The organism is Kitasatospora sp. NPDC127060, assembly GCF_042724935.1.
Lineage (GTDB): Bacteria > Actinomycetota > Actinomycetes > Streptomycetales > Streptomycetaceae > Kitasatospora.
This window is the reverse complement of the sequence record NZ_JBHXEG010000077.1, coordinates 1-46,489: the sequence shown is the minus strand read 5'-3', so window position 1 is coordinate 46,489 and position 46,489 is coordinate 1. Positions and strand designations below refer to the sequence as shown.

Genomic DNA, 46,489 nt, shown 5'->3' with positions numbered 1-46,489 from the left:
GTGTGTCCGTCGGGGCTGAACGCCACCGACGCCACCGCACCGGTGTGGCCGGTCAGGGTGGTGCGGGTCTGGCCGGTGGCCGCGTCCCACAGCCGTGCGGTCCCATCGGCGCTGCCGGTGGCGACGGTGTGCCCGTCGGGACTGAACGCCACCGAGAGCACCTTGTCGGTGTGGCCGGTCAGGCGTCGTTTCAGCGGTTGGGCTGCCGCGTTTTCCAGGCTTTCGAGGGCTTCGGGAGTGTGGCTGATGCGGTAGGCCTGGACGGCCAGGAGCGAGGAGAGGTCAGGAGTAATGGCGTTGATGAATTTGGATTGGAGCGCGAGTTGCCGAGACAGGCCGGCTTGCCGTTCGGCGACGGCTGACCGCCATTGCCACACGGTTGCTGCCGCTGCGATGAGGACGAGGGCGAGGACGGTCGCCAGAATCGTGTTCAGGCGTCGGCTCCGCCGGACGGCAGCCTGTTGGCGTTTTCTGCTGGCGTTCACGTAGGCGGCGATATCGCCTGGCAGGTGGCGTTGCTGTGACCATTCGAGGCCTTCCGCGAGGGTCGTTCCTGCGAGCAGGTCTCCGGGGTCGGCCGTTTCGGCCCAGCGGGCGCGGCGTTCGCGGGCGTGGTCGAGCCACTCGTGGAAGCGGTGGTCCTGGCGGACCCACTCGCGCAGTGTGCCCCACTCGCGGATGAGCGCGTCGTGGATCAGCTCGGCCATCGGCTTCCCGGCGGGGCCGTCGGGACGTTCGGCGCTTTGGGGGGTGTGGGTGGTGATGATGCGGTGGCGGGTGAGGGAGGCGAGGACATCGTCGAACGCGTGGTCGCTGTCGGGTGCGGCGTCGGGGTCGGTCGCCAGGTCGCGGAGCTCGTGCAGGGGTACCTGTTCGCGGACGGCGGGGATGTGGTGGGCGGGGTCGCCCGGGCGGACCAGGGCGGTCAGGATCCGCTGTGCGATGGGCCGTTGCTCGGGGGTGAGCTGGTTGAGAGCGGTCTCGCACCAGGTGGTGATGCTGCCGGTGACTCCGCCGATGCGCTGGTAGGCGTCATGGGTGAGGTATCCCTCGTGGCGTCTTTGCCAGAGCTGGGTGAGCGTCAACTCGACCAGGGGCAGGACGGTGACTGCTGCCTGGCGGGTGCCGGCTCCTTCGGGGGTGGTGGCCAGCACGTCGGCGATGACGTGGTCGGGCAGGCCGGGTTCGAAGTGGGCCCCAGCGTCGCGGGCGGGCAAGGTGACGATGTCGTGCAGGTCGTGCGGGCTCAAGCCGGCCGGTACGTCGAGCAGTCCGGGCTTCGCGGTCCTCAGCAGCTCGGGTGCCAGGGCAGCCAGCCGGGGGTAGAAGTCATCTCGCATGATCAGGATCACGCTGAGCCGCCCCTCCGTGGCGATCGCCGCGGTGATCTCCTCCGTGACGGCCAGGCGGCCGTCCCGGCCCTCGCCGGGCTGGGCGAGCAGTTCCTCGAACTGATCGATGACCAGCAGAAGGCGCTCGCACGACGGTCGGGCTTCGAGTGCCCGTGCGACGGCTGCGGCGAGCCCTGTGCCGCCCGCCCCGGGCAGTCCGGCACGTTCGAGTTCGGCCGGTAGGTCCTTCCTCGGCCGTGCGACCACGGGCAGCCAGCGGTCGCTGCCGGGCACTTCGCCCTTGGCCAGCGCAGGCAGCACCCCTGCCTGGATCAACGACGACTTGCCGGAGCCGGACGGACCGAGGAGCAGGACCAGCCGCCGCTGACCCGCCAGGCTTGCCAGAACCTGCCGTACCGCGTCCTCCCGGCCCTGGAACCACCGTGCGTCCTCGGCAGTGAACGCCTCCAGTCCCCGGTACGGGCATACCGCCTGCTCGGTCAGCTCGGGCCAGATCCGACGCAGCACCTGCGTCGGGGTGACGTAGGCGATGCCCTGTCCCCGTTCGTGCTCGTCGGGGGCGGTGATCTCGGTCAGCATGCCGATGACCAGACCGGTCACCTCGTCCAGGACCGGAGCGCCGCTGAACCCGGTGGTCAGGTCGTTGGCCTCGGTCAGCTGCAGGTGCACTTCCCTGCCCTCGGTCGCCGGCAACAGGTCACCAGCCACCCCGAAGCCGAAATGCCCACCCGGCGGGGCCTGGGCGGGAAACCCGAAAGAGCGCACCTGGTGGCCCCGGGACCCCTCCGCAGAACCCAACCGCACCGCCCTCGTAGCTGCCGGCGTACCTGTCAGGCGCACGATGGCCACGTCGTCGCCCTCGACGGCCCGCCACGAGTCCTCCAGGACATGCCCTTCCAGCCGAGGCGCACCCTCCGCATGTGGAAAGACCAGCCGCACCGTTGCGCCGGGCCCGCCTCCCGCGGCCTGTACGACATGCGCACAGGAGACCAGGATGCCCTCGGCCACCAGGAAACCGGCCCCGACCACCTCGCCGTCCGGCCCCACGACCTGGGCCACGGCAGCCGGAAGGTCCCGAACGCCCCCACCTTCGACGCCCGCGTCGACCGCGTTCACCGGCTCACCCCGAGCCCTCACCCGGACGGAGGTGGCTGAGGTCGGCCCTCTTCCACATCACCGTCACCTTCAAGTGGCAAGTGGCGCCGGTCTTGGTGATCACGGCTCCGGCCTCGACCGCGAGATCGACGCCGAACTCCACCGTGATCTCGTCCGGCCCCGCCTTGCGCAGCTGCTGGAGCGTGGCTCGCGCCGCTTCGGTGACCGGCGTCAGGGCCCCTTCCAGGCTCACCGGCAGGTCACGGATGGCGTCTCCGACACGACCGGCCTTGACAGGCCCCTCCGCTGCAGCCGGGGCCTCGACCAGGACGGAACCCCCGCCTTCCAGCGGTATCCGGGCTATGTGTGGCATGGGCCCTCCCAAGGCCGGTCATCCAGGGCAGCGCGCCAGTTCTCGGCACACCGGTGTCCCGGCAGTCCTCAGCCGCCCGCACACGACGGCGAGTCGGAACCCGGAGGCGCGAGGGGACACCAATCGCATACGCAGCGTATGCAGGGGTGGAGGGTGAGTGGGGACGTACGATCCGCCGATCGGGGCAGGAGTGGTCGCGGGCGCGGAGTCCGGACCGTCAGGCCTGTACGGTGCCGTCCCGGCCCGGATGGGTGGGTGCCGTCACTCTGTGGTCCGATGCGAGGCGGTCGTCTTCCGCCGGGCCGGAGGTGAAGAACGCGACCATCTGCTCCAGGCCCCTCTCGCCGAGCATCGTGTCCAGATTGGCGACGGAGCCGGCGGCGGACGCCTCGCTGCGCGGGAAGAGGGCCGCCTCGTACGCGGCCACGGCGGCTTCGGTGCCGCCTGGACGGGCGGCGGTGGACATGGCGAGTTGGGCGCTGTCGCACATGGCGAGGTTGGCGCCCTCCCCGGCGAAGGGGGACATCACGTGGGCGGCGTCACCGAGCAGCGTCACGCCCGGGACGCAGTCCCAGCGGTGCCCGACGGGCAGGATCACCTCGGCGGGCCGCGAGGAGAACCGTCGTCACCCGCAACCACTCTCCTTGACCGGGGCGACACCGTCGCCGAATACCGTGTCCTGCCGCCAACTAGCGTGTCCGGTCACATCGATGTCCGCATCGCCGGTGTGAAGAAAGGCGTGAAGAAACAAGCAGGCATGATTGCTTTTTTCCCCGGCCGGTGCCACGCTGCTGCCCGGCGGCCCGCGTGTGGAGTGCCGCCAACCCACCGGCAGGGGAGGCGCATTGGCGCGCGCGAGCTCGGTACTGCGGATCGGCAATGCCTCGGGGTTCTACGGGGACCGCTTCGCGGCGGTGCGGGAGATGCTCACGGGCGGGCCGCTGGACGTGCTCACCGGGGACTACCTCGCCGAGCTGACCATGCTGATCCTGGCCCGGGACCGGCTGAAGGACCCGTCGCTCGGGTACGCCCGGACGTTCCTGCGGCAGATGGAGGAGTGCCTCGGGCTGGCCCGGGAGCGGGGCGTACGGATCGTGGTGAACGCGGGCGGTCTCAACCCGGCCCGACTCGCCGAGCGGCTGAGGGAGTTGGCGCAGCGGCTGGGCGTCCCGACGGCCGTCGCCCACGTCGAGGGGGACGACCTGCTGCCGCGCCGCGCCGAACTCGGCCTTCCCGAACACCTGTTGGCGGCCAATGCCTACCTCGGCGGCTTCGGCATCGCCGCCTGCCTGGCCGAGGGCGCGGACGTGGTGGTCACCGGCCGGGTGACGGACGCCGCGCTGGTGGCCGGCCCGGCGATCGCCCACTTCGGCTGGACCACCGCCGATCTGGACGCCCTGGCCGGGGCGGTGGTGGCCGGGCACGTCCTGGAGTGCGGGGCGCAGGCCACCGGCGGCAACTACGCCTTCTTCCGCGAGCACGACGTGGACCACCCGGGCTTCCCGCTGGCCGAGCTGCACCCCGACGGCTCCAGCGTGATCACCAAGCACCCGGGCACCGGCGGGGCCGTCACCGTCGGCACCGTCACCGCCCAACTCCTCTACGAGACAGGCGGACCGCACTACCTGGGCCCCGATGTGACCGCCCGGCTGGACACCGTCCGGCTCGCCGAGGAGGGCCCGGACCGGGTGCGGATCGACGGGGTGCGCGGCGAGGCCCCGCCACCCACCCTCAAGGTCGGCCTCAACCGCCTCGGCGGCCACCGCAACGAGGTGGTCTTCGTCCTCACCGGCCTGGACATCGAGGCCAAGGCCGCCCTGGTGCAACGCCAGTTCGCCGCCGCCCTGCCGCCCGAGGCCGGCCCGGCCGAGCTGCGCTGGACCCTCGCCCGCACCGACCACCCGGACGCCGGGACCGAGGAGGCCGCGTCCGCCCTGCTCCGGCTGACCGCCCGGGACCGGGATCCGGCCAAGGTCGGCCGCGAACTCGGCAAGGCCGCGGTGGAGTTGGGTCTTGCCGGGTATCCGGGCTTCCATCTCACCGCCCCGCCCGGCCCGGGGGCGCCCTACGGGGTGTTCACCGCGGCGCAGGTGGACGCCAAGCTGGTGGAGCACACCGCGGTGCTGTCGGACGGCCGCCGGATCGCCGTCCCGCCGGCCCCGGTGACCTCCCAACCGGCCGCCGTGTCGGAGGAGTTGCCCGAACCCCTGCCCCCCGGACCGACTCGCCGCGCCCCGCTCGGCCTGGTGCTCGGCGCCCGCAGCGGAGACAAGGGCGGTGACGCCAACCTGGGCCTCTGGGCCCGCACCGAGGACGGCTGGCGCTGGCTGGCGCACACCCTCACCGTCCACCGGCTGCGTGAACTCCTGCCCGAGGCAGCCGAGTTGCCCGTCACCCGGCACCTGCTGCCGAACCTCAAGGCGGTCAACTTCACCCTCACCGGCCTGCTCGGCGAGGGCGTCGCCGCCCAGCACCGCTTCGACCCCCAGGCCAAGGCCCTGGGGGAGTGGCTGCGTTCGCGCCACCTCGACATTCCGGAGGTTCTGTTGTGACCGCCCTGCCCACCCGTGTCGACCCGGCCGGGGCCGAGTACGCGGAGCACCGTGCCGCGATGATCGCCAAGTTGGCGGAGCTGGACGCCGAGCACGCCAAGGCGCTGGCCGGCGGCGGGCCCAAGTACGTGGAGCGCCACCGGAAGCGGGGCAAGCTGCTGGCCCGGGAGCGGATCGAGCTGCTGGTGGACCAGGACTCGCCGTTCCTGGAGCTGTCCCCGCTGGCCGCCTGGGGCAGCGACCACCCGGTGGGCGCCGCGCTGGTGACCGGGATCGGGGTGATCGAGGGCGTGGAGTGCGTCATCACCGCCAACGACCCGACGGTGCGGGGCGGCGCCAGCAATCCGTGGACGCTGCGAAAGGCCCTACGGGCCAACGAGATCGCGCTGCACAACCGGCTCCCGCTGGTCAACCTGGTGGAGTCCGGCGGGGCGGACCTACCCAGCCAGAAGGAGATCTTCATCCCCGGCGGCGCCCTGTTCCGCGACCTCACCCGGCTGTCCGCGGCCGGGATCCCCACGGTGGCCGTGGTGTTCGGCAACTCGACGGCCGGCGGCGCCTACGTGCCGGGCATGTCGGACCACACCGTGCTGGTCAGGGAGCGCGCCAAGGTGTTCCTCGGCGGCCCGCCGCTGGTGAGGATGGCCACTGGCGAGGAGGCCGACGACGAGTCGCTGGGCGGCGCCGAGATGCACGCCCGTACCTCCGGCCTGGCCGACCACTTCGCGGTGGACGAGGCGGACGCGCTGCGGATCGCCCGCCGGATCGTCGCCAGGCTGGACCACCGCAAGGCGGGCCCGGGCCCGGACCGGCTCGCCGAGCCGCCCCGGTACGACGAGGAGGAGCTGCTGGGCATCGTCCCCGGCGACCTCAAGGTGCCCTTCGACCCGCGCGAGGTGATCGCCCGGATCGTCGACGGCTCCGACTTCGACGAGTTCAAGCCGCTCTACGGCACCAGTCTGGCCACCGGCTGGGCCCGGCTGCACGGGTACCCGGTGGGCGTCCTGGCCAACGCCCAGGGCGTGCTGTTCAGCGCGGAGTCCCAGAAGGCCGCCCAGTTCATCCAGTTGGCCAACCAGCGGAACACCCCGCTGCTGTTCCTGCACAACACCACCGGCTACATGGTCGGCCGGGACTACGAGCAGGGCGGCATCATCAAGCACGGCGCGATGATGATCAACGCCGTGGCCAACTCCAGGGTGCCGCACCTGTCGGTGCTGCTGGGCGCCTCCTACGGGGCGGGCCACTACGGGATGTGCGGCCGGGCCTACGAGCCGCGCTTCCTGTTCTCCTGGCCGAGCGCCAAGTCCGCGGTGATGGGCCCGCAGCAGCTCGCCGGGGTGCTGTCGATCGTGGCCCGCCAGTCGGCCGCCGCGAAGGGGCAGCCGTACGACGAGGACGCCGACGCGGCGATCCGGGCGATGGTCGAGCAACAGATCGAGGCGGAGTCGCTGCCGGTCTTCCTGTCCGGCCGGCTGTACGACGACGGCGTGATCGACCCGCGCGACACCCGTACGGTGCTGGGCCTGTGCCTGTCCGCGATCCACAACGCGCCGGTCGAGGGCGCGCGTGGCTACGGCGTCTTCCGGATGTAGGGGAACCCCAGATGATGATCACCAATCTGCTGGTCGCCAACCGCGGCGAGATCGCCCGTCGGGTGTTCCGCACCTGCCGGGAGCTGGGCATCGCGACCACCGCCGTCCACTCCGACCCGGACGCCGGCGCCCCGCACGTGCGGGAGGCCGACGCGGCCGTCCGGCTGCCCGGCGCCGCGCCCGCCGACACCTATCTGCGCGGCGAGCTGATCGTCCGGGCGGCTCTCCGGGCCGGCGCGGACGCCGTCCACCCGGGGTACGGATTCCTGTCCGAGAGCGCCGAGTTCGCGCGTGCCGTGCAGGACGCGGGCCTGGTGTGGGTGGGCCCGCCGCCGGCCGCGATCGCCGCGATGGGCTCCAAGACCGCCGCCAAGCGGCTGATGGCCGAGGCCGGGGTGCCCGTGCTGGCGGCGCTCGCCGAGCCGACCGAGGCGGACCTGCCGGTGCTGGTGAAGGCGGCGGCGGGCGGTGGCGGCCGGGGCATGCGGGTGGTCCGGCGGCTGGCTGACCTCCCGGCCGAGCTGGCGGCCGCCCGGGCCGAGGCCGCCAAGGCCTTCGGCTCCGACGAGGTGTTCTGCGAGCGCTACCTGCCCACCGGCCGGCACGTGGAGGTGCAGCTGCTGGCCGACGCCCACGGCACGGTGTGGGCGGTGGGCGACCGCGACTGCTCGGTGCAGCGGCGGCACCAGAAGGTGATCGAGGAGGCCCCGGCGCCCGGGCTGCCGCCGCGGCTGCGGGCCGAGCTGCACGCGGCGGCGGTGGAGGCGGCCCGGGCGATCGGCTACCGCGGCGCCGGCACCGCGGAGTTCCTGCTCGCCGAGGACGGCCGGTTCTACTTCCTGGAGATGAACACCCGGCTGCAGGTGGAGCACCCGGTCACCGAGGCGGTCACCGGCCTGGACCTGGTCGCGCTCCAACTGGCCGTCGCCGAGGGGGAGAAGCTGCCCTCGGCCGTCCCGCCGCCGGCCACCGGCCACGCGATCGAGGCCCGACTGTACGCGGAGAACCCGGCCAAGGACTGGCAGCCCGCCACCGGCACCCTGCACCGGCTCGAACTGACCTCGGAGCACCAGGAGTTCACCGGTGCCGGGCTGCGGCTGGACTCCGGAGTGGAGTCCGGCAGCGAGATCACCCCGCACTACGACGCGATGCTCGCCAAGGTGATCGTCCGGGCGCCGACCCGCGCCGCGGCGGCCCGCCGGCTGGCCGACGCGCTGGCCCGGGCCCGGATCCACGGCCCCGCCACCAACCGGGAGCTGCTGGTCCGGGCGCTGCGGCACCCGGCCTTCCTGGCCGGGCGGGTGCACACCGGCTTCCTCACCGAGCACGCGGCCGAGCTGACCGCCCCCGACTCCGCCGGCTCGAGCCGGGCCGCCCTGGCCGCCGCCCTCGCCGACGCGGCCGGCCGCGACGGCGCGCTGCCCTCCGGCTGGCGCAACCTGCCCTCCCAGCCCCAGTCCAAGCGCTACCGGGCCGCGGACGGAGCCGAGTTGGAGGTCCGCTACCGCCGTACCAGGGCCGGCCTGGAGGCCGCTGACCACCCGGACGTCGAACTGGTCGAGGCCCGGCCCGGCCAGGTGGTGCTGCGCGAGGGGGAGGTCCGGCGCCGCTACGACGTCGCCCGCTACGGCGAGCAGGTGTACGTGGACGCCCCGACCGGCAGCACCGCGCTCATCGCCCTGCCGCGCTTCCCCGACCCCACCGCCCGGACCGACCCCGGCGCGCTGCTCGCCCCGATGCCCGGGACCGTCCTGCGCACCACCGCGGTCGTCGGCGACACCGTCACGGCGGGCCAACCGCTGCTGGTGCTGGAGGCGATGAAGATGGAGCACCGCGTCACCGCCCCCGCCGACGGCACCCTGGTCGAACTGCGCGTCGCCCCCGGTCAGCAGGTGCGGCTCGGCGCCCTGCTCGCCGTCGTCAAGTCCCCCGAAGAGGCCTGAGCACCCCCGAAGAGGCCTGAGCACCCCCGAGGAAGCCTGAGCACCCCCGGAACGCTCGACGGCACCCTGAGCCGCCCGAGCACGCCCCCGAAATCCGAACAGAGGAAGGACCCGCATGTCGGCCATCGGCAGTCAGCTCCTCGAAACGCCCGAACGCACCGCCCTGCGCAAGGCCGTCGGCGACCTCGGCCGCCGCTACGGCTCCGCCTACTACCTCGCCAAGGCCCGGGCCGGCGAACCCGCCGAGGAGCTGTGGGCGGACGCCGGCAAGGCCGGCTACCTGGGCGTCAACCTGCCCGCCGAGTACGGCGGCGGGGGCGGCGGTATCAGCGACCTCGCCATCGTCCTGGAGGAACTGGGCACCGCCGGCTGCCCGTTGCTGATGCTGATCGTCTCCCCGGCGATCTGCGGCACGGTGATAGCCCGGTACGGCACCGGGGAGCAGAAGCGGCGCTGGCTGCCTGGACTGGCCGACGGCAGCCGCAAGATGGCCTTCGGCATCACCGAGCCGGACGCCGGCAGCAACTCGCACCGGATCTCCACCGTCGCCCGCCGGGACGGCGAGGACTGGCTGCTGACCGGCCGCAAGGTGTTCGTCTCCGGCATCGACCACTCGGACGCGGTGCTGTTCGTCGCCCGCACCGAGGACGCACGGACCGGCAAGCTCAAGCCCTGCCTGTTCGTCGTCCCGCGCGAGACCCCCGGTTTCGAGTACCGGGCGATCCCGATGGAACTGGTCGCCCCCGAGAAGCAGTTCCAGGTCTTCCTGGACGACGTCCGGCTGCCCGCCGACGCCCTGGTCGGGGACGAGAACGCCGGCCTGCTCCAGCTGTTCGCCGGCCTCAACCCGGAGCGCATCCTGACCGCCGCGTTCTCGCTCGGCCTGGCCCGCCAGGCGCTCGGCAAGGCGGTGGAGTACGCCAAGACCCGTACCGTCTGGTCCACCCCGATCGGCGCCCACCAGGGCCTGGCGCACCCGCTGGCCCGGTGCGCGGTGGAGATCGAGCTGGCCCGGCTGATGACCCAGAAGGCCGGGCTGCTCTACGACGCGGGCGAGGACATGGCAGCCGGGGAGGCCGCCAACATGGCCAAGTACGCCGCGGGGGAGGCCGCCGCCCGGACGGTCGACCAGGCGGTGCAGACCCTCGGGGGCAACGGCCTCACCCAGGAGTACGGCCTGGGCGCGCTGCTGGCCGCCACCAGGGTCGGCCGGGTCGCCCCGGTGAGCCGGGAGATGGTGCTGAACTTCGTCGCCCAGCACACCCTGGGCCTGCCCAAGTCCTACTGACCCCCGGGCGGGGCGGGTGGAGCGGGCGGAGGCTTCACCGCACGCCGGTCAGGTGGGCGAACACCACCGTGGTGGCGGGCGCCCGGGAACAACTGTGCCACGCCTGCTCCACCCCGGGTTCGCCACAATGGCCCAGCCACCGCCCTGACTGTCCGTATGCTCCTCAACGCGCCCCGTTCCACCCGTACTCGCCGGTTTAGTTGCTGCGTCAACTTCCCTACTGGAGGCATACCTTGGTGTTCCGTAGCGAGTTCCCGGACGTCCCGGTCATCGACCTGCCGATCCATGACGCGGTGCTGGAGGCCGCCGCCCGGTACGGCGACCGGCCGGCCCTGATCGACGGCATCACCGGCGAGGAGGTCAGCTACGCACGGCTCGCCACCTCCGTCGAGCGGGTCGCGGCCGGACTGGCCGAGGCGGGGGTGCGCAAGGGCGAGGTGGTGGCCCTGTTCAGCCCCAACTCGGTGGTCTACCCGATGGCCTACTACGGCACCAGCCGCACCGGCGCCACCGTGACCACGGTGTCCTCGCTCAGCACGCCCGGCGAACTGGCCGGCCAGCTCGGCGACAGCGCCGCCCGCTGGCTGATCACCGTCTCCCCGTTCCTGCCGACCGCGCTGGCCGCCGCCGAACTGCTCGCCGCCGCCGGCCGCCCGCTGGCCGAGATCATCGTGCTGGACGGCGCCGAGGGCCACCGCTCGCTCGCCGACCTGCTGGCCGCCACCGGCCCCGCCCCCGAGCCCGCCATCGCCCCGGGTGAGGACGTCGCCGTGCTGCCGTACTCCAGCGGCACCACCGGCCTGCCCAAGGGGGTGATGCTCACCCACCGCTCGATCGCCACCAACCTCGCCCAGACCGACGCCCTCTACCGCCCCTCGGTGGGCGAACGGGTGCTCGCCGTGCTGCCCTTCTTCCACATCTACGGCCTGACGGCGCTGCTCAACCAGCCGCTGCGGTGCGGCGCCACCGTGGTCGTGCTGCCACGCTTCGACCTGGAGCAGTTCTGCGGCGCGATCGAGCGGCACCGGGTGCAGGGCCTGGTGGTCGCCCCGCCGATCGTCCTCGCCCTGGCCAAGCACCCGGTCGTGGACCGCTTCGACCTCTCCTCGGTCGACTACCTGCTGTGCGCCGCCGCCCCGCTGGACCAGGACCTCGCCGAGGCCTGCGCCCGCCGGCTCGGCCTGCCCCACCTGCTCCAGGGCTACGGGATGACCGAGCTGTCCCCGGTCACCCACGTGGTCTCGCCGACCGAGCAGGACCCGGTGCCCGGCTCGGTCGGCCGGCTGGTCCCCTCCACCGAACTGCGGGTCGCCGCCCTGGACGGCTCCGGCGACGACCTCGGGCCCGGCGAGCAGGGCGAGCTGCTGATCCGCGGCCCGCAGGTGATGAAGGGCTATTTCGGCCGCCCCTCCGAGACCGCCGCCATGGTCGACGCCGACGGCTGGCTGCACACCGGCGACGTCGGCTACGTCGACGGGCGCGGCTACCTCTTCGTGGTGGACCGGGTCAAGGAGCTGATCAAGTACAAGGGCTACCAGGTCGCCCCCGCCGAACTGGAGGCGGTGCTGCTCGGCCACCCGCAGATCGCCGACGCCGCCGTGATCGGTGTCCGGGACGCCGACGGGACGGAGTGCCCCAAGGCCTTCGTGGTCCGCGCCCCGGGCAGCGGCCTGACCGCGGAGGAGGTCACCGGCTACGTGGCCGGGCACGTCGCCGCCTACAAGAAGGTGCGCGCGGTCGAGTTCGTGGACGCCGTCCCCAAGTCCGCGGCCGGCAAGATCCTCCGCCGCGAACTGCGCGCCCGCGAGGCCGCCCGCACCGGGGCGGCCACCTGAGCGGCGGCCCGGGACCCGGCGGCCGAGGACCGGGGCCGGTCTGTGAGGATCGACCCGCCGCGCCCCGACCGGGACGGACCCCATCGACACAGGAACCGCCACCCGCCATGACCAGCCACCCCGCCGTCCGCACCCCCCAGCAGGACCGCAGCCGCGCGACCCGGGCCCGGTTGCTCGCGGCCGCCGTGGACTGCCTGGCCGAGCTCGGCTGGCAGGGCTCCACCGTCACCGTGGTCGCCGAACGGGCCGGCGTCTCCCGGGGCGCCGCCCAGCACCACTTCCCGACCCGCGAGGACCTCTTCACCGCGGCCGTCGAGCACGTCACCGCCGAGCGGCTGGCAGCCGTCCGCGCCCACGCGGACGACCTGCCGGCCGCCGGCCCCGACCGCACCCGCGCCGTGGTCGACATGATCGTCCGCCTCTACACCGGCCCGCTGTTCCGCGCCGCCCTCCACCTGTGGACCGCGGCCGCCACCGAGGACGGGCTGCGCGAGCGGATCGTCGCCCTGGAGGGCCACGTCGGCCGGGAGGCCCACCGGGCCGCCGTGGAGTTCCTGGACGCCGACGAGACCCGCCCGGGCGTGCGCGAATCGGTGCAGGCCACCCTCGACCTCGCCCGCGGCCTCGGCCTGGCCAACCTGCTCACCGACGACAGCCCTCGACGTTCCGGAGTGATCCGGCAGTGGGCGGGCGTTCTGGAGAGTACGCTGCGGCCGGTACGCCCATGACGCCCGTACAACCGAGCGACCGGACGCCCCCTGACCAAGGGGTCGCCGGGCGGCCGATGTCCGTGCAGTCTGGAGAAGAAACCCGGCCGGCACCGACCGCGAGGCCGTCCGGCCGGGCACGAGCCGAACCGGGGTGCTGCCTGAATGCACGGACACGAGTGGGACGCGACCGACGCCGGCCACGCGCCGGACAGTGACCCCGCACGCCCCGAGGGCCACCGACTCGTCCCGCTCGCCACGGTCCTGGTCCAGGCCGACGGTCTGATCCTGCACTGGAGCGAGGACGCCGAGGTGCTGCTCGGCTACACCGCGGCGGAGGCCCTCGGCAGCTACGCCGCCCAGCTGCTCACCGACGAGAGCGACCGCGCCGCCGTGCTCGCGATCTTCCAGCGGATCCTGTCCGGTGCCGACACCTCCTTCGTCTTCCCGGTCCGCCACCGCGACGGCCACAAGGTCGAGCTGGAGTTCCGCACCTACCCGATCGCCGGCCCGGCCGGGACCCTGCTGCTGCTCGCCACCGCCTCGGACACCCGGGCCGTCCACGCCATCGAGGCCGACCTCGCCGTGCTGGACGGCATCTTCGGCCGCTCCCCGATCGGCATGGCCGTGTACGACACCGAGCTGCGCTACGTCCGGCTCAACGAGGCCCTCGCCCGGATGAACGGCGTCCCGGTCGCCGCCCACCTCGGCCGACGGATATCCGCCGTCCTGCCCGGCCTCAACGGCGCCGAGATCGAACAGATCATGAGGCAGGTCCTCAAGACCGGCAAGCCCGTGGTGGACGCCCGCTCGCACGGCCGCGTCCCGGGCGACCCCAAGCGGGACCACGCCTGGTCCGCCTCCTACTTCCGGCTGGAGGACTCCACCGGCCGGGTCTTCGGCGTCTGCTCCTCGATCATCGACGTCACCGAACGCTTCCAGGCCGAGGCCCGGGCCGCCCGCGCCCAGGAGCGCCTGGCCACCATCGCCGAGGCCACCGCCAGGATCGGCACCACCCTCGACCTCCAGCGCACCGCAGAGGAACTGATCGAGGCGGTCGTCCCCCGGTTCGCCGACTTCGCCACCGTCGACCTGCTGGAGCCGGTGCTGCGCGGCGCCGAGCCCACTCCGATCCCCTCCGACCGGACGGTCACCCTGCGCGCCGTCGCCGTCGGGGAGAACTACGAGAGCGGCCTGGCCCACGCCGTCGACGTGGTCGGCGAGACCTCCGAGTACGCCCCCGACCGCAGCTACACCCAGTGCCTGCGCAGCGGCCGCCCGCTGCTGCGCGCCCACGTGGACGAGGAGGTGCTGCGCGGCCTGGTCTCCAGCGAGGACCGGGTCGCGCCCGGGATCGCGGCCGGCATCCACTCGTACCTGATGGTGCCGATCACCGCCCGGGGCATGGTGCTCGGCGGCTCCGAGTTCATCCGGATGCGCAACCCCGAGCCCTTCAACGACGCCGACGTCGCGCTCGCCGAGGAGCTCGTCGCCCGCACCGCCCTCGCCCTCGACAATGCCCGGCTCTACCGCCGGGAGCGGGAGACCGCCCTCACCCTCCAGCGCAGCCTGCTGCCGCAGGAGATCCACCGCACCCTCGGCCTGGAGATCGCCTACCGCTACCTGCCCAGCAGCGTGGTCAGCGAGGTCGGCGGCGACTGGTTCGACGTGGTGCCGCTGTCCTGCGGGCGGGTCGCCCTGGTGGTCGGCGACGTGATGGGCCACGGCATCCGGGCCGCCGCCACCATGGGCCAGCTGCGCACCGTCGCCCGCACCCTCGCCACCCTCGACATGCCGCCCGAGCAGGTGCTCACCCGGCTGGACGAGACCGCCTCGGGGATCGGCGAGGGCCAGTTCGCCACCTGCATCTGCGCCGTCTACGACCCGCTGGAGCGCACCCTCCAGGTCGCCTCGGCCGGGCACCTGCCGCCGGTCTGGGTCGGCACCGACGGCGCCGCCCGCAGGATCGAGGTGCCGCCCGGCGTTCCGCTGGGCGTCGGCGGGGTCGCCTTCGAGTCCATCGGCTTCACCCTGCCGGAGGGCGCCATGCTCGCCCTCTACACCGACGGCCTGGTCGAGCGGCGCGGCCAGGACCTCGACCACGGCATCGACCTGCTCGCCCGCACCCTGGCCGGGCCGGGCCGGACGCTGGAGGAGAGCTGCGACGCGGTGATCGGCGCGCTGGTCACCGACGGCACCGAGGACGACATCGCGATGATCATGGCCCGGGCGCTGCCGGTGCCCGCCGACCGGATCGCCACCCTGCCGCTCACCGGCGGCGGCAAGCTCCCCGGCCGGGCCCGCCGCTTCACCCGTGCCACCCTGGAGGCCTGGGGCCTGAACGCGCTCTCCGACTACGCCGAACTGCTGGTCAGCGAGCTGGTCACGAACGCCCTGCTGCACGCCGAGGCACCGCGCCGGCTGCGACTGTTCCGCGACCGGGTGCTGACCCTCGAGGTCTCCGACGCGGGCGGCCAGACGCCGCAGCTGCGCCCCTTCGCCGAACAGGACGAGGGCGGGCGCGGGATGTTCCTGGTCAGCGAGCTGGCCCAGCGCTGGGGCAGCCGGCTGACCAGGGACGGCAAGGTGGTCTGGGCCGAGCTGGAACTGCCCTTCGGGGTCTCGTAGCGCTTTCCGTCCGTGCGAGAACGGCCGTTCCCGGATCGGGGAACGACCGTTCTCACCTTCCTGCGTCCTTCCGCGCGCACCTGGTCCTCACACGTGCACCTGCGGCCGCTCCGGCTCGACCGCCGCGACCTGCTCGGCCGCCGTCGTCGGCCCGGACAGCCCGCGCAGCAGCAGCCAGGCCAGCACGCCCGCACCGACCAGCAGCACCCCGGCCAGCAGCCCGGCGCTGTTCATGCCCTGCACGAAGGCGTCCTTGGCGCTCGCCAGCAGCGGCTGCGCCACCTCCGGCGACAGCCCGTGCGCCGTCTCCACGGCCGCGCCCAGCGACTCCCCGGCCCGGGCGGCGACCTCCGGGGAGGCCCCGGCCGGGACGGCCAGCCCGTTGGCGTAGATCGAGCCGACCACCGAGCCGACCAGTGCGATGCCGAGCGCGGTGCCCAGCTCGTACGCCGTCTCGGAGACCGCCGAGGCGGCCCCGGCCTTGTCGGCGGGCGCGGCGGTCAGTACCAGGTCGGCGCCGAGCGTGTAGACCACGCCCTCGGCGGTGCCGGTGATGAGGAAGGAGACGGCCAGCAGCAGATAGGTGGTGTCCTGCTGCAGCCAGCCCAGCGCACCCGCGGCCAGACCCATCGCCAGCAGGCTGACGGTCAGCGCCTTGCGGGCGCCGAAGCGCCGGGCGATCCGGGCGGTGAGCAGCCCGCCGGCCACCGAGCCGGCGAAGGCCGGCAGCTCCGCCAGGCCCGCCTGGAGCGGCTCGTAGCCGCGCACCAGCTGGAGGTACTGGGAGACCACGAAGATCACGCCGGACAGGCCGACCAGGGAGATCAGCGAAGCCGTGACGGCGGCGGTGAACCGCCGGTCGCGGAACAGCCGGACGTCCAGCAGCGGGGTCTCCAGCCGCAGCTGGCGGCGGACGAACAGGGTGAGCGCGGCCGCACCCAGCAGGAAGGTGACCGGGACGTCCCAACGGGCCACGCCGTGGGCGGCGGCCTCCTTGATCGCGTAGACCGCGCCGATCACCCCGGCCATCGACAGCACCACGCTCAGCACGTCCCAGCGGCCCGGCTTCGGGTCCTTGGACTCCGGCAGCAGCCAGGCACCGGACACCAGCAGCAGGAGCAGCACCGGGATGTTCAGCAGGAACACCGAACCCCACCAGAAGTGCTCCAGCAGCAGCCCGCCCACCACCGGCCCGAGCGCGGCGCCGGCGGTGGCGGCCGCGCCCCAGATGCCGATCGCGGTGGCCCGCTCCCGGTCGTCCGGGAACAGGCTGCGGATCAGCGAGAGGGTGGAGGGCATGATCGTCGCCCCGGCGACGCCGAGCAGTGCCCGGGCCAGGATCAGCCAGCCCGGCCCCGGCGCGTACGCGGCCAGCAGCGAGGCGGCGCCGAACGCGGCGGCCCCGGTCAGCAGCAGCTTCTTGCGGCCGATCCGGTCGCTCAGGGCGCCCATGCTGACCAGCAGGCCGGCCAGTACGAAGGAGTAGGAGTCGCCGATCCAGAGCAGCTGGGTGCCGCTGGGGCGCAGCGTCTCGCTGATGGAGGGGATGGCGAGGGAGAGCACGGTCGCGTCGAGGGCGACCACGGTGACGGCCAGCACCAGGACGGCGAGGCCGGTCCAGCGCTGGCGGACGGTCAGGGGAGGGGTCCTGCTCATGCGCCCACCTCGCTACGCTCGGCAGGCGCTTCGCCGTGTGCGCCGCCCCTGATGATTCGCTCGCTTCGCTGGCTCATGGTGTATCGGTTTCCGGTTTCCGGTCCGAGGTGCTGTGGGTGGGGGGAGTGTGGACGGAGGCCTCCGGCCGGCGCAGCGCACCGCCGAGGAACAGCTCGGCGAGCGAGAAGGCGGCGTCGCGCGGGGCGAGCCGGCCGTCCTGGATGGCCCAGCCGATGCCGGCCACCAGGTCGAAGAAGGCCTCGCTCAGCCAGGCGGCGCTCAGCTCGATCCGGAAGGCGCCCTCGCGCTGCCCGCGCAGGAAGAGCGCGTGCAGCCGGTCGATCTGGACCTCCCAGAGGTCGTTGATCTCGTCGTTGTCGTAGAGCTGGTTCTCGCCGGCCAGGAAGGCGCAGAGCATGGCGTCCGGGACGGCGGCGTCCACCAGTCGGCGCAGCGCGGCCTCGGCGTCGCCGTCCTCGATGGCGGCGGTGTCCAGGGCGGCGGCGAAGCGCTGGAGGCCGAGCAGGCCGACCTCGCGGATCAGCGCCTCGCGCCCGGGGAACAGCCGGTGCAGGGTGGCCCGGCTGATGTGCGCGGCGCGGGCGATCTCGTCCAGGTGGGCGGTGGGGCGGCGGGAGAGCACGCCGACGGCGGCTTCCAGAACGGTGTCGCGGTCGGTGGCCATGATTCGAGTGTAGTCCAGATGAGACGTAGATGTCTCAAAATTATTCTGGGGCTCTCATCTGCATCATCGGCGGAAGGCCTCCGGACAGCGAAAACCGGGGACGGCTGGTGTGCCGTCCCCGGTCGGGGTGGTGCGCGCGGTGCGGCCGGTGCCGCCGCGCTCAGCTCTGGTTGTAGAACCCGGTGTCGTCCATCGGGCGGTCGATCACCATCACCTCGACGTCCGCCGGGGTGAGCAGGAAGACCCGGCGGGCGATCCGCTCGATGCCCCCCCTGGTACCGAAGATCAGGCCGGAGGCGAAGTCGACCATGCGCTTGGCCTCGGCCTCGTTCATCTCGGTGAGGTCCATCACCACCGGGGTGCTCGCCCGGATGTGCTCACCGACCGTGCGGGCCGCCTCGAAGCCCGTCGGCCGCAGGGAGACGATCTTCGTGGGCGCGGGGACGGCGGGAACCGTCTCCTGATCCACCCACTCGTCGTCGTACACCGCGGCCGGGTAGTTCCCGGAGGGCATCAGCCACCCGTTGTGGTGCTCGTCGCGAAGTGCTCCCATGCCGCGCCTCCCTGCCTCGTCCCGTCTGGTCCCCCGGGGGTGGACGGTGTCCTTCTTGACACGTCATCCACTCGTCGGAACTGTCCGAGTATCGCACTGTTCACCGGTCCCGTGCCCGCTCGCGGCCCCCGTACGAGTCGTGCCGCGCCGGAAACCCGGGCGGACCCGGGCAAAAGAGAGCGACGCGGCGCAGCGCCGTACGGTTGCGCGCGTAGACCATATCGGTCGCGGTCACCGCGTAATTGACCTTCCGTCAACAATGCGGAAACGATTTCACTCGCCGGTCGAACCGTCCACCAGTTCGCGCAGCAAATCCGCGTGACCGTTGTGTCGCGCGTACTCCTCGATCATGTGGACGAGGATCCAGCGGAGCGTCACTTCCCGGTCCTGGCGCAGCCGCTTGCCGACGGTGTCCAGCGGCACGCCGGCCGACGCGCGGCGGGCGCCCTCGATCTCGGCGCGCCAGGCGGCGAGGTCGGCGGCCACGTCGGCGGTGTCGACGTTGTCGAAGTCGCCGTCCGGGTCCGCGTCGGTGCAGTAGAGGCCGGTGCCTACCTCCGCGCCGAGCAGGACGCCCTGGAACCAGTACCGCTCCACCTCGGTCAAGTGCCGGACCAGGCCGAGCAGCGAGAGCGAGGACGGCGGGACGGAGCGCAGCCGCAGCTGGTCGTCGGTCAGGCCCGCGCACTTGAGGGCGAGGGTGCTGCGGTGGAAGTCGAGCCAGGCGGTCAGCATGGCGGCCTCGTCGGCGGCCATCGGCGGGTCGACCCGCGGGGTGAGTTCGGTCATGTCGGACATCCTGGCCACCGACGGGCGCGGGCGCGACCGGTTTGTGGGGGCGGCGCGCAGCGCGGGTGCACCTATGGTCGGTGGGCCCGGGCCCGGCGGCGGGCGGCGGCGGCCCGCCAGAGGCCGACCAGGCTGCCGAGCACCAGCAGGGCGATCACCCCGGCCGAGACCAGGAAGGCCGCCGAGCCGGGCCGGTCCGCGCTGGCGGCGGCGACCACGTACACGGCGGTGGTCGGGACCACCCCGATCGCGGTGGCGCACAGGAAAGGGAGGAAGCGCACCCCGGAGAAGGCGGCGCCGTAGTTGCCGGCCTGGAACGGCAGGCCGGGGAGCAGTCGCAGCACCAGCACGCTGCGGAAGCCCTGCTCGGTGAAGCGCTGGTCGAGGGCGCCGAGCACCTTGCCGCGCAGATGGGGCTTCAGGGCCTCGCGGCCGAGGCCCCGGCCGAGGGCGAAGGCCAGCGCCGCACCCAGGGTGGTGCCGAGCACGGCGAGCAGCACGCCCTGCTGGACGCCCAGCAGCAGCCCGGCGACGGCGTTCAGCGCGGGGCGCGGCACGAAGGCCAGCGTGCCGACGGCGTAGACCAGGGCGAACAGCGGCGCGAACCAGTAGCCGGGCATCCGGTCCGCCAGCCCGCCGGAGAGCAGGTCCGTCGGGCTCCACAGCAGCAGCGAGCCCGCGCACCCGCCCAGCAGCAGGACCAGCAGGCCGAACCGCCACCAGGGCGAGCGGGCCGGGCGCGGTTCCTCCGCCGGCTCGGCGGGTCCGGCGGCGCTCGGCGCGGGGGGCGTGGTCAGGGCTGCGGGCACCGCCCGAGCCTAACCGGTCCCGGTGGCGGGCCGGCGGGGCGGGGAGCGGGCCGGAGCCGAGAGGCCCGGCTATCCGTGGCGCGGGGCGGTCCGTCGGTGGATCGGTCCGCCGGGGGCGTACCAGCCGGCCTTCTTGCGGACCGCGGGGCTCGGGTCCTGCGCCTGGGACGCCTGGAGGGCGGCGGCGGCCCGGGCGTCGGTGTGGGCGAACTTGCCGACGAGCTCGGCGGCCCGGGTGCGGACCCGGGGGTCGGGGTCGGCGGCCAGGTGCCGCAGGGCCGGTTCCAGCACCCGGTCCGCGCCCGGTGCGCAGGCGTCGTCCTTGCACCGGTCGCAGGCGAGGGCGTGGAACGCGGCGATCCGCACCTCGGCGTCCGGGTCGTCGGCCATGGCGATGAGCAGGCCCATGGACTCGGTGTCGACCAGGTGGTCCAGCAGCCGGCAGCAGCCCTCCCGGACGGCCGCGTCGTCGTGGGACAGTCCGGCGCGGATGGCGCCGAGCGCGGCGTCCGCGCGCCGGAGCAGTTCCCGGTAGGCGGCCACGGTGCGCTGGGGGTCACCCAGGCAGGAGACCAGGGCTTCGTTGTCGGTCTTGACGAATCCGAGCATGACGGCAGTGTCGGACCGTACCGGCCGTACGGGCAACGGGATTTCGCGCGGGGCCGGACGGGCACGCCGACGCCGGTGGTCGCCTCGGGCGGGGAGGCGGCGAACCCGGCGGCGTCGGCCGAGGGCGGGCGGTGCGGCGTCCGGGGCGTGGCGGATGGATCGGGAATCCCCTGGTGGATCGCGCGGACCGCCGGGCGTTGGAGTGCGGCCAGCGGCCAGCGGCCAGCGGCCAGCGGTCGGCGGTCGGCGGTCGGCGGTCGGCGGTCGGCGGTCGGCGGTCAGCGGTATGAGCGGGAACGGTCCGTGGACTTCCCGCTCATATCGTGGAGAGGTCTTTTCCGGAAGGGCTGTTCGGTGACATGGCGGGCACGTCGCCGCCCGCGTCCGCCGCCGGGAAGTCCGGATCGGCCCGGCGGAGGGCCCCGGCGCTGAGCATCAGGGCGAAGGCGAGCAGGGTGACCAGGCCGAAGGAGACGGTCAGCGAGGTGGCCTGGGCGAGGGCGCCGATCACGGCGGGCGCGATCAGGCCGGAGGTGTAGGTGACGGTGGCGACGCCCGCGATGGCCTGGCTGGGGTTGCGGCCGATCCGGCCGGCGGCGGCGAAGGCGAGCGGGACGATCACCGCGACCCCGACGCCGATCAGGGCGAAGCCCGGGATGGCCAGCGCCGGCGTGTCGGCGGCGACCACGAGCAGGCCGCCGAGCGTGGCGACCGCTCCACCCAGCCGGGTGGCGCGGACGGCGCCGATGCGGCGGACCACGGCGTCCCCGGCGAGCCGGCTGACGGCCATGGTGAGCGAGAAGGCGGTGTACGAGGCGGCGGCGACGGTGGCCGAGGCGCCGGTGATGTCCTTCAGGTAGACGCCGCTCCAGTCCATCGAGGCGCCCTCGCCGAACACCGCGCAGAAGCCGACCAGGCCGATCACCAGCGAGCTGCGCGGCGGCAGGGCGAAGTGCGGGGGCGCCTCGGCCTCCGCATGGGCGCGCAGGTCGGGCAGGCCGCGGCAGACCGGCTGGGCGAGGGCGAGCAGGACGAGCGCGGTGACGGCCAGCTGGAGCCGGGCGTCGAGGTCGAGGTGGGCGGCCAGGATGCCGAAGCCGGAGGCCAGCAGGCCGCCCGCGCTCCACATCCCGTGCAGTCCGGACATGATCGAGCGGCCGAGGCGCTGCTCGATCTCCACGCCCTGGGCGTTCATCGCGACGTCCGCCGTGCCCGCCGTGGCGCCGTACACCAGCAGCACCGCGCAGAGCGCAGGCAGCGAGGGGGCGAGCGCGGGCAGGGTCAGGGCCAGGCACCAGAGCGAGATCAGCCCGCGCACCGCGGCCCGGCCGCCGTAGCGGTGGACGAAGCGCCCGGCCAGCGGCATCGCCAGGGAGGAGCCGATGGCGGGCATCACCAGGGCGAGGCCGAGCTGCCCGGGGGAGAGGTCCAGGCGGTCCTGGATCCACGGGATGCGGGTGACGAAGGTGCCGCCGACGGCGCCGTGCACGCCGAAGACCAGCGCGATGCTCAGCCGTGAGCGGCGTGGTTCGACGAGTGGTTCGAGGGTGGTGGCGCGGCTCCTGATGCTTCGCTCGCTTCGCTCGTTCATGTGCGGCGGTTCCCTCCCGGCGGATGGTCCGAACGGTTCGATAAACTATCAGGAAGGGACCCTGATAGAAACACTCTGGAAGGATGATCGCTCATGACCACCGCGCGTACGGCCACGCCGAGCACCGCCCGGGCGATCAACGACCGGCTGGCGCTCAACCTCCTGCTCGAACAGGGCCCCCTGACCGCGACCGAGCTGCGCGACCTCACCGGCCTCTCCCGGCCGACCGTCGCCGACCTGCTCGACCGCCTCCAGCGGACCGGCCTGGTCGCCGTCGTCGGCGAACGCGGCGAACAGCGGCGCGGCCCCAACGCCCGGCTCTACGCGCTGGTCGCCTCCCGAGCCCACATCGCCGCCTTCGACGTGCGCGAAGGCGGGGCCAGCCTGGTCGTCGCCGACCTCGCCGGGCGCACCCTCGGCACCGCCGAGGTCCCGGTCGAGGGCGACGGCACCCCCGACACCGCCGCCGCGATCGTCCGCACCCTGTGGGAGACCGCCCGCGCCGCCGGCGTCGACCGGCTGCACACCGTCGCCGTCGGCGCCCCCGGCCTGGTCGACCCCGCCACCGGCCGGCTGCACAGCACCGGCCAGCTCCCCGGCTGGCACGCCGAACTCCTCACCGCACTGGGCGAGTTGCCCGACACCGAGGTGATCCTGGAGAACGAGGTCAACCTGGCCGGCCGGGCCGAGTACCGGGTCGGCGCCGCCCGCGACCGCGACACCTTCGTCCTGATCTGGCTCGGCCACAGCGTCGGCGCCGCCGTCATCCTCGACGGGCGGCTGCGCCGCGGCTTCTCCGGCGGCACCGGCGAGATCTGCTTCCTGCCCGTCCCCGGCGCCACCGGACTGCCCAGCGCCGACAGCTGCGAGGGCGGCTTCCACGGCCTGGTGGGCAGCGCGGCCCTGTGCGCCCTCGCCCGTCGCCACGGACTGCCCACCGGCCCGGCCGACGACGCCGCCGCCGCCGAGGCCGCCGTCCGCGCCGCGCTGGCCGCCGGGGCGGCGGGGGCGCCGTTCCTGGACGAGCTGGCCGAGCGGATCGCGCTCGGCGCGGCCAGCGTCTGCGTGGTGCTCGACCCCGGCTGTCTGGTGCTCGGCGGCGAGATCGGCCGGGCCGGCGGCGCCGAACTGGCCGTCCGGGTGGAACGGCGGCTGGCCCGGCTCTCCCCGCTGCACACCGAGGTGCGGGCCGGCACGGCCGGCGGCGGCGCGGTGCTCGCCGGGGCGGTGCTCACCGCGGGGGACGCCGTGCGGCGGGACCTCTTCGGGGAGCCGTAGGCCGTTTCCCGCCGACGTCCCCGGTACGGCAGGATGGCGGCCGGGGGGCGCGTACCCCGTACCTCGAACCACCGTCAGGAGACGCAGATGGGCCAGCCCGACGTGCCGGTCAACCCGTACCGCATCGGTGAGGCGGCCGCGCTGCTCGGCGTCAGCGCGGACACCATGCGGCGCTGGGTGGACGCCGGGAAGCTCGCCGCCGTGCGGGACGAGCACGGGCACCGGATCATCCCCGGGGCCGAACTCGCCGCCTTCGCCCGCGAGCTGGCCCGGCCGGAGATCGCCGAGGCCGAGGGCCGGCCGTCCTCGGCGCGCAACCGCTTCCCCGGGATCGTCACCGAGGTGCGGCTCGGCGACGTGGCCGCGCAGGTGGAGGTCCAGGCCGGGCCGTTCCGGGTGGTGTCGCTGATCAGCCGGGACTCGGTGGAGGAGCTGAACCTGGTGCCGGGCGCCCCCGCCACGGCGGTCATCAAGTCGACCAATGTGATGATCGAACGGCGCTAGCCTTCCCTGCGCGTTCTTCGAAACGAGAGACCCGGATGTCCTCCCCGAACCCACCGCACCAGCCGCACCTGCCGACCACCCAGGCCGCCGTCCTGGCGATCGAGGCCGTCGCCGCCCGGCACGGACTGGCCGTCCGCGCCCAGCACGACATCGGCAGCGACCAGACCTTCGCCGGACTGGTCGGCCAGGACGACGGGGCGGGCGCCATCCCGCACGAGGCGCTGCTGGAGTTCGGCGGGAGCCCGGTGACCACCGTCCGGCTGTTCACTCACGACGAGGCCGTGGTGACCGTCGAGGGCATCGCCTTCGACGTCCCGCGCGACAGCGTCCCGGCCTTCCTGAACTCGGTCTGGTCCGGTCTGGTGCACGTCAAGGCCCGGACCTTCCCGCCCGCCACCACCCTGATCGTCACCGTCCCGGGTGAGCCCGGCTACCGCGAACCGGTCGGTCCGTACGGCCTCACCCCCTGGCTCTCCGGAAGGATCCGATGACCACCCCCGCCGACCGCCGACCGGTGCTCGCCATCGCCCACCGCGGTGACCCCTACCGCCACCGCGAGAACACCCTGGCCTCCGTGGAGTCCGCGCTCGCCGCCGGGGCCGACGCCGTCGAGGTGGACGTCCAGCTGACCCGCGACAAGGTGCCGGTGCTGCTGCACGACCGGACCCTGGAGCGGCTCTGGGGCGACCCGCGGTCGATCGGCCGGGTCACCACCGAGCAGCTGGCCGAACTGCGCCGGGGCGAACTGGCCGTCCCCACCCTCGCCGAGACGATCAAGACCGTCGCCGCCGCGAACGGCCGCCGACTGCTGATCGACCTGGACGAGCCCGGCCCGGCCGCCGCCACCTGGGACGTCGTCACCGGACTCGGCGCCGAGGACCTCGTCGCCTTCTGCGGCCCCGCCACCGCCATGCTCGCCGTGCGCGGACTCAGCCGGGACGCCGAGATCGCGCTCACCTGGAAGCAGCCCCGGATGCCCGCGCCCGCCCTGCTGCGCGACCTGCGCCCGCGCTTCCTCAACCCGCCGTTCGGCCTGGTCACCCCCGCCTTCGTGGCGGCCGCCGCGGACGAGGGGCTCGCCGTCTCCACCTGGACCGCCGACCTGCGCCGCACCATGCGCCGGCTGCGCGACACCGGGGCCGCCTCCATCACCAGCAACCGGATCTCCGTCCTGCGCTCGGTGCTGGACGGCCGCCGGTGACGGTGCTCGGCCCCCGGGCCCTGGGCCGCGCCCTGCTGGCCCGTCAGCACCTGCTCGCCCGCACCGACCTGGCGCCCCTCGACGTCATCCACCACCTCGGCGGGCTCCAGGCCCAGGCCGTACCGCAGCCGCCCTACCTCGGACTGCTCTCCCGCCTCGACGGGTTCACCCCGGACGGGCTCAGCACCCTGCTCGAACAGCGGGCCGCGGTCCGGATCGCGCTCCAGCGCGGCACCATCCACCTGGTCACCGCCGAGGACTGCCTGGCCCTGCGCCCGCTGCTCCAGCCCGTCCTCGACCAGGCGCTGCGCACCACCTACGGCAAGCGGCTCGCCGGACTCGACCCGGCCGCGCTGGCCGCCGAGGCGCGCGCCCTGGTCGAGGAGGAGCCGCGCACTTTCCAGCAGCTCGGCGCGCTGCTGGCCGCCACCCGGCCGGACCGCGACCCGGCGGCGCTGGCCCAGGCCGCGCGCTGCCTGCTGCCGCTGGTCCAGGTTCCGCCGCGCGGGCTGTGGGGTCGCAGCGGCCCGGCCGCCCACACCACCGCGGAGGCCTGGCTCGGCCGGCCGCTCGACCCCGCCCCCGCGCCGGACCGGCTGGTGCTGCGCTACCTCGCCGCCTTCGGCCCGGCCACCGCTGCCGACCTGCAGAAGTGGTGCGGGCTCAGTCGCCTGGGGCCCGTGCTCAAGCGGCTCGCGCCGGGGCTGGTGGCTTTCCGGGACGAGCAGGGCCGGGTGCTGTACGACCTGCCGCAGGCGCCCCGCCCGGAGCCGGACGTCCCGGTGCCGGTGCGGCTGGTCGCGCCGTTCGACAACCTGCTGCTCTCGCACGCCGACCGCAGCCGGGTGCTGCCGGAGCAGTACAAGGACCGGGTGATGACCCGGAACGGTCTGGTGCCCGGCACCCTGCTGGTGGACGGGCTGGTCGCCGGGACGTGGCGGCTGACGGCGGAGCAGGACGTGGTCGTCGAGCCGTTCGTCCGGCTGGCGCGGGCGGACCGTGCGGCGGCGGAGGCCGAGGCCGAGCGGGTACTGGCCTTCGCGGGCGCCGGTGAGGGCGCCCGCCAGGGTGCGGCCGGGGGCGGGTCCGTACGGTTCGAGGCGGCGGAGCGGCCGTGACGGCTCGTAACAGGCGTAACGGGCTCCAAATGGGGCAGATCGTCAGATTCTCTGTTGAGATGGGTCGGTTCGGACTCAACGACGATCCTCGGCGGAGGTGGCCGTGTCCGTGGAGCGCCCGCCCGGTGGGCGGCCCGACCGCCGCAGGCCCTATCTGATGCTGCCGCCCGCGGTGCGGTGGGCGGCGGCCTGGTCGGTGGCGGTGATCCTGCTGATCACCGTGGGCTCGCTGGTGGTGTTCGCGCTCGTCGAGCTGCGGGCCGCCACCGTGCCGTTCGTCCTGGCGCTGCTGGGGGTCTCGCTGCTCCACCCGGTGGTGCCCTGGATGGTCCGGCGGGGGGTGGGCCGCGGCCTGGCGGCCGGGCTGACCTGCCTGGTGCTGGTGGTCGCGGTGGTCGGGGTGATCGCCCTGCTGGTCAACTCCCTGGTGCACAGCGCCCCGCAGATCGCCGGCTCGCTCCCGGCGGCCGGGCGGCGGCTGGCCGACTGGCTCGGGCCGTTCGGGGCGAAGATCGAGCACGCGCTGAACAACGCCAAGGGCGAGACCAACTCGCTGGTCTCGACCCTGACCAACGGCGTGCTGTCCGGGCTCGGCCTGCTCACCCAGGTGATCACCGGCGCCGTGCTGGCGCTCGCCCTGGTCTTCTTCTTCCTGCGGGACGGCCACCGCACCGGTGACACCATCCGCGCCCACCTGCCCGGGCGCGGCGCCGACACCGTGATCGCCTGCGCCGAGCGGGCCTTCGAGGCGATGGCCGGTTTCATGCGCGGCACCACCCTGATCGCCCTGATCGACGCGGTCTTCATCACCGTCGGGCTGCTCGCCCTGGGCGTCCCCGGTGCCCCGGGGCTGGGCGCGCTGGTCTTCATGGGCGCGTACATCCCGTTCGTCGGCGCGTTCCTGTCCGGCACGGTGGCGGTGCTGGTGGCGCTCGCGGACGGCGGGCTGGGCACGGCGTTGTGGGCGCTCGGGGTGGTGCTGACGGTGCAGATGATCGAGGGCAACATCCTGCAGCCGGTCATCCAGAGCCGGACGGTCGAGCTGCACCCGGCGACCATCATGGTCGCGGTGGTGGCCGGCTCCGGCGTCGCGGGCATCATCGGGGCGCTGCTGGCGGTGCCGGTCTGCGCGGCGGGGATGGGTGTGATCTCGGTGCTGCGGGACGTCGCGTCCGCTCCCGATTGAAGCCGGTTGCCGTCGGTTCGGTGGTCGTGGCAGCATCACTAACGCGACGTGAGTTGCGATAGGCCGAAGGGGTGCGGATGGAACTGTTCGAGGTGGCAGAGGCGGGGGCCGGGCCGTACGGGGTGGCCGTGGGGCCGGACGGGGGTGTGTGGTTCACCCTGGTGCACGCCGGCGAGGTGGGGCGGCTGTCGGCCGACGGCTCGGTGGAGCGGTACGGGCTGGGGGTGCCCGGGTGCGGGCCGGCCGTCATCACCGCCGGGGCGGACGGGGCGCTGTGGTTCAGCCGGATGCGGGACCACCGGATCGGGCGGATCACGACCGACGGGGAGGCCTCGTCGTTCGGGTTGCCGAGCGGCACCGGGCCGTACGGGATCACCGCGGGGCCGGACGGGGCGCTCTGGTTCACCGCCATGGGTACCGACGCGGTGGGCCGGATCACCGTCGACGGGGAGGTGACGGACCATCCGCTGCGGATCGCCGGGGCGTTCCCGTCGATGATCACCGCCGGGGCGGACGGCGCACTGTGGTGCACGCTCAACCAGGCGGACGCCGTCGCCCGGATCACCGTCGAGGGCGAGGTGGCCGTCCACCGGCTGCCCACCGCGGGCACCGCGCCGGTCGGGATCACCGCCGGGGCGGACGGGGCGCTCTGGTACGTCGGGATCGGCGGCGGGCTGGTCGGGCGGATCACCGTGGACGGGGCGGTGACCGAGTACCCGCTGGCCGACCGCGCCGCCAAGCCGCACGCGATCGCCGCCGGGCCGGACGGGCGGCTCTGGTTCACCGAGTGGGGCGCCGGCCGGATCGGCGTGCTGGACGCGGACGGCCGGCTGGACGGGTACCCGATCCCCGGCCCGGGCTCCGAGCCGCACGGGATCGCCGTCGGGCCGGACGGCGCGGTGTACGCCGCGCTGGAGCGCGGACAGCTCGCCCGGCTGGTGGGCTGAGCCGCCGCGAGCGGGTGGAGGCCGCCGGCTGCCCGGGCGATCGTCGCCGGCCGGTCCGGCTCGGACCAGCCGACCCGGGACCGCGGGGCCGGGGTCGGCGCTGCGAGGGGTTGGCCGCGCCCGGTGGGGTCGGGGCTGGGCGACGGGCCGAGCCGGGCGCGAGCGGTCGACGGGGGCGGCGTGCGGCCCGTTCGCCGTACCGGTCCCGGTCGGGAGGTCCCGGTGGCGGGTCGGGAACTCGGGCCCAGCGGCCCCGGCCGGGCGGGCCCAACGGCCCTGGGGCGTACGGGGCGTGCGTTCGGATCATGGATCGCCATCCATTCGCACGACGTTCCGAAGGAGTGCGTCCTTGAGCGCCACCCAGGCACAGGGCGACCCCACCGCACTGCCAACGCCCTTGCCGGCCGGGCCGGTTCGGGCCCGCCGACCCGGCTCGGCCGTGGTCAGGCTGCTGACCACCACCGACCACAAGACGATCGGCACCATGTACCTGGTGTCCTCGTTCGCGTTCTTCCTGATCGGCGGCGTCCTCGCGCTGGTCATGCGCGCCGAACTCGCCCGGCCCGGAACGCAGATCCTCTCCAACGAGCAGTTCAACCAGGCGTTCACCATGCACGGCTCGGTGATGCTGCTGCTGTTCGCGATGCCGCTGTTCACCGGCTTCGCCAACTGGATCATGCCGCTGCAACTCGGCGCGCCCGACGTGGCGTTCCCGCGCCTGAACATGCTGTCCTACTGGCTGTTCATGTTCGGCTCGCTGATCGCCGCGGCCGGCTTCGCCACCCCGCAGGGCGCCGCCGACTTCGGCTGGTTCCTCTACGCGCCGCTGTCCGACGCCGTCCACTCGCCGGGCGTCGGCTCGGACATGTGGATCATGGGCGTCACGCTGTCAGGCTTCGGCAGCATCTTCGGCGCGGTCAACTTCATCACCACCATCCTCTGCATGCGCGCCCCCGGGATGACCATGTTCCGGATGTCCATCTTCTGCTGGAACGTGCTGCTCACCTCGGTGCTGGTGCTGCTGGTCTTCCCGGTGCTGGCCGCCGCGCTGCTGGCGCTGGAGTGCGACCGCAAGTTCGGCTCGCACGTCTTCGACCCGGCCAACGGCGGGGCGATGCTCTGGCAGCACCTGTTCTGGTTCTTCGGGCATCCGGAGGTGTACATCCTGGCGCTGCCGTTCTTCGGGATCGTCTCGGAGGTCATCCCGGTGTTCAGCCGCAAGCCGATGTTCGGCTACGCGGGGCTGATCGCCGCCACGGTGGCCATCGCCGGGCTGTCGGTGACGGTGTGGGCGCACCACATGTACGTCACCGGGCAGGTGCTGCTTCCGTTCTTCTCCTTCATGACCTTCCTGATCGCGGTGCCGACGGGCGTGAAGTTCTTCAACTGGGTCGGCACCATGTGGAAGGGCTCGCTGAGCTTCGAGACGCCGATGCTGTGGACGGTCGGCTTCCTGGTGACCTTCCTGTTCGGCGGACTGACGGGCGTGCTGCTGGCCGCGCCGCCGATCGACTTCCACGTCTCCGACTCGTACTTCGTCGTCGCGCACTTCCACTACACGCTGTTCGGCACCGTGGTGTACGCGATGTTCGCCGGCTTCCACTTCTGGTGGCCCAAGATGACGGGCAAGAAGCTCGACGAGCGGCTCGGCCGGATCACCTTCTGGACGCTCACCGTCGGCTTCCACACGACCTTCCTGGTGCAGCACTGGCTCGGCGCCGAGGGCATGCCCCGCCGGTACGCCGACTACCTGGCCTCGGACGGCTTCACCACCCTGAACACCGTCTCCACCATCGGGTCGTTCCTGCTCGGGCTGTCGATCCTGCCGTTCCTCTACAACGTCTGGAAGACCGCCAAGTACGGCGAACGCGTCACCGGGGACGACCCGTGGGGCTGGGGCCGCTCGCTGGAGTGGGCGACCTCCTGCCCGCCGCCGCGGCACAACTTCGTCAAGCTGCCGCGGATCCGCTCCGAATCCCCGGCCTTCGACCTCCACCACCCGGACATCGCGGCCCGGGACGTGCTGCAGCACACCGGGAAGCCGGCCCAGTACCTGGGCGACGTGGAGCCGGTGAAGTACGACCGGCCGCTGAGCCGGGCGGAGCGGGCGCGGGTGGCCTCGGCGGTGTCGTCGTCGGCGTCCTCTTCGTCCCCTTCGTCGTCCTCGGCCGCCGACGGCTGAGGACGCCTCCCGAACGCCGTCCCCGCCCGCGTCGCTGCCCCCGGGCGGGCTGGGACGGCACCCGACTCCCGTGCCCCCGACTTCCGTGCTCCCCGTCTCCTGTGCTCCCCGCGACAAAGGAAGGCCGGCCCGTGACCCACACCGTCCTCGCCATCGGCACCGCCGCGCTCACCGCGAGCGGCTGCGTCTGGTACCTGCCCGCCATCGCCGACCTCCAGGCCGGTGCCGACCGGCCCCGCTCCACCCGTACCGCGGCGGCGGCCTGCGTGCTCTGGTGGGCGGCGCTCGCCCTGGCCGGCGGACTGCTGCTCGCCCTGCCCGACTGGCATCCGGCCGCCCAGGTGGCCCTCACCGGGCTGTTCGGAGGTACGGCCCTGCGGGTGCGGGCGCTGTGGGACCGGCGCGAGGAGCAGCGGGAGAGCGCGGCCGGCTGGGCCGCCCTCGACCCGGCCCTTGACGCCGGGCCGGTGCCGCGGAGCGGCCGCCCGGCGGCCGTCGCGCTGGCCGGCTGGCTGGTGGTGGGCGCGGCGGTGGCCTCGCTGGGGGCGGCGGCGATCCTGCTGTCCGACGGGGGCGGGCCGGGTTCGAAGGTGGCGCTGGCGGCGGTCGGCGGGGCGGGTGTGGCGCTGGCCTTCCTGCTGGTGGGGCTGGGCGACGTCCGGCGGCAGGACGGTTGAGCGGCGGCTCGCCGGGTGCCCGCGTGGCAGGGTGCCCGCGCCGCCGGGTGCCCGCGCCGCCGGGAACGGCGTCCGGCCCGCGCCGGATGGGGGCGGCGCGGGCCGGGGACGGGGGTGCGGAGGGATCAGAAGTAGGTCGGGATGTAGGAGTAGCAGGGCTGGGAGTGGCTGTAGAGCATGTAGTTGCCGGTCTGCGGACCGACGATGCCGTCCACGCCGACGGACGGGTCGGCGTTGTGCTGGACCTGCTGGAAGTAGGTCACCAGACCCTTCGTCTTCGGGCCCCAGATGCCGTCCTCCTGCACCTGGGCGCCGGGGTTGCCCACGACATTGGCGACCCAGTTGTTGAGGACGGTCTGCACGCAGTGGACGGAGTTGTAGCTGTTCGGATAGCCGTCGCCGATGTCCGAGACGCCCTGTGCTGCCTGGGCGGGTGCGGCCAGGGCGAGGGTGGCGGCCGCGGTGGCGAGGGCGAACGTCGTCTTGAGGGCGAGCTTCGTCCGCTTCATGAGGTCCTCCTCCGGTGGGCCCGGCACGGCGTCCGGGCAGGCGGTGATCAGCCAAGCAGTGCGCCGGACGTCCCTCCAGGGCGTTGCCGTCCCGGGATGGCAACGGGACAGCGGGGGGACAGTGCGTCCCGGCTGCTCGCCAAGCTCCGCGAGGAGCGGCGGGTGCAGGCGGCGCTGATCGCGACCGAGCCGGGGCAGTCGGCAGCGGCGGGTCGCGAGGCCTGCTGACCGCGCATCAGGCGGTGACCGGAGGCGGTCCGTCCCCTACGCTGGGCCGGACACCGCCGACGGAGGGACCAGCGACGCCATGTTCGACCCCGTGATCGCCGCGCTGTACGAGCGGGACGAGACCAGCCGCTCGCTGGGCATCGCCCTGGAGGAGGCGTCCACCGGGCGCGCGGTGATGCGGATGACGGTGGCCGCGACGATGGTGAACGGGCACGGCACGGCGCACGGCGGGTTCCTCTTCCTGCTGGCCGACGCCGCGTTCTCGTACGCCTGCAACAGCCACGGCCCGGTGACCGTCGCCCAGGCGGCGCAGGTGGCCTTCCTGGCCCCGGCGGCGGTGGGGGACGAGCTGGTGGCCGAGGCGGTCGAGCGTTCGCGGGTCGGCCGCGCCGGGATCTACGACGTGACGGTGCGCAGGGCGGCGGACGCCGCCGTGATCGCCGAGTTCCGCGGGCAGAGCGTGGCCATCGGGGGCCGGCCGCAGGGCGGTTGAGCGGCCGGCCCCGTGCGGGTCGGTCCCGTGCCGGTCAGTTCCGGGGGCGCTCGTCCAGGACCTGTTGGAGCTTGCCGGTCCGCGGGTTGGTGACCAGCTCCGAGCGCGGCACCCACTCCACCGAGAGGCCGTGGATGTTGCCGACGGCGACCTCCGCCGGGTAGAGCGGCAAGGCCTCGTGGACGGCGGCGACGAGTCGGCCGGCCAGTTCGGCGGGCGGGGTCGGGCCGAGGTGGCCGAGCCGCAGGATGACGCCGTCGCGGCCGTCCCAGCGCCGTTGGACCAGTTGCATCCCGGCGATGTGCCGGTCCGGGTCGGCGGCGAGCAGGACGGCGCGGATCTCCTCGGTGGGCAGGGTGACGGTGCCGACCCGGGCGCCCTCGGTGGAGCGGCCGAGCAGCCGGAAGCGGCGGCACCCGCCGTCGACCCACTCGGCGCGGTCGCCGGTGGGGTAGCGCAGGATCGGCATCAGGGTGCGGAACAGGTTGGTGACCACGACCCGGCCGGGGGTGCCGGGGGTGGTGACGGGCTCGCCGGTGACCTCGTCGAGCAGTTCCACCACCGTGCGGTCGGCGAAGGCCTCGTGGACCCGGACGTCCTCGCCGGGGACGGGCGCGCCGACCAGCCCGGCATCGTTGGAGGCGTAGCCGACGGAGGCGACGGCGGCCTTCGGGAAGGCCCGGGAGAGCAGCGGGCGCAGGTCGGCGAAGAGCAGGTCGCCGCCGAACAGCAGTAGTTCGACGCCGTCGGCGGTCTCGCCGCGGGCGAGCAGGCACTCGGCGACGGCGCTGAGCTTCATCGGCTCGCCGGCCAGCACGTGAACGCCGAACCCGGCGATCAGGTCGGCGATGTAGCCGTCCGGGGCGGCGCCGCCGACACCGAGGCGCACGTTGTCCACCGGGGCGTGGTGCAGGGCGTTCTCGATGTAGAGGAAGCCGCCGTAGAGTTCGCCGGCGACGAAGAGGTTGGCGACCCGGTGCCCGGGGCGCAGCCCGGCCCGGACGAGTCCGGCACCGAAGGCGGTGACGGAGTCGGCGTGTTCGGCGCGGGTCCACGGCGAGAACTTGGGGACGCCGGTGGTGCCGCCGGTCTTGTAGACGCCGGCGTCGGTGAGCGGGCCGGTCAGCACCCGGTTGTCGGGCCAGGTGTTGGCCGTCCAGAACGCGGTCTGGTCGATCACCGGGAGCTGGTCGAGCCGGTCGGCGCCCTCGGGCAGGTCGCGGTAGAGCTCGGCGTAGAAGGGTGAGTTGGCGCGGGCGAAGCGGATCAGCTCGGCCAGGGGCTTGGCGGGCATGGCGTGGCTCCGGGGGTCGGTGGTGGCAGCGAGGTCGGTGGTGTCAGCGGTGTCGGTCGGGACGGTGGGCGGGTCAGGAGGGGGCCCGGCCGAGCCAGCCGCGGGCGAGGGTCTGGACGGCGGAGCCGTCGGGGTCGGCGAGTTTGGCGGCCAGGTAGTCGGCGGCCCAGGCGTTGGCGGGCACCCGGAACGGCGGCCGGCGGGCGCGCAGGGTGCGCACCACCACCTCGGCGACCTCCCGGGCCGGCTGGCCGGCCGACTCCCAGCCCTGGCCGCCGACCCATTCCAGGTAACCGGCGAAGGTGGGCGCGTACGGGCCGGAGGCGGCCTGGATGGTGCTGCGGTCGATGTCGGGGAAGACGCCGAACCCGGTGTCGGGGACGAAGCCGGGCACCACCACCGACACCCGGACGCCGTGCGCCGCGGCCACCGGGGCGAGTGCCTCCATGAAGCCCTCGACGGCGAACTTGGCGGCGCAGTAGGCCTCGTTGAAGGGCTGGCCGACCACGCCGTGCACACTGCCGACGGTGACGAGCCGGCCACCGGCGGCGCGCAGCAGCGGCAGGGCGGTCCGGCTGACGGTGGCGACGCCGAAGAAGTTGACGTCCAGGTTGGCGCGCAGCGCCGCGTCGGTGGACATCTCCAGGGTGGGGTCGGAGTTGGAGACGCCCGCGTTGTTGACCACGGCGTCCAGCCGCCCGTACCTGCGGTGCACGGCGCTCAGGCAGTCGGCGACGGATCCGGGGTCGGTGACGTCCAGCCGGCGGACGTCGACGGTGACCCCGGCCGCCTCGGCGGCGGAGCGCAGGGCCCCGGCCCGGGCGGGTTCGCGCAGGGTCGCGACGGTGGTGTAGCCGGCCCGGGCCGCGGCGACGGCGGTGGCCAGGCCGATGCCGGAGGAGGTGCCGGTGATCAGCAGGACCCGCCCGGCGGGGTCCACGGGGTCGGGCCCGGTCACGCGGTGTCCCCCACGGCGTCGTCCGCGGTGTCCGCCACCGCGGTCGCCCCGGCGCGCCCGGCCGCGTCCAGCAGCGGCTGGAGGCCGAGGGCGGGGACGAAGGAGCAGGCCGCCAGCAGGGTGCCGCCGGCCATGGTGAACCGGGCGGCGTCCAGGACTCCGAGTGGTCCGGTGAGCAGCGAGACGGCCAGGCCGCCGATCAGCGCGGCGAGCGGGATCACCCCCCAGGTGACGGTGCGGAAGGCGGCGTGCATCACGCCCTGGTTGCGCGCGGACATCCGGGACTGCCGGGCCGGGGCGCTGCACACGTTGATGCAGGACATGAAGAAGCCGTAGCAGCCCATGGTCACGGCGATCACCGGGCCGGCCGGCAGCGCGGGGGCGGCGAGCACGCCGAGGCCGACCAGGCAGTGCAGCAGCAGCGACCAGGCCATCGTCCGGCCGAGGCCGTACCGCCGGGAGAGCCGGGGGGCGACCACGGCCCCGAGCAGCGCGCCGAGCGCCGCGACCGACATGGCCGCGCCGAAGACGCCGACCTGGACGCCCAGGCCGCGGTAGGCCAGCACGGGCAGCACGGTGACGAACACCGGGCCGCCGGAGTTGAGGATCACCGCCGCCAGCACCACCCGGCGCAGCACCGGGTCGGACCAGTTGAGCCGGAAGCCGAGGGTCAGCCGCTCCCGGACGGAGCCCTCTGTGACCGTTCGCTCGCCCCAGGGGCGCATGGACCGGAAGCAGGCCGCCGAGACCAGGTAGCTGGCCGCGTCGACCAGCAGGGCGGCCACGCCGAGTGCGCTGTAGAGGGCGGCGGCGATGGACGGCCCGGCGACCTCGGAGACCGAGCCGCTGCCCTCCAGCCGGGAGTAGGCGCGGACCATGGCGTCCTCGGGCACCACGGCGGGGACGGCGACCAGGTAGCCGACGTTGAAGAAGATGGTCGCGCCGCTGATCACGGCCACGCAGCCGAACAGCAGCGGGGTGGAGAGCACGCCCAGCGCGTAGGCGAGCGGGATCGCGGCGACGGCGGCCAGCCGGACCAGGTCGCATACCAGCATGGTGCGGCGCTTGTCCCAGCGGTCCACCAGCACCCCGGCGATCGGGCCGAGCAGCGGGATGCCGAGGTACTGGGCCATCGCCACCACGCCGACCTGGAGGGCGGAGGCGTGCAGCGCGAAGATCATCAGGGTCGGGACGACGAAGACGGTGACCTTGTCGCCGACCAGGCTGACGGTCTGTCCGGCCCAGAACAGCGAGAAGCCGCGCCCGAGCGGCATCGGGCGGGCCGACTCGTCGGGTCGGGACGGCTTGTCCGGGCGGGCCGACTCGTCCGGGCGGGACGGCGCCGGCTCCGCCGTCATGACTCCTCCCGGACGACCAGCGCGGCGGTCTTGCCGGTGCGGCCGTTGCTGACCAGTTCCGCCACCGGGCGCACCCGGAAGGAGCCCGGGTCGTGCTGGAAGGCGGTGCCGAGGGTGAAGGTGGCGGTGAACAGTTCGGTGCGCAGCCGCTCGACGTCGGGGGCGGGCGCCGGCCCGGCGGGAACCACCAGCAGTTCCACGCCGGTCGCCCGGCCGGCCCGCTCGGTGAGCACCACCTGGGCCCGGGCCACGCCCGGGGTGCGCTCCGCCCGGGCGATCAGCTCGTCCACGTCCAGCCCGAGGCCGCGCACCTGGACGACGCTGTCGCGCCGTCCCAGCACCCGCATGGCGGGCTCCGGGTGCCCGCACGGGCAGGCGGTCAACTCGCCCGCGTCGCCGGTGCGGTAGCGCAGGACCGGGTTGAGCATCGCCGGGTCCAGGGAGGTGAAGTCCAGCAGGCCGTCGGCGTCGGCGTGCACCAGTTGGTGCGGCAGCGGGTGGAAGAGGTCCGCCGGGCAGTCGGGGGTGTTGGTGCCGACCACCCAGGTCTCGGTGCTGCCGAACATGCCCCAGCGCCGGGCCCGCGGGGCGACTGCGGCGAGGTCGGCGGCCAGTTGCGGCTGCCAGGCCTCACCGAGCCACAACACCTTGCGCAGCGCGGGGAGTTCGATCCCGGCGGCGCGGGCGTGGGCGAACCAGAGCCGCAGCACGCTGGGGGTGCCGCCGATGGCCGTCACCCGGCGGGCGGCCAGGAACTCCAGCCAGGCGCCGTACTCGTCCCCGGGGACGGAGCCGAGGGCGATGATCCGGCAGCCGGAGAGGTCGGCGAGCGCGGCGGCGAGGAAGTGCGCGCCCCACATCCGGCCGGCGCCCCAGGCGTTGACGAAGAGGTCGGTGCGGTCGAGCGGCTGCCAGTGGGCGTGCACCCCGGCCATGTAGAAACCGGTGGGGGCGTAACCGAGCTTCGGGGCGCCGGTGGAGCCGCCGCTCTGGAACAGCCAGGTGGCGGACTGCTCGGCGGCCGGCTCCAGGTGGGCGAGGGCGGTGTTGAGGTCGTCCTTGGCCAGCGGCGGGAGGTCGGCGAGCCGCTCCAGGGTGTCGGCGTCCAGGTGCGCCGGGTAGCGCGCGGCCAGGGCGGGGACGCTCCGCAGCCGCTCCAGGGTGCGCCGGGCCACGTGCAGCCGGGGCCCGGCGGCCTCGGGGGCGAGCGAGAAGGCGGTCATCGGGGGTCCGTCCGGTGCTGGGGGCCGTGGGGGAGGGAGAGCGGGCGGGCGCCGTCGGCGAGCCACTGGGCGTGGCCGTTCCGGTAGGCGGCGAACCGGGCCCGGGTGACGTCCCGTTGGAGGGTGCGGTCCGGGTCGGTGTGGTCGGGGGCGATCACGCCGTCCGGCTCCAGCTCGGAGAACCAGTAGCGCTCGCCGTCGTACAGGAAGTCGACGCAGAAGAACGGGATCGGCAGCCGTTCGGCGAACCAGGCGGTGGCGGCGGCGAGTTCGGCTGGCACCGGGGGGAACTCCATGCCCCCGCCGCGGCTGGCGTTGGCGACCGGGGAACCGGGTTCGGGGGTGCGCTTCATCACCGCGTAGGGGCGGCCGTCGACCACGTACACCCGGTAGTCGATGGTGCCGTCGCCCAGGTAGGGCTGGATCACCAGGCTGGTGTCGCCGCCCTGGGCGAGGCTGGCCAGGCCCCGGACGTCCTCGGGGCTCCGGGCCAGGTTGATCCCGCCGCCGCCGCACCAGCCGGCGGGCTTGACGATGGCCGGGTAGGTCATGGTGCCGAGCGCGACCTCGTAGCCGTACTTGGCGGTGTCCCGGCCGGTGCCGATCCGCACGGTCGGGATGGTCGGCACCGGGGAGTCTGCCAGGAACAGCAGGGTGGCCAGCTTGTCGTTGCCGATCAGCGACACCTGGGGCGGGAACGGCAGGTAGAAGCCTGCCTGTTCGAGCACCGCGTACAGGGCGTACTGGTTGAAGACGTCCATCGCCTGGTACGGCAGCGAGTAGAGCGCGGTGATGAACAGGGTGTCCTCGGGGGTCACCGGTTCGTCGTCCACGTACACCCGGGGGCGGCCGGGGCCGGTGGCGTCCACGCTGACGGCGTCCGGGGCGTGCCGGCTCCAGCGCAGGCCGAGGTCGGCGGCGCTCTCGGCGTAGAGGTCCCAGAAGAAGCCGTGCCACATCTCGGCCATCCGGGAGGACTCCCGGTCGGGGAAGATCCAGCACATCCGGCGCAGCGGGCCGGCCGGGTCGCCGGGGCGGGGGCGCTCAGCGGTGCGGGTGCTCATCGGGCTCCTCGGGGTGCGGGGGACGACTCGGCCCACCATCGGCGGCCGGCCTCGGGGAGGGTGTCCACCGGGTCGTAGTAGGGGTGGCGCCGGTCGAGCGCGGGCTCGTCGGCCGGGTCGTGCTCCAGGCTGGTGCGGTAGTTCTTGGTCCAGTAGGAGATGCCGCGCTCGCGGTCGTAGGCCACGGCCTGGTGCACCCAGCGCTTGCCGACGTTCGGGACGTCGCAGACCAGCCGGGGGGTGGCGTAGCCGGGGAGGTAGCCCATGATCGCCTCCTGGAGATGCTGGGCCCGGTGCAGCGGGGTGCGCCAGTGCTCGGCGCCCGGGACGACGTCGCAGAGGTAGAAGTAGTACGGCAGGACGTTGGCCTCGCCCTGGAGGGCGAAGCAGAGGTCCAGCAGGTCCTCCGGGGTGTCGTTGACGCCGCGCATCAGCACGCCCTGGTTGCGGACGTCCCGGACGCCCGCGTCCAGCAGCGCCCGGGCCGCCTCGGCGACCAGTGGGGTGACCGAGCGGACGTGGTTGGCGTGGGTGTGCACGGCGAGGTTGACGGCCCGGCGGGCGGCGATGCCGGCGACCCTGGCCACCCCCTCCAGCACCCGGGGCTGCAGCCAGTGCTGGGGCAGGCCCACCACGGCCTTGCTGGCCAGCCGGATGTCGCGGACCGAGCCGAGGTCCAGCAGCCGCAGCAGGAAGGACTCCAGGCGCGGCCAGGGGACGTTGGCGAGGTCGCCGCCGGAGACCACCACGTCGCGCACCGAGGGGGTGCGCTTGAGGTAGTCGAGCATCTGCTCCTGCCGGTCGGCGGGGCGCAGCAGCAGCCGGGTCTTGGCGACCTGCGGGGTGGAGGTGCCGACCAGGTCCATCCGGGTGCACTGGCCGCAGTACTGGGGGCAGGTGGCGGTCAGTTCGGCGAGCACCTTGGTGGGGTAGCGGTGGGTCAGGCCCTCGACGGCCCACATGTCCGCCTCGTGCAGGGAGTCCCGTTCGGCCCGCGGGTGGCTGGGCCAGCGCGGGTGGCGGTCGGTCCGGACCGGCAGCATGTAGCGGCGCACCGGGTCGGCCAGGAAGGCCTCGGTGAAGGCCCGCGGCTCGACCGGGGCGACGGCCGCCATGGTGTTCAGCACCTGGGGCGGCAGCAGGATCGGCATGGTGGCGAACTGGGCCTGGTCGGCCGTGAGTTCGTCGTAGAACCGGTCGGTGAGCAGCTCGCCGACGACGGCCCGCAGCTGGCGGGCGTTCTGGACGGAGTGGGCGCGCTGCCACTGGGCGTCGCGCCACTGGGCCTCGGTGACCCGCCGCCAGCCGGGCAGCCGGCGCCAGTCCGGCTCGACCAGCGGCGTGCGGACGTACTGGTACGGCTGGCGGATCGCGGGGCGCTCCGGCGGGTCGCCCGCAGCGTGGTCCGGAGGGTTGCCCGCAGGGTCGTTCGCCGGCCTGCCCGCAGGGGAGTTCGCGGGGTGGTCCGCCGGACGGTGCACTGGGTGGTCCACGGCGCCCTACTGGCCGGTGAGGAGGGTGGCGTGGCGGGTGCGCAGTTCGCGTTTGAGCACCTTGCCGGTCGGGCCGAGCGGGAAGTCCTCCGGGGTGCGGGCGAGTCGGACGGCGGCGAGGGCGGCCAGTCCGGTGGCGGCCAGCGCCCGGTTGGCGGCGGCCCGGACCGCCTCCTCGGCGCCGTCCTCCGCCACTCCGTCCTGCAACTGCACGACGGCGACCGGGAGTTGTCCGGCGCCGGGGCCGGCCGGGACGCCGACCACCGCACAGTCCCGGACCAGCTCGGCGCAGTCGGCCAGCAGCACCTCCTCCAGCGGCAGGCTGTAGACCGGGCCGTCGACGGTGTCGATGACGTCCACGGTGCGGTCCAGGTGGTGGAAGCGGCCCTCGGCGTCGCGGCGGGCGACGTCGCCGGTGAGCCAGTAGCCGGCCAGCTCGAAGCTCGCGGTCAGCCGCTCGTCGTTCCAGTAGCCCGGGGTCAGCGAGGGCGAGTCAACGGCCAGCAATCCGGCGGTGCCGTCCGGGAGTTCGGTGCCGTCGTGGTCCAGGACGGCGGCCCGGCGGACCACCTCCAGCGGTCGGCCGACGCAGCGGTCGTCGCGCCCGCTCTCCGGGGTGGTGACCTGGCCGAACAGCGCCATGCCCATCTCGGAGGAGCCCAGCCCGTCGACGAACTGCGATCCGGGCAGGGCGGGTTGCTCGGCCTGCTGCCGCGGCAGCAGCCAGGGGCGGATGAGTCCGGCGGGCCGCTCGCCGAGGGTGACCAGCCGGCGGATGTGCCCGTGGTGGGCGCTGTCGCCGGTGTTGAACCAGGAGTGCACCCGGGCCGCGCCGCGCACCGGCAGCTCGCCGGTGGCCAGTTCGACGAAGGTCCGCGGGAAGGAGGCGACCATGGTCGGCTGGAAGGCCTCCATCACCGGCTCCACCACGCTGCGCCGCCAGTCGGACATCACCACGGTCGGCAGCCCGAGCAGGACGGCGGTGAGGAAGTAGCTGAGGCCGCCGGCGTGGGTGTGCGGCATCAGCGACATCAGCCGGTCGTAGGGCTCGGCGGGGAAGCGCGTCATGCGCGGCTGCTTGCCGTCCCAGAAGCCGCGGTGCGCCAGCATGGTCGACTTGGGGGTGCCGGTGGTGCCGGAGGAGTGGATCAGCGCCACCACGTCCTCGGCGGCGTGCCGGTACGGGTGGTCGGCGGGCAGGTCGGCGCCGGAGGCGTCGAAGGCCCGCACCTCGGCGGCCGGGGCCAGGAAGCGGGGGCGCCGCTGGGGGTCCTGGCGGTAGGCGGCGGCCAGCCGGGTGGTGTCGTCGGCGACGACCCCGACCACGCCGACGTGGTCCAGGTAGCGCACCAGCGCGTCGTGCCGCAGCGCGTCGTTGACCAGTGCGGGGACGGCGCCGAGCGAGGTGAGCGCGAGGAAGTGCAGCAGCGGCTCCAGGCCCTCGCCGACCACCACGGCGACCGGTTCGCCGGGGCGCACCCCGTTGGCGTGGTACCAGGTGGCGTAGCGGTCGCGCAGGGCGACCAGGTCGAGCAGGCTGTGGCCGCGCAGCACGACCTCGCCGCGGTGGTCGGTGCGGTGGGTGAAGACGAACGGGACGGACCGGTGGGGGTTCGCCGCGACCGCGTGGTCGAGGAAGTTGCCTGCCCCGAGGGCGGGTTCGGTCATCAGCCGCTCGCGGGCGGCGAGGGGCGCGATGGGGGTCTGATCGCTCATGGCGGTCTCCGGACGTGGGGTGCCGGGCGCGCGTCCTCGTGGGACGGCGCCTGGGGGTGTGGTGAGGGTGTGGTGAGTGGCCGGGGCCGGGGCTCAGTCGCGGGCGAGGACCTCGGCGACCACCCGGTGGCCGGAGCGGACCGCGCCCTCCATCAGGCCGAAGAAGGCGGTGCTGGTCTCGGTGCCGGCCCAGTGCACCCGCCGGTGCGGCGCGGTCAGCGTCGGGCCGGTGCGGATCCAGTCGCCGGGCCCCAGCAGGGCGGCGTAACAGCCCTTGCTGTACGGGTCGTCGAGCCAGTCGGTGATGTGGACGGCGACCGGCTCGGGGAGCATCGGGAACAGCCGCCCGGCCTGCTCGACGACCTCGGCGCGCTGCCGCTCCGGGGTGAGCGCGCCGAAGCGGTGGGCCTCGGCGCCGGTGACGAAGCCGGTCAGCACGCCGATCCCGGCCGCGGGCGAGTCGTCCACGGTGGACAGCAGCGGCCCCCGGGCGTTGACCGACCATCCGGAGAGGCCGTGTTCGCGCCAGAGCGGGGACGGGTGCACCAGGTGGACCTTGATCGCGCAGCCGCGCGCGGTGCGCTCCCCGGCGCGCGGCGCCGGCAGCGCGGGTTCGAAGGAGATCGCGTCGGCGAGCAGTGGTGGCAGGGCCAGCACCGCGACGTCCGCCCGGTGGGTGCCCCGGTCGGTGTGCACCGTCACCGCCCGGTCGTCCTGGTGGACGGCCCGGACCGGCTCGCCCAGGCGCACCCGGGCGCCGAGCCGCTCGGCCAGCCGCTCGCACAGCTGGTGGGCGCCGCCGTCGATCCGGTCCTGCTGGGCGCCGCCGGCGAAGGCGTTGAGGTAGCGCAGGCCGCCGCCGGAGCGCAGGTAGAAGGCCAGGTGCAGGACGGACACGTCGGCCGGGTCGGCGGCGCACATCTCGCCGAGGAAGAGCGGGAAGAAGAGCCGGGCGTCCGGGTGGGTGAGGTGCTGTTCGGCCCACTCGGCGGCGGTCAGGGCGTCCAGCCGCTCGGCGTCGGGGGTGAGCCAGGGGGCCTCCGGCCTTACCGCGTCGGTGAGTTCGGCCAGCCGCTCGAAGAGGTCGCCGAGGGCGACGGCGTTCAGCGGGGGGAACCGGCCGTCCAGGGTGGCGGGTTCGGGGCCGCACCCGGCGTTCGGGGTGGGATCGGTGCTCGGGGTCTCGTTGGCGTTGGGGGTGTCCCGGGCGCCCGGAGCGGCCTCGGCGAGGGCGAAGCGGCTGGCGCCGAGCATCGTGGTGGGGGTGGTCTTGAGTCCCAAGTCGGCGGCCAGGGCGAGCAGTTCGGTATGCCGGTCGCCGAGGTAGGCGGCGCCGGCGTCGACCAGGACGCCGGGGGCGGCCTCGATGCCGTGGGTGCGTCCGCCGACCCGGTCCCGGGCCTCCAGCACGGTGACGGCGTACCCGTGGGCGGCCAGTCCGGTCGCCGCGGTGAGTCCGGCCAGGCCGGCGCCGACCACGACGGCGCTGGGTCTGTGGTCCCCGGTCATGCGGCGGCCGCGATGCGCTGGGCGAGGCCGGCCGGGGTGGGCGCGAGCAGGAAGTCGTCGAAGGTCAGCTCGACGCCGTGGGCGCGGGCCACGGCGCTCAGCACCCGGGTGGCGACCAGGGAGTCGCCGCCCAGGTCGAAGAAGTCGGACTCGGCGGTGACGTCCTCCCGTTCCAGCACGCGCCGGAAGACGGCCACCAGGGCCAGGGTGTCGGCGGGGGTGGTGAGGTCGGTGCTCATGGGGAGGTCTCCTTCGACCTGTCGGGGGAGCCCGCGTAGCGCAGGTGGCAGCCGGTCCGGTCGACCTTGCCGCTCGGGGTGTGCACCAGGGCGGGCACCAGGGTGATCCGGCCCGGTACGAGGTGGCCGGGGACGCTCGCGCGCAGGTGGCGCAGCAGTTCGCGGTCCAGCTCGGGGGCGGCGGCGTACGGGCGGGGAACCACGTACGCGACCAGGGTGGTGCGGCCGGCCGTGGTGACGCCGGTGACGGCGGCGGCGGAGACGTCCGGGTGGCCGGTGAGGTGCGCCTCCACTTCGGCCGGGTCCACCCGGATGCCGCGGACCTTCAACTCGCCGTCCAGCCTGCCCCGGTGGCTGAGCAGCCCGTCCGGTTCGCGGCTCATCCGGTCGCCGGTGCGGAAGAAGCGTTCTCCGTCCAGGGTGGTGAACCGCGCCGCGGTGGCCTCGGGCAGGCCGAGGTAGCCGAGCGCGAGCGACGGCCCACCGATCAGCAACTCGCCCTGCTCGTCAAGGCGTTCGACGATGTGCGGCAGGGCGCGGCCGATCGGTGCGCGGGCGGTGCCGTCCCAGCCGCGCCCGGGCGCCAGCGGACCGGCGAGGTCGACGGCGTGGGTGATCTGGGTGGTCTCGGTGCAGCCGTAGGTGTTCAGCAGCCGGATCCCGCCGGTCGGCAGCCGGGCCCAGTCGGCCAGTCTGGCGGGTGCGGCGGCCTCCCCGCCGATCACCAGCAGGCGCACGCAGGTGGGCAGCCGGTCGCCGGAGTCGACCAGGTGGTGGACCAGTTCGTGCCAGAAGGCGGTGGGCAGGTCCAGCACGGTGATCCGCTCGTGTTCGATCAGCCGCAGGAACCGGGGGAAGGAGCCGCTGTGCGCGTCCCGGTCGATGACCAGGGTCGCGCCGGTGGTGAGGGTCGGGAGGATCTCCTCGAAGCAGGTGTCCCAGTTGAGCGAGGCGAACTGGAGCACCCGGTCCTCGGGGGTGAGCCGGAACAGCGCGCCCAGGGCGTGGGCGGTGGCGGCGACGGCCCGGCGGGGTGTCAGGACGGGTTTCGGCTGCCCGGTCGAACCCGACGTGAAGAGAATGTAGGCCGGTTGCTCCGGGTCGGCTCCGGGCGGGTGCGCCGGGGGGCTTCCCGGGGGGTTCCCGGAGTTTTTCGATGATTGGGGTAACTCCACTAATCGCATTGCGAGTTCGAGGTGGTCGGTGGAGTCGGCGGACACCGCGGCACGGCACCGAGCGGCCGCCGCCATGGCGTGTCGGCGGGCCGCCGGGAATGCCGGATCGACGGGACAATAGGTGCCTCCGGCGGTCAGCACGCCGAGAAGTGCGACCACCGTTTCCGGTGCGTGGACGGCCGGCACGGCGACCGTGCCGGGATCCGGGCCCAGGCGGGTGGCCAGGGCGTTCGCCGCCTCCTGGAGGCGGCCGTAGGTCAGGGCGTGTCCGTGGTGGACGATCGCCGGACGGCGGGGATTTCGACGTGCGATATCACTGAACGCGTCGAGTAGGTCGGGGGCGACCTGGAGAGTACCGTGATTATTTGACATGCCCGCCCCAAATGCGCTGAGAACTGCTCATCCGTGCTCGGCGAACGGCGACTCTACCTTCGAACATGCGTGGCGACAATGGATGTTGAGGGTGTTCTTCCAAGGCTCCGTGGTGGAACTGTGAACTGCCCCCGACCGGCCCGTCCGTTCGAGCAAGGACGGTGCCGGTGAGCTGATCTGACATGTCCTCAACTCGCAGTGGAGTGTCGGGTTCCGACGGATCCCCGCGCACCCCTTGCCGACCGCGCGCCCGTTCGCTTGACTACCGGTCGGAACGCGGAGCGGCGGTGCCCGGCCGGCTCGGCCTCCCGGACTCGCCGCCACCCGCCGAGCGGTGCGGATCGCTCGCGATCAGGCCCACCGGAGCCCGTACGTGGGCGAGTGGGAGGCAGTCGATCAGCGGGGTCACTGGTTGACCTCGCTGGAGAGCACCGCGCCCAGGCCGTCGTCGCCGCGCAGCCGCCGGGCGAAGAGCACCGCGACGATCAGCTCGGGGACAGGCCAGGGGCGGGGCCGGGAGCGCGGCGCGGCGGTGGTGGCGGAGTTCCCCCGTACGGCGGCGGGCGCGCGGATCGGCCCGACCGCCGGGAATCCGTGTCCATGCGGTAGCGCCCGGGTGTCGGCGGGGTGACGGCCGGGGTCGCCCGTACTGTTCCGGCGGGGGGTCTTTCGTCCCGTGGGCGGAGGGCTTGTGGCCTCTGGCGGCGAGTCGTCGACGGGAGCAGGGTGGGAGCGGAGCAGGGTGGACGGGGCGTCAGGGCGCACCGGTCCCGACGCGGAACCAGTGGAGGAACGCACATGACGTCAACCGTGGTGGCCGGGGTCGACGGCTCACCGGAGAGCACCGCCGCCGCCCAGTGGGCCGCCGAGGAGGCGCAGCGCCGCGGGGCCTCGCTGAGGCTGGTGCACGCCTGGCCGTGGCTGACCGACGGGGTGTCCTCCTTCGCCGAGCCCGACGACCTGCCCGCCGCCGCCCAGCGCACCCTGGTCGAGGCCGCCGACGGCATCCGCGCGCGCCACCCCGAACTGGCCGTGGCCACCGACGCGGTGCTGGACGCCCCGGTCGACGGACTGGTGGCCGCCGCCGCGGACGCCGACCTGCTGGTGCTCGGCTCGCGCGGGCGCGGCGGCTTCACCGGGCTGCTGCTCGGCTCGGTCAGCATGGCGGTCGCCGGGCGCAGCGGCGCGCCGGTGGTCGTGGTGCGGGAGACCGGCTCTGCGGGTTCCAACGAGGTGGTGGTCGGCGTCGACGCGCACGCCCCCGAGGAGGAGGTGCTCGCCTTCGCCTTCCGGGAGGCGGCCCTGCGCGGTGCCCCGCTCCGGGCCGTGCACGGCTGGGACCTGCCGCCGCTGTTCGGCTACGCGGGCGGGGCCGTCCCGGCGGGCGAGGTCGAGCAGTTGGAGGCCCTGGAGGCGAAGCTGCTGTCGCTCGCCGTGGCCGGGCAGTGCGAGCAGCACCCGACCGTCGAGGTGGTCGAGGACGTCCGGCTGGGCGCCGCCCGCGGCCTGGTGGAGACCTCCGCCGGCGCCGCGCTGGTGGTGGTCGGCCGGCGGCGCCGCCCGAACGAGCTCGGCCCCCGGCTCGGCCGGGTCGCCCACGCGGCGCTGCACCACGCCGAGGCGCCGGTGGCGGTCGTTCCGCACGGCTGACGTACGGCCTGCCGGTCGAACGCGACGGCCCGGCGGCGCGGAACCGGTGACGTTC

General features: G+C 74.1%; 40 protein-coding genes and 1 pseudogene. 19 read left to right on the top strand and 22 right to left on the bottom strand.

All coding sequences use genetic code 11. The features are described 5' to 3' along the window. From ACFWIS_RS32080 to ACFWIS_RS32070, 3 genes and pseudogenes are all read right to left on the bottom strand, one after another. On the bottom strand, window positions 1–2,468 hold a 2,468-nt coding region (locus ACFWIS_RS32080; RefSeq protein WP_380524153.1), incomplete at its 3' end, for a trypsin-like peptidase domain-containing protein. Between the two features lie 4 nt (window positions 2,469–2,472). Further along, window positions 2,473–2,820 (bottom strand): CU044_2847 family protein, encoded by a 348-nt coding sequence (locus ACFWIS_RS32075; protein ID WP_380455007.1) that lies wholly within the window; start codon window positions 2,818–2,820, stop codon window positions 2,473–2,475. A 295-nt stretch (window positions 2,821–3,115) separates the two neighbouring features. Next, window positions 3,116–3,412, bottom strand: a pseudogene (locus ACFWIS_RS32070) (FAD-dependent oxidoreductase); the annotation flags it as partial. A 253-nt stretch (window positions 3,413–3,665) separates the two neighbouring features. On the opposite strand from ACFWIS_RS32070, the gene ACFWIS_RS32065 reads away from it, so the two are divergent. The 7 genes from ACFWIS_RS32065 to ACFWIS_RS32035 all read left to right on the top strand — a co-directional run bounded on the left by ACFWIS_RS32065 (window position 3,666) and on the right by ACFWIS_RS32035 (window position 15,368). Beyond that, window positions 3,666–5,372, top strand: coding sequence for an acyclic terpene utilization AtuA family protein (locus ACFWIS_RS32065; protein WP_380455009.1), 1,707 nt, complete (start codon window positions 3,666–3,668; stop codon window positions 5,370–5,372). After that, window positions 5,369–6,967, top strand: coding sequence for an acyl-CoA carboxylase subunit beta (locus tag ACFWIS_RS32060; protein ID WP_380455010.1), 1,599 nt, complete (start codon window positions 5,369–5,371; stop codon window positions 6,965–6,967). The genes ACFWIS_RS32065 and ACFWIS_RS32060 overlap by 4 nt, the downstream gene beginning before the upstream one ends. Before the next feature lie 14 nt (window positions 6,968–6,981). Then, window positions 6,982–8,910 carry an acetyl/propionyl/methylcrotonyl-CoA carboxylase subunit alpha gene (locus ACFWIS_RS32055; protein ID WP_380455123.1) on the top strand — a complete coding sequence of 643 codons (1,929 nt, stop codon included), beginning with the start codon at window positions 6,982–6,984 and terminating at the stop codon, window positions 8,908–8,910. Between the two features lie 115 nt (window positions 8,911–9,025). Continuing rightward, entirely contained in the window at window positions 9,026–10,198 is a 1,173-nt protein-coding gene (locus ACFWIS_RS32050; RefSeq protein ID WP_380455012.1) for an acyl-CoA dehydrogenase family protein, read from the top strand. A gap of 233 nt (window positions 10,199–10,431) precedes the next feature. Continuing rightward, the gene (locus tag ACFWIS_RS32045; RefSeq protein ID WP_380455014.1) at window positions 10,432–12,033 is read left to right on the top strand and encodes a 4-coumarate--CoA ligase family protein; all 1,602 of its coding nucleotides are present in this window, start codon (window positions 10,432–10,434) and stop codon (window positions 12,031–12,033) included. 107 nt (window positions 12,034–12,140) lie between these two features. Continuing rightward, window positions 12,141–12,761: a TetR/AcrR family transcriptional regulator gene (locus ACFWIS_RS32040; RefSeq protein WP_380455016.1), complete on the top strand. Its 621-nt coding sequence runs from the start codon at window positions 12,141–12,143 to the stop codon at window positions 12,759–12,761. Window positions 12,762–12,905: 144 nt separating this feature from the next. Then, window positions 12,906–15,368, top strand: coding sequence for a SpoIIE family protein phosphatase (locus ACFWIS_RS32035; protein ID WP_380455018.1), 2,463 nt, complete (start codon window positions 12,906–12,908; stop codon window positions 15,366–15,368). 87 nt (window positions 15,369–15,455) lie between these two features. On the opposite strand, the gene ACFWIS_RS32030 is transcribed toward ACFWIS_RS32035, so the two are convergent. The 7 genes from ACFWIS_RS32030 to ACFWIS_RS32000 all read right to left on the bottom strand — a co-directional run bounded on the left by ACFWIS_RS32030 (window position 15,456) and on the right by ACFWIS_RS32000 (window position 22,060). Next, window positions 15,456–17,024 carry an MFS transporter gene (locus tag ACFWIS_RS32030; RefSeq protein WP_380455020.1) on the bottom strand — a complete coding sequence of 523 codons (1,569 nt, stop codon included), beginning with the start codon at window positions 17,022–17,024 and terminating at the stop codon, window positions 15,456–15,458. Window positions 17,025–17,097: 73 nt separating this feature from the next. Further along, a complete protein-coding gene (locus tag ACFWIS_RS32025; RefSeq protein ID WP_380455022.1) occupies window positions 17,098–17,709 on the bottom strand; it encodes a TetR/AcrR family transcriptional regulator in 612 nt (203 codons plus the stop codon). Window positions 17,710–17,869: 160 nt separating this feature from the next. Next, the gene (locus ACFWIS_RS32020; RefSeq protein WP_380455024.1) at window positions 17,870–18,262 is read right to left on the bottom strand and encodes a cell division protein SepF; all 393 of its coding nucleotides are present in this window, start codon (window positions 18,260–18,262) and stop codon (window positions 17,870–17,872) included. Between the two features lie 273 nt (window positions 18,263–18,535). Next, window positions 18,536–19,051 carry a DinB family protein gene (locus ACFWIS_RS32015; protein WP_380455025.1) on the bottom strand — a complete coding sequence of 172 codons (516 nt, stop codon included), beginning with the start codon at window positions 19,049–19,051 and terminating at the stop codon, window positions 18,536–18,538. Between the two features lie 71 nt (window positions 19,052–19,122). Beyond that, on the bottom strand, window positions 19,123–19,860 hold the full coding sequence (locus ACFWIS_RS32010) for a TVP38/TMEM64 family protein (protein ID WP_380455027.1): 738 nt from the start codon (window positions 19,858–19,860) through the stop codon (window positions 19,123–19,125). Window positions 19,861–19,929: 69 nt separating this feature from the next. Then, a complete protein-coding gene (locus ACFWIS_RS32005) occupies window positions 19,930–20,469 on the bottom strand; it encodes a HEAT repeat domain-containing protein (protein WP_380455029.1) in 540 nt (179 codons plus the stop codon). A gap of 316 nt (window positions 20,470–20,785) precedes the next feature. After that, on the bottom strand, window positions 20,786–22,060 hold the full coding sequence (locus tag ACFWIS_RS32000) for an MFS transporter (RefSeq protein ID WP_380455031.1): 1,275 nt from the start codon (window positions 22,058–22,060) through the stop codon (window positions 20,786–20,788). A gap of 93 nt (window positions 22,061–22,153) precedes the next feature. Here ACFWIS_RS32000 and ACFWIS_RS31995 point away from each other — a divergent pair, with 93 nt between their 5' ends. From ACFWIS_RS31995 to ACFWIS_RS31955, 9 genes are all read left to right on the top strand, one after another. Continuing rightward, window positions 22,154–23,338, top strand: coding sequence for an ROK family transcriptional regulator (locus ACFWIS_RS31995; RefSeq protein WP_380455033.1), 1,185 nt, complete (start codon window positions 22,154–22,156; stop codon window positions 23,336–23,338). A gap of 87 nt (window positions 23,339–23,425) precedes the next feature. Beyond that, window positions 23,426–23,842: a molybdopterin-binding protein gene (locus ACFWIS_RS31990; protein ID WP_188306630.1), complete on the top strand. Its 417-nt coding sequence runs from the start codon at window positions 23,426–23,428 to the stop codon at window positions 23,840–23,842. A gap of 35 nt (window positions 23,843–23,877) precedes the next feature. Next, on the top strand, window positions 23,878–24,333 hold the full coding sequence (locus ACFWIS_RS31985) for a hypothetical protein (protein ID WP_380455035.1): 456 nt from the start codon (window positions 23,878–23,880) through the stop codon (window positions 24,331–24,333). Continuing rightward, on the top strand, window positions 24,330–25,043 hold the full coding sequence (locus ACFWIS_RS31980; protein ID WP_380455036.1) for a glycerophosphodiester phosphodiesterase: 714 nt from the start codon (window positions 24,330–24,332) through the stop codon (window positions 25,041–25,043). Before ACFWIS_RS31985 ends, ACFWIS_RS31980 begins: the two co-directional genes overlap by 4 nt. Beyond that, window positions 25,040–26,161, top strand: coding sequence for a winged helix DNA-binding domain-containing protein (locus tag ACFWIS_RS31975; RefSeq protein WP_380455038.1), 1,122 nt, complete (start codon window positions 25,040–25,042; stop codon window positions 26,159–26,161). The genes ACFWIS_RS31980 and ACFWIS_RS31975 overlap by 4 nt, the downstream gene beginning before the upstream one ends. Window positions 26,162–26,264: 103 nt before the next feature. Next, window positions 26,265–27,347, top strand: a complete 1,083-nt coding sequence (locus ACFWIS_RS31970) for an AI-2E family transporter (RefSeq protein WP_380455040.1) — start codon at window positions 26,265–26,267, stop codon at window positions 27,345–27,347. 71 nt (window positions 27,348–27,418) lie between these two features. Beyond that, the gene (locus tag ACFWIS_RS31965; protein WP_380455042.1) at window positions 27,419–28,294 is read left to right on the top strand and encodes a virginiamycin B lyase; all 876 of its coding nucleotides are present in this window, start codon (window positions 27,419–27,421) and stop codon (window positions 28,292–28,294) included. 397 nt (window positions 28,295–28,691) lie between these two features. After that, window positions 28,692–30,476: a cytochrome c oxidase subunit I gene (gene ctaD, locus ACFWIS_RS31960; protein WP_380455124.1), complete on the top strand. Its 1,785-nt coding sequence runs from the start codon at window positions 28,692–28,694 to the stop codon at window positions 30,474–30,476. Between the two features lie 131 nt (window positions 30,477–30,607). Further along, window positions 30,608–31,153: a hypothetical protein gene (locus ACFWIS_RS31955; protein WP_380455044.1), complete on the top strand. Its 546-nt coding sequence runs from the start codon at window positions 30,608–30,610 to the stop codon at window positions 31,151–31,153. A 125-nt stretch (window positions 31,154–31,278) separates the two neighbouring features. Here ACFWIS_RS31955 and ACFWIS_RS31950 read toward each other — a convergent pair whose 3' ends face one another. Continuing rightward, window positions 31,279–31,662: a peptidoglycan-binding protein gene (locus ACFWIS_RS31950; RefSeq protein ID WP_380455046.1), complete on the bottom strand. Its 384-nt coding sequence runs from the start codon at window positions 31,660–31,662 to the stop codon at window positions 31,279–31,281. A gap of 96 nt (window positions 31,663–31,758) precedes the next feature. Here ACFWIS_RS31950 and ACFWIS_RS31945 point away from each other — a divergent pair, with 96 nt between their 5' ends. Together ACFWIS_RS31945 and paaI are read left to right on the top strand one after the other, a co-directional pair. Continuing rightward, window positions 31,759–31,890, top strand: a complete 132-nt coding sequence (locus ACFWIS_RS31945; RefSeq protein WP_380455048.1) for a hypothetical protein — start codon at window positions 31,759–31,761, stop codon at window positions 31,888–31,890. 79 nt (window positions 31,891–31,969) lie between these two features. Continuing rightward, complete coding sequence (paaI, locus tag ACFWIS_RS31940) at window positions 31,970–32,383, top strand: hydroxyphenylacetyl-CoA thioesterase PaaI (protein WP_380455050.1); 414 nt, start codon at window positions 31,970–31,972, stop codon at window positions 32,381–32,383. A gap of 34 nt (window positions 32,384–32,417) precedes the next feature. On the opposite strand, the gene ACFWIS_RS31935 is transcribed toward paaI, so the two are convergent. From ACFWIS_RS31935 to ACFWIS_RS31885, 11 genes are all read right to left on the bottom strand, one after another. Then, entirely contained in the window at window positions 32,418–33,677 is a 1,260-nt protein-coding gene (locus ACFWIS_RS31935; RefSeq protein WP_380455052.1) for a phenylacetate--CoA ligase family protein, read from the bottom strand. Window positions 33,678–33,750: 73 nt separating this feature from the next. Next, a complete protein-coding gene (locus ACFWIS_RS31930) occupies window positions 33,751–34,635 on the bottom strand; it encodes an SDR family NAD(P)-dependent oxidoreductase (RefSeq protein WP_380455054.1) in 885 nt (294 codons plus the stop codon). Next, window positions 34,632–35,993 carry an MFS transporter gene (locus ACFWIS_RS31925; protein ID WP_380455056.1) on the bottom strand — a complete coding sequence of 454 codons (1,362 nt, stop codon included), beginning with the start codon at window positions 35,991–35,993 and terminating at the stop codon, window positions 34,632–34,634. Before ACFWIS_RS31925 ends, ACFWIS_RS31930 begins: the two co-directional genes overlap by 4 nt. Then, window positions 35,990–37,216, bottom strand: a complete 1,227-nt coding sequence (locus tag ACFWIS_RS31920) for an AMP-binding protein (protein WP_380455058.1) — start codon at window positions 37,214–37,216, stop codon at window positions 35,990–35,992. Before ACFWIS_RS31920 ends, ACFWIS_RS31925 begins: the two co-directional genes overlap by 4 nt. Further along, a complete protein-coding gene (locus ACFWIS_RS31915) occupies window positions 37,213–38,280 on the bottom strand; it encodes a RimK family alpha-L-glutamate ligase (RefSeq protein WP_380455060.1) in 1,068 nt (355 codons plus the stop codon). The genes ACFWIS_RS31920 and ACFWIS_RS31915 overlap by 4 nt, the downstream gene beginning before the upstream one ends. Next, window positions 38,277–39,650, bottom strand: coding sequence for a KamA family radical SAM protein (locus ACFWIS_RS31910; protein ID WP_380455126.1), 1,374 nt, complete (start codon window positions 39,648–39,650; stop codon window positions 38,277–38,279). The genes ACFWIS_RS31915 and ACFWIS_RS31910 overlap by 4 nt, the downstream gene beginning before the upstream one ends. Before the next feature lie 129 nt (window positions 39,651–39,779). Further along, the gene (locus tag ACFWIS_RS31905; protein ID WP_380455062.1) at window positions 39,780–41,489 is read right to left on the bottom strand and encodes a class I adenylate-forming enzyme family protein; all 1,710 of its coding nucleotides are present in this window, start codon (window positions 41,487–41,489) and stop codon (window positions 39,780–39,782) included. Between the two features lie 93 nt (window positions 41,490–41,582). Then, window positions 41,583–42,998, bottom strand: coding sequence for a flavin monoamine oxidase family protein (locus tag ACFWIS_RS31900; RefSeq protein WP_380455064.1), 1,416 nt, complete (start codon window positions 42,996–42,998; stop codon window positions 41,583–41,585). Then, on the bottom strand, window positions 42,995–43,237 hold the full coding sequence (locus ACFWIS_RS31895; protein ID WP_380455066.1) for a phosphopantetheine-binding protein: 243 nt from the start codon (window positions 43,235–43,237) through the stop codon (window positions 42,995–42,997). The genes ACFWIS_RS31900 and ACFWIS_RS31895 overlap by 4 nt, the downstream gene beginning before the upstream one ends. Further along, window positions 43,234–44,784, bottom strand: coding sequence for an amino acid adenylation domain-containing protein (locus tag ACFWIS_RS31890; protein WP_380455068.1), 1,551 nt, complete (start codon window positions 44,782–44,784; stop codon window positions 43,234–43,236). Before ACFWIS_RS31890 ends, ACFWIS_RS31895 begins: the two co-directional genes overlap by 4 nt. A 405-nt stretch (window positions 44,785–45,189) precedes the next feature. After that, window positions 45,190–45,549, bottom strand: coding sequence for a hypothetical protein (locus ACFWIS_RS31885; RefSeq protein ID WP_380455070.1), 360 nt, complete (start codon window positions 45,547–45,549; stop codon window positions 45,190–45,192). Between the two features lie 33 nt (window positions 45,550–45,582). On the opposite strand from ACFWIS_RS31885, the gene ACFWIS_RS31880 reads away from it, so the two are divergent. Then, complete coding sequence (locus tag ACFWIS_RS31880) at window positions 45,583–46,434, top strand: universal stress protein (RefSeq protein WP_380455072.1); 852 nt, start codon at window positions 45,583–45,585, stop codon at window positions 46,432–46,434. Window positions 46,435–46,489: the final 55 nt, after the last annotated feature.

Coding starts and splice junctions, on each gene's coding strand:
- ACFWIS_RS32075 (WP_380455007.1), bottom strand. CDS start 2,820: ATGCCACACATAGCCCGGATACCGCTGGAAGGCGGGGGTTCCGTCCTG.
- ACFWIS_RS32055 (WP_380455123.1), top strand. CDS start 6,982: ATGATCACCAATCTGCTGGTCGCCAACCGCGGCGAGATCGCCCGTCGG.
- ACFWIS_RS32050 (WP_380455012.1), top strand. CDS start 9,026: ATGTCGGCCATCGGCAGTCAGCTCCTCGAAACGCCCGAACGCACCGCC.
- ACFWIS_RS32040 (WP_380455016.1), top strand. CDS start 12,141: ATGACCAGCCACCCCGCCGTCCGCACCCCCCAGCAGGACCGCAGCCGC.
- ACFWIS_RS32035 (WP_380455018.1), top strand. CDS start 12,906: ATGCACGGACACGAGTGGGACGCGACCGACGCCGGCCACGCGCCGGAC.
- ACFWIS_RS32030 (WP_380455020.1), bottom strand. CDS start 17,024: ATGAGCAGGACCCCTCCCCTGACCGTCCGCCAGCGCTGGACCGGCCTC.
- ACFWIS_RS32025 (WP_380455022.1), bottom strand. CDS start 17,709: ATGGCCACCGACCGCGACACCGTTCTGGAAGCCGCCGTCGGCGTGCTC.
- ACFWIS_RS32020 (WP_380455024.1), bottom strand. CDS start 18,262: ATGGGAGCACTTCGCGACGAGCACCACAACGGGTGGCTGATGCCCTCC.
- ACFWIS_RS32015 (WP_380455025.1), bottom strand. CDS start 19,051: ATGACCGAACTCACCCCGCGGGTCGACCCGCCGATGGCCGCCGACGAG.
- ACFWIS_RS32005 (WP_380455029.1), bottom strand. CDS start 20,469: ATGCTCGGATTCGTCAAGACCGACAACGAAGCCCTGGTCTCCTGCCTG.
- ACFWIS_RS32000 (WP_380455031.1), bottom strand. CDS start 22,060: ATGAACGAGCGAAGCGAGCGAAGCATCAGGAGCCGCGCCACCACCCTC.
- ACFWIS_RS31995 (WP_380455033.1), top strand. CDS start 22,154: ATGACCACCGCGCGTACGGCCACGCCGAGCACCGCCCGGGCGATCAAC.
- ACFWIS_RS31990 (WP_188306630.1), top strand. CDS start 23,426: ATGGGCCAGCCCGACGTGCCGGTCAACCCGTACCGCATCGGTGAGGCG.
- ACFWIS_RS31985 (WP_380455035.1), top strand. CDS start 23,878: ATGTCCTCCCCGAACCCACCGCACCAGCCGCACCTGCCGACCACCCAG.
- ACFWIS_RS31980 (WP_380455036.1), top strand. CDS start 24,330: ATGACCACCCCCGCCGACCGCCGACCGGTGCTCGCCATCGCCCACCGC.
- ACFWIS_RS31950 (WP_380455046.1), bottom strand. CDS start 31,662: ATGAAGCGGACGAAGCTCGCCCTCAAGACGACGTTCGCCCTCGCCACC.
- ACFWIS_RS31945 (WP_380455048.1), top strand. CDS start 31,759: ATGGCAACGGGACAGCGGGGGGACAGTGCGTCCCGGCTGCTCGCCAAG.
- paaI (WP_380455050.1), top strand. CDS start 31,970: ATGTTCGACCCCGTGATCGCCGCGCTGTACGAGCGGGACGAGACCAGC.
- ACFWIS_RS31935 (WP_380455052.1), bottom strand. CDS start 33,677: ATGCCCGCCAAGCCCCTGGCCGAGCTGATCCGCTTCGCCCGCGCCAAC.
- ACFWIS_RS31925 (WP_380455056.1), bottom strand. CDS start 35,993: ATGACGGCGGAGCCGGCGCCGTCCCGCCCGGACGAGTCGGCCCGCCCG.
- ACFWIS_RS31920 (WP_380455058.1), bottom strand. CDS start 37,216: ATGACCGCCTTCTCGCTCGCCCCCGAGGCCGCCGGGCCCCGGCTGCAC.
- ACFWIS_RS31915 (WP_380455060.1), bottom strand. CDS start 38,280: ATGAGCACCCGCACCGCTGAGCGCCCCCGCCCCGGCGACCCGGCCGGC.
- ACFWIS_RS31905 (WP_380455062.1), bottom strand. CDS start 41,489: ATGAGCGATCAGACCCCCATCGCGCCCCTCGCCGCCCGCGAGCGGCTG.
- ACFWIS_RS31900 (WP_380455064.1), bottom strand. CDS start 42,998: ATGACCGGGGACCACAGACCCAGCGCCGTCGTGGTCGGCGCCGGCCTG.
- ACFWIS_RS31895 (WP_380455066.1), bottom strand. CDS start 43,237: ATGAGCACCGACCTCACCACCCCCGCCGACACCCTGGCCCTGGTGGCC.
- ACFWIS_RS31890 (WP_380455068.1), bottom strand. CDS start 44,784: ATGTCAAATAATCACGGTACTCTCCAGGTCGCCCCCGACCTACTCGAC.
- ACFWIS_RS31880 (WP_380455072.1), top strand. CDS start 45,583: ATGACGTCAACCGTGGTGGCCGGGGTCGACGGCTCACCGGAGAGCACC.